This is a genomic window from Leptospira bourretii (genome assembly GCF_004770145.1).
GTDB lineage: Bacteria > Spirochaetota > Leptospiria > Leptospirales > Leptospiraceae > Leptospira_A > Leptospira_A bourretii.
The window spans coordinates 57,672-115,342 of record NZ_RQFW01000015.1 but is presented as its reverse complement, the minus strand read 5'-3'; the positions used below and the strand labels follow the sequence as shown (position 1 = coordinate 115,342).

General features: G+C 39.6%; 59 protein-coding genes and 2 tRNA genes (2 of these 61 cut by a window edge). 19 read left to right on the top strand and 42 right to left on the bottom strand.

Going from position 1 to position 57,671, the window contains the following annotated elements:
• The 4 genes from kdsA to rfaE1 form a co-directional block, all read right to left on the bottom strand.
• Positions 1-820, bottom strand: the 5' portion of a protein-coding gene (gene kdsA / locus EHQ47_RS10135) for a 3-deoxy-8-phosphooctulonate synthase (protein ID WP_135749642.1). 26 nt of this gene lie to the left of the window's left edge; the window shows 820 of its 846 coding nt (coding positions 1-820); it begins with the start codon at positions 818-820; the stop codon falls past the left edge of the window.
• Between the two features lies 1 nt (position 821).
• Complete coding sequence (locus EHQ47_RS10130) at positions 822-2,444, bottom strand: CTP synthase (protein ID WP_135749641.1); 1,623 nt, start codon at positions 2,442-2,444, stop codon at positions 822-824.
• Between the two features lie 63 nt (positions 2,445-2,507).
• Positions 2,508-2,996, bottom strand: a complete 489-nt coding sequence (gene rfaE2 / locus EHQ47_RS10125) for a D-glycero-beta-D-manno-heptose 1-phosphate adenylyltransferase (protein WP_135693237.1) — start codon at positions 2,994-2,996, stop codon at positions 2,508-2,510.
• Positions 2,993-4,009: a D-glycero-beta-D-manno-heptose-7-phosphate kinase gene (gene rfaE1, locus EHQ47_RS10120; RefSeq protein WP_135749640.1), complete on the bottom strand. Its 1,017-nt coding sequence runs from the start codon at positions 4,007-4,009 to the stop codon at positions 2,993-2,995. Before rfaE1 ends, rfaE2 begins: the two co-directional genes overlap by 4 nt.
• Positions 4,010-4,123: 114 nt before the next feature.
• Between rfaE1 and EHQ47_RS10115 the strand changes: the two genes are divergently transcribed.
• Positions 4,124-4,675 (top strand): LON peptidase substrate-binding domain-containing protein, encoded by a 552-nt coding sequence (locus EHQ47_RS10115; RefSeq protein ID WP_341867459.1) that lies wholly within the window; start codon positions 4,124-4,126, stop codon positions 4,673-4,675.
• Here the strand turns inward: EHQ47_RS10115 and EHQ47_RS10110 are convergent.
• The 3 genes from EHQ47_RS10110 to EHQ47_RS10100 all read right to left on the bottom strand — a co-directional run bounded on the left by EHQ47_RS10110 (position 4,659) and on the right by EHQ47_RS10100 (position 8,023).
• Positions 4,659-5,330, bottom strand: coding sequence for an LIC11631 family protein (locus EHQ47_RS10110; RefSeq protein WP_135777127.1), 672 nt, complete (start codon positions 5,328-5,330; stop codon positions 4,659-4,661). The genes EHQ47_RS10115 and EHQ47_RS10110 overlap by 17 nt on opposite strands.
• Before the next feature lie 89 nt (positions 5,331-5,419).
• Positions 5,420-7,354: an AMP-dependent synthetase/ligase gene (locus tag EHQ47_RS10105; RefSeq protein WP_135777126.1), complete on the bottom strand. Its 1,935-nt coding sequence runs from the start codon at positions 7,352-7,354 to the stop codon at positions 5,420-5,422.
• A gap of 135 nt (positions 7,355-7,489) precedes the next feature.
• Positions 7,490-8,023, bottom strand: coding sequence for a TlpA family protein disulfide reductase (locus EHQ47_RS10100; RefSeq protein WP_244290295.1), 534 nt, complete (start codon positions 8,021-8,023; stop codon positions 7,490-7,492).
• Positions 8,024-8,100: 77 nt separating this feature from the next.
• Here EHQ47_RS10100 and EHQ47_RS10095 point away from each other — a divergent pair, with 77 nt between their 5' ends.
• Positions 8,101-8,409: a hypothetical protein gene (locus EHQ47_RS10095; protein ID WP_135777125.1), complete on the top strand. Its 309-nt coding sequence runs from the start codon at positions 8,101-8,103 to the stop codon at positions 8,407-8,409.
• On the opposite strand, the gene EHQ47_RS10090 is transcribed toward EHQ47_RS10095, so the two are convergent.
• From EHQ47_RS10090 to recN, 8 genes are all read right to left on the bottom strand, one after another.
• Positions 8,398-9,531: a glycosyltransferase family 4 protein gene (locus EHQ47_RS10090; RefSeq protein WP_135749635.1), complete on the bottom strand. Its 1,134-nt coding sequence runs from the start codon at positions 9,529-9,531 to the stop codon at positions 8,398-8,400. The genes EHQ47_RS10095 and EHQ47_RS10090 overlap by 12 nt on opposite strands.
• Complete coding sequence (locus EHQ47_RS10085) at positions 9,525-10,394, bottom strand: 3'(2'),5'-bisphosphate nucleotidase CysQ (protein WP_135749634.1); 870 nt, start codon at positions 10,392-10,394, stop codon at positions 9,525-9,527. Before EHQ47_RS10085 ends, EHQ47_RS10090 begins: the two co-directional genes overlap by 7 nt.
• 18 nt (positions 10,395-10,412) lie before the next feature.
• Positions 10,413-10,841 (bottom strand): LIC11625 family surface-exposed protein, encoded by a 429-nt coding sequence (locus EHQ47_RS10080; protein ID WP_135777124.1) that lies wholly within the window; start codon positions 10,839-10,841, stop codon positions 10,413-10,415.
• Positions 10,842-10,859: 18 nt separating this feature from the next.
• Positions 10,860-13,043, bottom strand: a complete 2,184-nt coding sequence (locus tag EHQ47_RS10075; protein ID WP_135777123.1) for an ATP-dependent helicase — start codon at positions 13,041-13,043, stop codon at positions 10,860-10,862.
• A complete protein-coding gene (locus tag EHQ47_RS10070; protein WP_135749631.1) occupies positions 13,044-15,920 on the bottom strand; it encodes a BamA/OMP85 family outer membrane protein in 2,877 nt (958 codons plus the stop codon).
• A gap of 4 nt (positions 15,921-15,924) precedes the next feature.
• The gene (locus EHQ47_RS10065) at positions 15,925-16,356 is read right to left on the bottom strand and encodes an ExbD/TolR family protein (protein WP_004788434.1); all 432 of its coding nucleotides are present in this window, start codon (positions 16,354-16,356) and stop codon (positions 15,925-15,927) included.
• Between the two features lie 6 nt (positions 16,357-16,362).
• Complete coding sequence (locus EHQ47_RS10060) at positions 16,363-16,980, bottom strand: MotA/TolQ/ExbB proton channel family protein (protein ID WP_135749630.1); 618 nt, start codon at positions 16,978-16,980, stop codon at positions 16,363-16,365.
• 75 nt (positions 16,981-17,055) lie between these two features.
• Positions 17,056-18,765 carry a DNA repair protein RecN gene (gene recN / locus EHQ47_RS10055; RefSeq protein ID WP_135749629.1) on the bottom strand — a complete coding sequence of 570 codons (1,710 nt, stop codon included), beginning with the start codon at positions 18,763-18,765 and terminating at the stop codon, positions 17,056-17,058.
• A 130-nt stretch (positions 18,766-18,895) separates the two neighbouring features.
• Here recN and EHQ47_RS10050 point away from each other — a divergent pair, with 130 nt between their 5' ends.
• Positions 18,896-20,602 carry a cyclic nucleotide-binding and patatin-like phospholipase domain-containing protein gene (locus EHQ47_RS10050; protein ID WP_135749628.1) on the top strand — a complete coding sequence of 569 codons (1,707 nt, stop codon included), beginning with the start codon at positions 18,896-18,898 and terminating at the stop codon, positions 20,600-20,602.
• Here the strand turns inward: EHQ47_RS10050 and EHQ47_RS10045 are convergent.
• The 10 genes from EHQ47_RS10045 to EHQ47_RS10000 all read right to left on the bottom strand — a co-directional run bounded on the left by EHQ47_RS10045 (position 20,599) and on the right by EHQ47_RS10000 (position 29,246).
• Positions 20,599-21,600, bottom strand: a complete 1,002-nt coding sequence (locus EHQ47_RS10045) for a PLP-dependent cysteine synthase family protein (protein ID WP_135749627.1) — start codon at positions 21,598-21,600, stop codon at positions 20,599-20,601. The two genes, EHQ47_RS10050 and EHQ47_RS10045, sit on opposite strands and share 4 nt — an antisense overlap.
• Positions 21,600-21,977 (bottom strand): FKBP-type peptidyl-prolyl cis-trans isomerase, encoded by a 378-nt coding sequence (locus EHQ47_RS10040; protein WP_135749626.1) that lies wholly within the window; start codon positions 21,975-21,977, stop codon positions 21,600-21,602. The genes EHQ47_RS10045 and EHQ47_RS10040 overlap by 1 nt, the downstream gene beginning before the upstream one ends.
• A 7-nt stretch (positions 21,978-21,984) precedes the next feature.
• Positions 21,985-22,611 (bottom strand): 3-isopropylmalate dehydratase small subunit, encoded by a 627-nt coding sequence (leuD, locus tag EHQ47_RS10035; RefSeq protein ID WP_135693218.1) that lies wholly within the window; start codon positions 22,609-22,611, stop codon positions 21,985-21,987.
• A gap of 1 nt (position 22,612) precedes the next feature.
• Positions 22,613-24,007, bottom strand: a complete 1,395-nt coding sequence (gene leuC / locus EHQ47_RS10030) for a 3-isopropylmalate dehydratase large subunit (RefSeq protein ID WP_135777122.1) — start codon at positions 24,005-24,007, stop codon at positions 22,613-22,615.
• A 77-nt stretch (positions 24,008-24,084) separates the two neighbouring features.
• On the bottom strand, positions 24,085-24,909 hold the full coding sequence (locus EHQ47_RS10025; protein WP_135777121.1) for a hypothetical protein: 825 nt from the start codon (positions 24,907-24,909) through the stop codon (positions 24,085-24,087).
• A 4-nt stretch (positions 24,910-24,913) separates the two neighbouring features.
• A complete protein-coding gene (locus EHQ47_RS10020; RefSeq protein WP_135777120.1) occupies positions 24,914-26,386 on the bottom strand; it encodes an FHA domain-containing protein in 1,473 nt (490 codons plus the stop codon).
• Positions 26,346-27,101 carry an ATP-binding cassette domain-containing protein gene (locus EHQ47_RS10015; RefSeq protein WP_135777119.1) on the bottom strand — a complete coding sequence of 252 codons (756 nt, stop codon included), beginning with the start codon at positions 27,099-27,101 and terminating at the stop codon, positions 26,346-26,348. Before EHQ47_RS10015 ends, EHQ47_RS10020 begins: the two co-directional genes overlap by 41 nt.
• Positions 27,088-27,675 carry a D-sedoheptulose 7-phosphate isomerase gene (locus tag EHQ47_RS10010; RefSeq protein ID WP_135749621.1) on the bottom strand — a complete coding sequence of 196 codons (588 nt, stop codon included), beginning with the start codon at positions 27,673-27,675 and terminating at the stop codon, positions 27,088-27,090. Before EHQ47_RS10010 ends, EHQ47_RS10015 begins: the two co-directional genes overlap by 14 nt.
• Positions 27,665-28,438 carry an LBBP_01157 family protein gene (locus EHQ47_RS10005; protein WP_135749620.1) on the bottom strand — a complete coding sequence of 258 codons (774 nt, stop codon included), beginning with the start codon at positions 28,436-28,438 and terminating at the stop codon, positions 27,665-27,667. Before EHQ47_RS10005 ends, EHQ47_RS10010 begins: the two co-directional genes overlap by 11 nt.
• Entirely contained in the window at positions 28,425-29,246 is an 822-nt protein-coding gene (locus EHQ47_RS10000) for a glycosyltransferase family 2 protein (protein WP_135777118.1), read from the bottom strand. The genes EHQ47_RS10005 and EHQ47_RS10000 overlap by 14 nt, the downstream gene beginning before the upstream one ends.
• A gap of 30 nt (positions 29,247-29,276) precedes the next feature.
• Between EHQ47_RS10000 and EHQ47_RS09995 the strand changes: the two genes are divergently transcribed.
• Entirely contained in the window at positions 29,277-31,172 is a 1,896-nt protein-coding gene (locus EHQ47_RS09995; RefSeq protein WP_135777117.1) for an O-antigen ligase family protein, read from the top strand.
• 273 nt (positions 31,173-31,445) lie between these two features.
• Here the strand turns inward: EHQ47_RS09995 and EHQ47_RS09990 are convergent.
• Together EHQ47_RS09990 and EHQ47_RS09985 are read right to left on the bottom strand one after the other, a co-directional pair.
• Positions 31,446-31,529: transfer RNA gene (locus EHQ47_RS09990), tRNA-Leu, on the bottom strand.
• 14 nt (positions 31,530-31,543) lie between these two features.
• A tRNA-Cys gene (locus tag EHQ47_RS09985) sits at positions 31,544-31,614 on the bottom strand.
• Between the two features lie 132 nt (positions 31,615-31,746).
• Here EHQ47_RS09985 and EHQ47_RS09980 point away from each other — a divergent pair.
• The gene (locus EHQ47_RS09980; RefSeq protein ID WP_135777116.1) at positions 31,747-32,157 is read left to right on the top strand and encodes an LIMLP_04285 family protein; all 411 of its coding nucleotides are present in this window, start codon (positions 31,747-31,749) and stop codon (positions 32,155-32,157) included.
• A gap of 37 nt (positions 32,158-32,194) precedes the next feature.
• Here EHQ47_RS09980 and guaA read toward each other — a convergent pair whose 3' ends face one another.
• Complete coding sequence (guaA, locus tag EHQ47_RS09975) at positions 32,195-33,994, bottom strand: glutamine-hydrolyzing GMP synthase (protein ID WP_135777115.1); 1,800 nt, start codon at positions 33,992-33,994, stop codon at positions 32,195-32,197.
• A 42-nt stretch (positions 33,995-34,036) separates the two neighbouring features.
• On the opposite strand from guaA, the gene queF reads away from it, so the two are divergent.
• The 3 genes from queF to EHQ47_RS09960 are packed head-to-tail and all read left to right on the top strand — an operon-like array spanning position 34,037 to position 34,908.
• Positions 34,037-34,438, top strand: a complete 402-nt coding sequence (gene queF, locus EHQ47_RS09970) for a preQ(1) synthase (protein WP_135777114.1) — start codon at positions 34,037-34,039, stop codon at positions 34,436-34,438.
• Positions 34,439-34,693 (top strand): SemiSWEET transporter, encoded by a 255-nt coding sequence (locus tag EHQ47_RS09965; protein WP_135744198.1) that lies wholly within the window; start codon positions 34,439-34,441, stop codon positions 34,691-34,693.
• Positions 34,690-34,908, top strand: coding sequence for a ferredoxin (locus EHQ47_RS09960; protein WP_100719354.1), 219 nt, complete (start codon positions 34,690-34,692; stop codon positions 34,906-34,908). The genes EHQ47_RS09965 and EHQ47_RS09960 overlap by 4 nt, the downstream gene beginning before the upstream one ends.
• Here the strand turns inward: EHQ47_RS09960 and EHQ47_RS09955 are convergent, their stop codons facing one another.
• Complete coding sequence (locus tag EHQ47_RS09955; protein ID WP_135777113.1) at positions 34,909-35,802, bottom strand: LysR family transcriptional regulator; 894 nt, start codon at positions 35,800-35,802, stop codon at positions 34,909-34,911. It abuts the gene before it with no gap.
• A 137-nt stretch (positions 35,803-35,939) separates the two neighbouring features.
• On the opposite strand from EHQ47_RS09955, the gene EHQ47_RS09950 reads away from it, so the two are divergent.
• Positions 35,940-36,608 (top strand): type 1 glutamine amidotransferase domain-containing protein, encoded by a 669-nt coding sequence (locus tag EHQ47_RS09950; protein ID WP_135777112.1) that lies wholly within the window; start codon positions 35,940-35,942, stop codon positions 36,606-36,608.
• Between the two features lie 46 nt (positions 36,609-36,654).
• On the opposite strand, the gene EHQ47_RS09945 is transcribed toward EHQ47_RS09950, so the two are convergent.
• From EHQ47_RS09945 to EHQ47_RS09915, 7 genes are all read right to left on the bottom strand, one after another.
• Complete coding sequence (locus EHQ47_RS09945; RefSeq protein ID WP_135777139.1) at positions 36,655-38,061, bottom strand: alkaline phosphatase family protein; 1,407 nt, start codon at positions 38,059-38,061, stop codon at positions 36,655-36,657.
• Positions 38,062-38,189: 128 nt separating this feature from the next.
• Positions 38,190-39,215 (bottom strand): flagellar motor switch protein FliM, encoded by a 1,026-nt coding sequence (gene fliM, locus EHQ47_RS09940; protein WP_002974265.1) that lies wholly within the window; start codon positions 39,213-39,215, stop codon positions 38,190-38,192.
• Positions 39,212-40,198, bottom strand: a complete 987-nt coding sequence (locus tag EHQ47_RS09935) for a hypothetical protein (protein WP_135777111.1) — start codon at positions 40,196-40,198, stop codon at positions 39,212-39,214. The genes fliM and EHQ47_RS09935 overlap by 4 nt, the downstream gene beginning before the upstream one ends.
• Before the next feature lie 62 nt (positions 40,199-40,260).
• Entirely contained in the window at positions 40,261-40,860 is a 600-nt protein-coding gene (locus EHQ47_RS09930) for a hypothetical protein (protein WP_135693201.1), read from the bottom strand.
• On the bottom strand, positions 40,857-41,723 hold the full coding sequence (locus tag EHQ47_RS09925) for a peptidylprolyl isomerase (protein ID WP_425269571.1): 867 nt from the start codon (positions 41,721-41,723) through the stop codon (positions 40,857-40,859). Before EHQ47_RS09925 ends, EHQ47_RS09930 begins: the two co-directional genes overlap by 4 nt.
• A 17-nt stretch (positions 41,724-41,740) precedes the next feature.
• Positions 41,741-43,171 (bottom strand): argininosuccinate lyase, encoded by a 1,431-nt coding sequence (gene argH / locus EHQ47_RS09920; protein ID WP_135777109.1) that lies wholly within the window; start codon positions 43,169-43,171, stop codon positions 41,741-41,743.
• Entirely contained in the window at positions 43,168-43,596 is a 429-nt protein-coding gene (locus EHQ47_RS09915; RefSeq protein WP_135777108.1) for a heme-binding domain-containing protein, read from the bottom strand. The genes argH and EHQ47_RS09915 overlap by 4 nt, the downstream gene beginning before the upstream one ends.
• Positions 43,597-43,689: 93 nt before the next feature.
• Here EHQ47_RS09915 and EHQ47_RS09910 point away from each other — a divergent pair, with 93 nt between their 5' ends.
• The 3 genes from EHQ47_RS09910 (at position 43,690) to EHQ47_RS09900 (ending at position 46,079) form a co-directional block, all read left to right on the top strand.
• Positions 43,690-44,145 (top strand): NfeD family protein, encoded by a 456-nt coding sequence (locus EHQ47_RS09910; protein WP_135749608.1) that lies wholly within the window; start codon positions 43,690-43,692, stop codon positions 44,143-44,145.
• A 91-nt stretch (positions 44,146-44,236) separates the two neighbouring features.
• Positions 44,237-45,157 (top strand): SPFH domain-containing protein, encoded by a 921-nt coding sequence (locus EHQ47_RS09905; RefSeq protein ID WP_004789303.1) that lies wholly within the window; start codon positions 44,237-44,239, stop codon positions 45,155-45,157.
• Position 45,158: 1 nt separating this feature from the next.
• The gene (locus EHQ47_RS09900) at positions 45,159-46,079 is read left to right on the top strand and encodes an SPFH domain-containing protein (protein ID WP_135693196.1); all 921 of its coding nucleotides are present in this window, start codon (positions 45,159-45,161) and stop codon (positions 46,077-46,079) included.
• Positions 46,080-46,110: 31 nt separating this feature from the next.
• Here the strand turns inward: EHQ47_RS09900 and EHQ47_RS09895 are convergent, their stop codons facing one another.
• From EHQ47_RS09895 to fliN, 3 genes are all read right to left on the bottom strand, one after another.
• Positions 46,111-46,587: an RNHCP domain-containing protein gene (locus EHQ47_RS09895; protein WP_208727426.1), complete on the bottom strand. Its 477-nt coding sequence runs from the start codon at positions 46,585-46,587 to the stop codon at positions 46,111-46,113.
• A 188-nt stretch (positions 46,588-46,775) separates the two neighbouring features.
• Positions 46,776-47,228, bottom strand: coding sequence for a GNAT family N-acetyltransferase (locus EHQ47_RS09890; protein ID WP_135749606.1), 453 nt, complete (start codon positions 47,226-47,228; stop codon positions 46,776-46,778).
• 43 nt (positions 47,229-47,271) lie between these two features.
• A complete protein-coding gene (gene fliN / locus EHQ47_RS09885; protein WP_135749605.1) occupies positions 47,272-47,793 on the bottom strand; it encodes a flagellar motor switch protein FliN in 522 nt (173 codons plus the stop codon).
• A gap of 86 nt (positions 47,794-47,879) precedes the next feature.
• Here fliN and EHQ47_RS09880 point away from each other — a divergent pair, with 86 nt between their 5' ends.
• The 4 genes from EHQ47_RS09880 to EHQ47_RS09865 all read left to right on the top strand — a co-directional run bounded on the left by EHQ47_RS09880 (position 47,880) and on the right by EHQ47_RS09865 (position 51,294).
• Positions 47,880-49,130 (top strand): AAA family ATPase, encoded by a 1,251-nt coding sequence (locus EHQ47_RS09880; protein WP_208721740.1) that lies wholly within the window; start codon positions 47,880-47,882, stop codon positions 49,128-49,130.
• A gap of 122 nt (positions 49,131-49,252) precedes the next feature.
• Positions 49,253-50,086: a flagellar-coiling protein FcpB gene (fcpB, locus tag EHQ47_RS09875; protein ID WP_135749604.1), complete on the top strand. Its 834-nt coding sequence runs from the start codon at positions 49,253-49,255 to the stop codon at positions 50,084-50,086.
• A gap of 53 nt (positions 50,087-50,139) precedes the next feature.
• Positions 50,140-50,571 (top strand): hypothetical protein, encoded by a 432-nt coding sequence (locus tag EHQ47_RS09870; RefSeq protein WP_135749679.1) that lies wholly within the window; start codon positions 50,140-50,142, stop codon positions 50,569-50,571.
• Positions 50,572-50,574: 3 nt separating this feature from the next.
• Positions 50,575-51,294 carry an RsmE family RNA methyltransferase gene (locus tag EHQ47_RS09865; RefSeq protein ID WP_135749603.1) on the top strand — a complete coding sequence of 240 codons (720 nt, stop codon included), beginning with the start codon at positions 50,575-50,577 and terminating at the stop codon, positions 51,292-51,294.
• Here EHQ47_RS09865 and EHQ47_RS09860 read toward each other — a convergent pair.
• On the bottom strand, positions 51,284-52,879 hold the full coding sequence (locus EHQ47_RS09860; RefSeq protein WP_135777106.1) for a hypothetical protein: 1,596 nt from the start codon (positions 52,877-52,879) through the stop codon (positions 51,284-51,286). The two genes, EHQ47_RS09865 and EHQ47_RS09860, sit on opposite strands and share 11 nt — an antisense overlap.
• A 156-nt stretch (positions 52,880-53,035) precedes the next feature.
• Here EHQ47_RS09860 and EHQ47_RS09855 point away from each other — a divergent pair, with 156 nt between their 5' ends.
• From EHQ47_RS09855 to metW, 3 genes are read left to right on the top strand one after another with little or no spacing between them, the layout of a single operon-like run.
• On the top strand, positions 53,036-54,340 hold the full coding sequence (locus EHQ47_RS09855; RefSeq protein WP_135749601.1) for an O-acetylhomoserine aminocarboxypropyltransferase/cysteine synthase family protein: 1,305 nt from the start codon (positions 53,036-53,038) through the stop codon (positions 54,338-54,340).
• Between the two features lie 8 nt (positions 54,341-54,348).
• Positions 54,349-55,485, top strand: coding sequence for a homoserine O-acetyltransferase MetX (metX, locus tag EHQ47_RS09850; protein WP_135777105.1), 1,137 nt, complete (start codon positions 54,349-54,351; stop codon positions 55,483-55,485).
• Entirely contained in the window at positions 55,482-56,099 is a 618-nt protein-coding gene (gene metW / locus EHQ47_RS09845) for a methionine biosynthesis protein MetW (protein WP_135749599.1), read from the top strand. Before metX ends, metW begins: the two co-directional genes overlap by 4 nt.
• A gap of 71 nt (positions 56,100-56,170) precedes the next feature.
• Here metW and EHQ47_RS09840 read toward each other — a convergent pair whose 3' ends face one another.
• Both EHQ47_RS09840 and ilvA read right to left on the bottom strand, forming a co-directional pair.
• The gene (locus tag EHQ47_RS09840) at positions 56,171-56,998 is read right to left on the bottom strand and encodes an Lcl domain-containing protein (protein ID WP_244290294.1); all 828 of its coding nucleotides are present in this window, start codon (positions 56,996-56,998) and stop codon (positions 56,171-56,173) included.
• Positions 56,999-57,602: 604 nt separating this feature from the next.
• Positions 57,603-57,671, bottom strand: partial view of a threonine ammonia-lyase IlvA gene (ilvA, locus tag EHQ47_RS09835; RefSeq protein WP_135777104.1) — the final stretch only. Its footprint extends 1,164 nt past the window's final position; 69 of the gene's 1,233 nt are visible here — the last part of the coding sequence; its start codon lies off the right edge, out of view; its stop codon occupies positions 57,603-57,605.

Here is a 57,671-nt window from a genome sequence, read left to right as displayed (position 1 = left end):
CCAAACGATCGAGTTCGAGAAGTTGTGTTAAAAGATTTTTTGCCTTTGCTAGTGGAAACTGAGTGGTGGCATCAGAAAGTGCCTTCTCTGGATCAGGATGGACTTCCATAAAAAGTCCTTCCACACCAACAGATACGGCACCACGCACCATATGAGGGATGAATTCACGAACCCCACCAGTGATATTCCCTGCAGCCCCCGGAAGTTGTGCGGAATGAGTGGCATCAAATACAATCGGAATTCCATGTTTGTGCATCATTGGAATTCCACGTAAGTCAAACACTAGATTTCCGTATCCGAAACTAGCTCCCCTTTCGGTTACCATATACCTTTCAGATCCTGATTCTTGGATTTTTGTTTTGATATGACGGGTGTCATCCGGTGCCATAAACTGGCCTTTTTTTACATTCACCCATTTTCCCGTTTCCGCTGCCTTTGCAATGAGATCAGTTTGGCGGCTAAGGAAAGCTGGAATTTGAAAAATATCAACCGTGTCTTTTAATGGATCTACTTGGATGGTTTCATGAATGTCTGTGAGCACAGGAACATTGTATTTGTTTTTGATAAAATCTAGAAGTTTTCTTCCTTCTTCCAAACCAGGTCCCCTGTAAGAATTAATAGAAGACCTGTTGGCTTTATCAAAGGAAGATTTAAAAATATAAACAATCCCCAAGTCATCGCAAATGGCTTTCATCTCGCCACAAACTCTGTCGAGTAAGTCTTTGTTTTCCATCACACATGGTCCGGAAATGAGGAAAAAGGGATTTCGACCCCCGATTTTTTTACCGAAAAATTCTCTTTCTTCAATTAAATCGTACATCTTAATCCTCCGTTTTTTTAGCTAATTTGGATGCTGCTCGAATGAACCCAGCAAATAGTGGATGTGGGTCAGTCGGTTTGGATTGAAATTCTGGATGGAACTGAACACCAACAAACCAAGGATGGTTGGCCACTTCTACAATTTCCGCCAAACTTCCATCAGGCGAAAAGCCAGCCAAATTCATTCCTTTTTTCTCAAAATCATCTTTATAACGCAAAGTGAATTCGAAGCGATGTCTGTGTCGTTCGGAAATACGTTCTGCTTTGTATTCCGAATAAGCAAGACTTCCCTTTTTGACAATACAAGGGTATGCGCCAAGACGCATGGTTCCGCCCATTCGTTCGATTTCTTTTTGTTCTTCAATCATTGAAATCACAGGGTATTCTACATTGGGTTTAAATTCTGTAGAGTTTGCATCTTTGAAACCAAGAACATTTCTCGCAAATTCAATCACGGCGCACTGCATCCCTAAACAAATTCCGAAAAAAGGAATTTGTTTGGTTCTTGCATAATGAATTGCAGCAATTTTTCCTTCAATCCCACGTTCCCCAAATCCACCAGGAACCAAAACTCCATGAACACCTTTGAGGAGTTCTTTGATATTTTTAGAATCAATATCTTCTGGATTGATTTTAACAACGTTTACTTCTACGTCATTGGCAATCCCACCATGAGCAAGAGATTCATAAACAGAACGATAGGCATCTTGTAAGGAAATATACTTTCCAATTAACGCTACTTTTACGGTCTTTTTTGTATTTCGAATCTTTTTGACCATATTTTCCCACTGGGAAAAATTTAGTTTACGGAGATCCATACCAAGTGCGTTTAAAACCACTTCATCTAATTTATCTTCCCGATACATAAGAGGAATTTCATAAATCGAAGTATCAATATCAACTGCAGAGATTACATTTTGTTCTTTTACGTTACAAAAGAGAGAAATTTTATTTTTCATCTCTTTGGACATTGGTTTATTGATACGGCAAATCAAAATGTCTGGTTGGATTCCAAGAGCTAGAAGTTCTTTTACCGAGTGTTGTGTTGGTTTCGTTTTTGCTTCGCCCGCTGCCGTAATGGTCGGAACAAGAGTTAAATGCAAAAACAATACTTGGCTTGCACCATGTTCATAACGCATTTGCCTGATGGCTTCTAGAAAAGGAACAGATTCAATGTCACCAACCGTTCCTCCAATTTCCACAATTACAAAATCCGTTTCTTGGTCTCGTGTTAAGTTATAAATTCGGTTTCGAATTTCATTAGTGATATGTGGTACAACCTGTACGGTTCTTCCTAAGTAATCACCTTTTCTTTCCCTTTCAATCACCGCATGATAAATTTGGCCTGTGGATACGGAATTTTTTCTAGAAAATTTAGATTTTGTAAATCTTTCGTAATATCCTAAATCTAAATCTGTTTCTGCTCCGTCTTCCGTCACATACACTTCCCCATGTTGGTACGGACTCATCGTACCTGGGTCAATGTTGATATAGGGATCCATTTTTTGTAAAGAGACGGTATAACCCCTGGCTTCTAACAAACAACCGAGAGCTGCAACGGTAACCCCTTTTCCTAAAGAAGAGGAAACGCCACCGGTAATAAAAATATATCTGGTCTTGGACAAAATGGACCTCAAAAAAGAATGTTTTTTACAGAGTGGCGAGATTTGGGTCCAAAATCAATACGTTTAGGAAGGAGATTTGGCTTTTTCTAAAATCTTGGTTGTGGATTTTCCTGAGACAAAAGGCAAAATTTGAATATCCGCTCCCATCTCTTTTAAAATTTGGTATTCCGGAAGGGTTTCCACTTGGTAGTCCCCACCCTTGGAATGGATAGATGGTTTTACTTTTTTCAAAATTTCAAGTGGCGTATCTTCTGCAAAAGAAGAAACAAAATCAACCGAAGAGAGTCCTGCAAGTACAAACATTCTATCTTCGCAAGAATTGACGGGTCTTGATTCTCCTTTAAGTCGCCTAACACTTGCATCTTCATTGACCCCAATCCACAACAAATCCCCCAAATCCCTTGCTTGGGCTAAGTAACTCACATGGCCTGGGTGCAAAATATCAAAACACCCATTGGTAAATACAATTCGTTTCCCTTCCAAAGCCTTTCTTTTGGATTCAATTTGATCGAAAGAAACAATTTTTGAATTTAATGTATCATAAAAACTCATTGGTTTACATCCAAATAACCTAGTGTTTGCAAAGCTTCTTCAATTTCCGGTTGTGTGACGGTGGCAGCACCTAACTTACCAACAACGATCCCTGCACTCACATTGGATATAAGAGCTGCATCAGCGATGGACATTCCGGTAGCCACAAAGGCAGTGTAAGTGGTAATGACTGTATCTCCCGCACCTGTCACATCAAATACTTCTCTGGCAACAGTGGGGATATGATAAAAGGAGTCCGTTTTTCTCTCAAAAATAGACATCCCTTTTTCCCCTCGAGTGATCATCATGGCTTCGGGTGTGAGTTTTTCTGAAATTTCTCGACAAGCAGATTCAATTTCAGAATCACTAATTAGTTTTCTACCCAATGCCTTCCCTGCTTCATGGTGGTTGGGTGTCATAATATGAATATTTTGGTATAGGAAAAAATGACTGACTTGTGGGTCCACCGTCACAATTTTATTTTCTCGGTTACAAAGTCGAATCACCGATTGAATCAAAGAAGGTGTGAGATAACCTTTATCATAATCTGATAAAATCACAGCAGAACATTCTTTTAGTTTTATCTCCAATTGATTGAGAACGGAACTTTCTTCTTCTTTGGTGAGAGGAACCACTTCCTCCCGGTCTACCCGGCAAATCTGTTGGTGGGTGGCAATGATCCTTGTTTTTAAAATGGTAGGTAAAGTTTTGGATTTTAATAATACTAAATCGTTTTCTGCAACGGAATGGGAACGGAGTAGTCCTTCCAAAGATTCTCCTGCTTTGTCCTCTCCAATCCTTCCAAACACAACACCCGAAACTCCAATGGAAGATAAGTTTTGAACGACATTGCCCGATCCACCTAAGGATTGTTTTTCGTTGCGAACCCAAACGACTGGAACTGGTGCTTCTGGGGAAATTCGTTCCACAGAACCAATCAAATACTCATCCAAAATCAAATCTCCGATCACAAGCACTTTGATTTTGCCTAAATCCTCAAATGATTTACGGAGTGAAGTTTTCTTTATTTTCAACAAAGCCAGATCCTTGAATTGGTTTACAACTAAACAGAGAATCTAAAACCTTTCTCTGTGTCAACCTTCCCCTTACCTCTCTTTCCTTTGCCAGATGTATTTCTGTTTCCGGGAATGTTTTTGCCTCTCCATATCTTCGAACCCAGATACCGGATGATGCTCGACTTTTGTATGGAAAATGGTGGGGAATTGGGAATGGCTCCCTACCCGAAAAATTGGATTGGTGCGGGACTCCCTCCCATCCCAGAAGTTGTGGGGTATGGGCATATCATCCAAAAAGAATCCTTACCTGATGGGAGATCCAATATCATTTTAGAAGGGATTGGGACGGCTGAGATTGTTAGTTTGGATTCCACAGAGCCGTTTTATATTGCACAAATTGTCCGTAGGGAACACCAAAGAAATAAAAATGTTTCGGAAACATTAAAAGAAAAAATAGAAGAGTTACTTGTTCTCACCAAACGGATCTTACTTGCTGAAGGTGCCGAAGAAGATTTAATTTTGAAAATGAATCAAATTTTAGTCCATCCCTATCCGGTGGATTTTATCGCCTCACTTATTTATTTTGATTTTAAAACCAAACAAACCATTTTAGAAACCACTCATTTGGAAACCAAAGCAGAACTTCTCAAAGCGGTTTTACTTGGCCTTAATTTGAGTGAGTAGAAGACTTCGTTTTTAACTCTGCCACTAAAAATAAAAATTCGGGTAAATCCGTTGGGTTTTCGCGAAAAAACACCCTTGGGTTCGTTTCTTTTGAATTCAAATACAAATAACTAGAGTTTTCTTTGCGGATGTATGCCCGCTCCAAGTAGTGATGGGTTTGAGAATATTGTAAAAAATCTTTCATCAAATCACTGATGGCGATGTCACCTTCGCTTTGTTTGTTGGTTGCAGAAAAGAAAACCGAAGTTGTATCTTTCTCCACCCTCTCCCAGTGAAATTCACGAACCCAATGCCCTTTCCCTCCAAAGGTAAGGGCTGGGATGAGAGAATCAGAAACTAAATTGGGAATGAATTCTTGGGATTCCCAAGGGACCCCTTTTCCAAAAAAATTTACTTTGGCTAAGTATGTTTTCCAATGTTTCGAAAGACCTTTCACTTGGAGTTTGGGTAAGGATAAATTCTCCCGTAAAAAACCTCTTAAGGTAAGAAATCCTAAAAAACCGAGATGCACTTGGGTCACAGATTGGAAGTCCCAAACCTCTTCTTGTTTCATGTGCGATAAAAACAAAGAATCCATCGCATAAAAGTCCTGGTGTTGGTAGGGGTAAAAAACGCCTGTAGATGAGGAAACTAAAGATCCGTCCGATCGATTCACAGTTAGTATATCGACGGGAAGGGAAAAAGGGAAGAGGAAAAACCGCCCGGAATTTCTCTGGGCGGTAGAAATTTAAACCTTCTTAATCCTTAATCACCAGCATACAAAGCAGCAATTTTATCTTTGTATTTTTCTGTGATCAAGTGGCGTTTCATTTTGAATAGGTTTGTCAACTCATCGCCCACCTCAAAGGTTTTGGTAATGAGGATAAAAGGAGTTACCTGTTCAAAAGATTTAAATCCAGTTTTGGTATTGTTTAGGGCTTTGATTTCCTTTTTGTAGAAATCGAGAACCTTCGGATTTTCAATGAGTTTCTGTTTGTCAGTCTCAGAAATTCCGTTTTCTTTTGCCCACTCAGTCAACTTATCAAAATCAGGAACCACAAGTGCTCCCAAATTCTTTTGGTCTTGTCCAATCACCATCACTTGTGCAATATAAGGAGACTCTGTCAGTTTGTCCTCAATTGGAACTGGTTCTACGTTTTCTCCACCAAGGAGAACTACCGTATCTTTCGCACGGCCAGTGATGGTCAGGGTCTTTTTGAAATTGAACATTCCAATATCTCCCGTATCCATCCAACCATCCTTTAGAACCTTAGCAGTGGTTTCTGGATTTTTATAATACCCTTTCATCACTTGTGGTCCACGGATGTGGATGACCCCACGAGCCCCATATTTTCCAGAAATGAGTTTTTGGTTGGCGTCTACATGAGTGAGAACCTTTCCCAAATCATCACGGATTTGAACGGAAGTTTCTGGAGTGATGACCCCAACTGAACCTTGGACTAATTTTTTGAAAGTACGAACCGAGATGACCGGAGAAGTTTCCGTCATTCCATACCCTTCCAAAACATTGATTCCAATATCATTGAAGAAAGCATCCACATGTCTTTGGAGAGCTCCACCACCGGAAACTGAAGCTTTCAGTTCCCCACCCGTTGCCTCACGGATTTTGGAAAGAACCACTAAATCCAAAAGGAAATATGGAATGGCCAAAATGATCGCCACAGCTAAATAGTAAAAACCTTTGAAAAGGGAAACAATGGGATTTCTTCCCACGTAATCCACTTGGTTTCCTTTTAAAAACCTTGTAGCGGCATTAAAATGTTTTGAGAAAAAATAAGCCAAATTGAACAAACCTCGGCGTAGAGCTGGAGTTTGTTTTGGATCGTTGATTCTTGTATAAATTCCGTTGTAGATACTTTCCCAAAGTCTTGGCGCAGAAGCCATAAAAGTAGGTTTAGCCTTTTTCATGTCATCTCGCAAATCACGAACGTTGGTGTAGTATGTCGCACAACCTGCCGCAATGGCTAGATACTCAAAAACTCTTTCGAATACGTGCCAAACAGGAAGGATCGACAACATTCTTTCATCTTGTTTGATTTCGATCATACTACCTAGAATGACGGATGTTTGGTGGATCATGTTGCTATGTTTCAACATAACACCTTTTGGCATCCCTGTCGTTCCAGAAGTGTAAATAATTGTAAAGAGGTCATCAGGAGCGATTGCTTTCATTCGCTCTTCTGCTTTTTTAGAACCTTTTGCGCGGAGTTCTTTTCCCTTTTCAATTAGATCATAAAGTTTTAAAACACCAGTGGCAGTGGATTTTTTATCCATAACAATGAGTGTTTTTGCAAATTCTAATTGAGAGCGGTTCTTTTGGAATTTCTCGAGCATTTTATCATTCTCAAGAAAAATCACCTTTGCTTCACAATGGTTTAGAATATAAGCAATTTCTGAATCGGTAATGTCGGTTCCGCGAGGAACATCTGCTGCACCGGCCATGAGGATTCCATAATCGGAAACAATCCATTCCAATCGGTTATCAGCAAGCAAGGCAACATTTTCCTTAGCAGCTACACCCAAATCGATGAGAGCTTCTGCTAAGTTGATACCAAGATCATATACTTCTTTAAAAGTGACGGGTTGATAGGACTTAGATTCGTCTTTACTGACGAACGCGGGGCGGTTCCCAAATTTTTCAGCACTCTGCTGGAAGAGTTCGGGCAAATTGGCTGGCATTATTCTGACTCCTTTCTCAAAAGAAAACGTAAAAAGGTATCTTTAAGGGACTTTTTTAACGAACATGAGTCAAGACATTTTCAATCTTGTCATTGAATTCAATGGAAAATCAAAATGTTGTTTCGCATTGCACAATTATGGCAGATCAGAGTTTGCCCAAACATGTGAACGAATGACAAGTCCTGAAAGGTCAGACCCAATCAGTCCGTACTGCCGATACACAATTTTTCCTGACCGATCAAAGACAAGAAGGCAAGGAATTCCTTCTACATGATAAAAATCTGTCATTTTCCAGTCTTTATCCAGTAAGGTGGGGTAACTCATCTTCAATCGATCCATATCCTTTTTAATTTTTTCCAACGGCTCCGTTGTGTCAGTGTTGATTCCTCGAAAGACAAAGTCCTTTTCGGAAACAGAGGATTTCCATTTGTTGATCGTCGGTACTGCCTTTGCACAAGGTTCACACCAAGTGGCCCAAAAATCTAATACAACAACCTTCCCTTTCCAATCCTCCATTCGTTCTGGATTACCTTGGATTGTTTGGAGTGGTTCAGGATAAAAATCGTTAGGTTCTCCCTCTGGTTTACAAAAAAGGAGAGAAAGGAGAATCATTAGATAAAAACTGGATTTAACGTATCGCAAAGTTTGGGTCATATTATTTGAATTCATTGATTTACAATTACTTCTCCAACTTAGACGAATGGAATGATTACGTAAAGGGAAACTGGACAGGGAAAGGAATTTCTATGATTCCCTCGAGCGTTCAACCCTATGAAACAGGGGATGAAACAACCGTTACCTGGAAAGCAAATTCCAAAGAAATCAAAACTCATTTCAAACGTGGAAAATCTGAATTTTCATTTGTTTGGATTCTAGAATCGGAAGTGCTTTGTGACCGAGTCAAATTGGTGGCACAAAATGCCGACTGGGAATGTGAAATCCAAGCCATGACAAAAGACCGGTTTCATTTGCACGTCCTTCCAAAGTCAGACAAATCCAAAATTCTTTATTCTGGAGTGGTCACAAAAAAGAAGGGATTATTCTCATTCCTCTAAAACCTTTCTAAAAACTTCTTCTGTGATTTTTGCTGCGTTTTCCCAAGTAAATTCAGAAATTGATACTGTTAATGGTTTCGGATTTTCAAAATACTTTTTAATTGTCTCGGCCCAAAGTTTTGCATCTTCTTTCGTTTTGTATGGAAGATAGGTAACTCCATCTTTTCCAATTTCATGAAATGTGGGAATATCAGAAACCACACAATTCAATCCATGAAAGATAGCTTCTGCCATGGGAATCCCAAACCCTTCGTATTTACTGGCAAAAGCAAATAAACCTGCTCTTTTGTAGAGATGTTGTAATTCAGAATCAGAAACAGAATCCAAAATATGGATGTCTTTGTACAAACTGCGTTCTTGTAATAACTCTTCGATAAACTCAGGTGATTCCCATCCAATTTTTCCCACAATCACCCAAGGCCTGTAATGGTGTGGTTCAGTCTTACGGTATTCCCGAAAGACTTCTAGTAAAAATGGATAGTTTTTTCTTGGTTCAATTGTGGAAACTGATAACAGAAAATCTGTTCCCAAATCTTTTACTCGATTGGAAATTTTTGTTTCCAATTGTTTTGTCATCTCGATCGGATTCACACCTGGATACGAAACACCAGTTTGATCCACTGGATAACCAAATTTGAGACACATATCAGTGCTTGTTTGTTTCGAAATCGATAGAATAAAACTTGATCGCCTAACAGAGTATCTTTGAAATAACCTTTGTTGAACTTTTGCGATCCAACGCATAGTTTCTGGATACAAATACAAAACCAAATCACAATATGTAAGAACTGCTTTTAAGGAACTTGGCAAAAAAGGTGGTAAAACTTGTTGAGATCCCCAAAAAAGATCCAAACGATGTTTTAATAAATAAAACGGAATGTATAGATTGTAATACAAACCACCTTTCCATTTTAAAAAACCCCCACCATTCACCCAAGTGATATTAGACAATGACAATACAGCTTTGTGGTCTTCGTGAATGGGTAAATGCGAAAACAAAAAGAAATCATATTCTTCTTTGTGTGGAAAAGCTTTTAGTGTTTCTGCAATCAATCTTCCCACTCCAGAAACTCGAGTGGAAAGAGGCCTCGCATCAAGGCCAATTCGTTTGGTTTTTACCATCGTTCCTTTACCTTGAGGGATAATTGGTGGATATCTATTTTGGATTCTAAATATTGGACAGCAGTTTTTTTACCAGCAACCAATCCATAAGATAAGGTATTGGACTGGTTAAAAAGATATCCTTTGTCCTTTAAAGGAAAAGAAGTGAAATTCTCTTCATCCAAAAGAGCAATGCCTCCACAAATGTCCCATTCGTTTTTGGGTTTTAAGGAAACAATTAGATCAATAAATCCTGCAGACAAAAGCCCCAATTTATAAGCGATGCTTCCCATGGATCGAATCTCAAAATCTTCCTGCCAAAAAGAATCGGAGAAAAGTCCTTCTTTCATTTCCGATAAAGACACAAGTAAAACGGGTTTATTAGGAACAGGTTTTGATTCCTCTAACGGGTGCAATACGGAACCGCTTTCCACCACGAGAGTTCTAAAATTTTCTTCTGTGGAAAATGGAGGTTGTAATTTCGCAAAAAAAGTATTTCTAATTTTGGAAAAAAATTCTCCAGTAGCAGGATTAAATATCACTCCCCAAACCGCTTCACCATTACGAACAAGGCCCAAACTCAAAGCAAACTGGTCATTTTTTTTTACAAATTCACGAGTTCCATCAATAGGATCTAAAATCCAAACCCATTCCTTGTCCAAACGTCTATTTGTATCTGTTTTTTCTTCTGATAAAAAACCATGGTTCGGAAAACGTGAAGAAATTTTTTCAAAAAGAAACTCACTTGCAAACAAATCAGCCTCGGTAACAGGGTCGTTGCCACCTTTGTCGCGAATTTGGAAGTCTGATTTATAAATGGAAAGAATAGAATCTCCAACTGATAGAACCCACCGCCAAACTTCCTGAAAATCTTTTTCTTCCATTCCGTCCTGATCAGTAATCTAATTCTTTTTTTCTTCTTTATGGGCGTTTGAACCTAAATCCAAACCTTCCGGTTTTTCCAATACGATCTCTTCCGATGGAGAAGTAACATATGTTTCTGGATCTACTGGGAATTGGTATTGAAAATAATAGTTTTTATACTTAACAAAAAAAGTATTTGTTCCTTCTGGTCGTTCCGTTTGTAAGTCCTGAAATTTTAGATCCTTTAAATCTTTTTTAGGATTTGCTAGACGTTTAGAAAGAGTACTTCGAACTGAACTAACCATATTGGATTCGAAATTCTTTTTTTTCTGTTCTTCCGTTAGTTTTGGATTCCGAAGGTAATCTTCTAACTTAGTAAACTCGTCCGCCAAACCAGAGTTCTGCTGTGCATTTACTAATGTCAAAGGAAACAATACAATTATACTTAAAGTCCAAATCCGATTCATAGCCATTCCTCTTCTAGTTCATGAAATTATCTCTAATGGTGTGTATGCCAATAAGAATTTTTTATCCAAATGAGAACCAAATCGAACTTCCACCTTTCGATTGTCCCCCGATCCCGAGATGGTTAAAATACGACCATCTCCGTAGACTTTATGGCGCACTTTGGTTCCAACTTGGAAATCCCCATCGCCAGACTTTGCGAGTACTGTTTCAAATTTTTCTTCTGATTTCTGAAATCTTTCTGCTCTCGGTGAAAACTCTGGTCTCCTGACACCAAAACGATTTTCGGTAAATTCTCCCTCAATGAATTGGCTCGGAAGTTCTTCCAAAAATTGGGAAGGCAACCTTGCTTCTATTTCACCGAACTTTCGAGTGAACCGCGAAAAACTAATTTCTAAATTTTTACGAGCACGAGTGATCGCCACATAAGCAAGCCTTCTCTCTTCTTCCAAACCATCTGCCGAATCAATGGATAGAAAATGCGGAAAAGTTCCCTCTTCCATTCCTGCCATAAATACATGTTGGAATTCTAGTCCTTTTGCATTATGGACAGTCATTAGAATGACATAGTCAGGTAATTCTTTGGTGTTGTCTTCACTGGTAATCAAAGATATATTTCCAAGATATTCTTCAAGTGTTGCTTCTGGATTATTTTCTTCAAATTCCTTTAATGCATTCACAAACTCATTTAAGTTTGACAACCTGGAAAAAGAATCTTCCGTACCTTCATTCTCTAAAAATTCGCGATACCCAGAGTGTTCCAAAACATCATAAGCAATTTCAGAAGGAGTTTTTTTTCCAAGATCTTCCATCGAAGAATCAAACATCCTATATAAGGAAGACAACTTCTGCAAAGTTCCTTTTTTGATATCAGGCACCGTCTTTCCCAAACATTCAAATAAAGACAGACCTTCACTCACAGAATAGGATAACAAACGATTCACAGTTGTATCGCCGATCCCTCGAGGTGGCGAGTTGATGATACGAAGAAGAGAAGTAGAATCGACTGGATTGACTACCACTGAAAGATAAGCAATCAAATCCTTTACTTCTTTCCGGTCAAAAAAGCGGAACCCACCAAAAATTTTATAGGGAATTGCTTTTTTTCTCAGTGCTTCTTCAAAATAACGAGATTGGGAATTGGTTCTATAAAATACAGCAAAGTTCGAATACTTTTGTCCCTGTCTCACATTTGCCTGGATTTTTTGAACAATTCCTTCTGCTTCTTCAATCTCATTCTGATAAGAAGTGAGTTTGATTTTATCTCCAATAGGATTCTCGGTTCTTAAAGTTTTATTTGTTCGTTGTTTATTATTGGCAATTAAAGCTGCAGCCGTTTCAATAATTGTTTTTGTAGAACGATAGTTTTCTTCTAACTTAACAACAACAGCTTCTGGATAATCTTTTTTAAAATTAAGAATATTAGAAATATCTGCACCACGCCAAGAATAAATAGATTGGTCATCATCTCCTACCACACAAAGATTTTTGTGAAAGGAGGAAAGAGACTGCACCAAATGATACTGAATTTTATTTGTATCTTGGTATTCATCCACCATAATGTATTTCCATAACCTTTGGTATTTTTCCAAAATGACGGGGAAATCACGAAACAGAATAACTGTTTTTAAAATCAAATCACCAAAATCCAAAGCATTCCGCAAATCTTTTCGTTTTTCATATTCTAAAAAAACAGAAGCAATTGTTTTTGTATAAGAATCATCCGCCTTTTTTTTGGCATATTCTTCTGCTGTCATAAAAGAATCTTTTGCCGAAGAGAAGGCATTCGCAAGACTAGAAGGACGAAACTCCTTTGTGTCCATATCTTTGGATTTTAGAATTTCTTTAATGAGAGACTCTTGCATATCACTGTCGTAAACAGTAAAATTATTTCCAAGCCCCAAAACTTTTCCTTCCCTACGTAACAAATACAAACAAAGGGAATGGAAAGTACGAACCAATGGTTCAGCATTCCCCTCCGGTAGTAAACTCCGGCAACGACTGCGCATTTCCTCCGCAGCTTTGTTCGTAAAAGTAACAGCAAGAATTTGATTCGGATAAACTTTATGATTGAGAATGAGGTTAGCGATTCGGTAGGTAATGACTCGAGTTTTACCTGAACCTGCACCAGCGAGAATCAGGAGTGGCCCATCAACTGTTTCAACAGCTTTTTTTTGTTCGGAATTAAGCCCCACTAACTCCACTTAGAATCGCATATCTCCAATACCAAAAACGAATTGAAAACTATTATTGTCGGGATAAAGACCAAAAGGTCTGTCTTCCACACCCGTATAACGAATCCTTTGCGCAAAATACAAACGTAGAGGCAATACGGGAATCTGAATCCTTAGTCCAAATCCCCATGAAAAACGGAAGTTTGACATGGAAAGGTTTTTACTAGAAAGAACCAAATTACCTGGATCATTCACAACGAGAGGCGAATCCGGCAGTTTTTGTCCATATGAATTGTAATTTTCATACAAGTAGGTTTCAACTGGTTCTTTTTCCCGTTGGGCTCTGACTAAAGAATCATAATTTTTGAAGAACTCTTTTCTTTCTCCCACTGCGCGGTTAATTTGTTCATACATCGCACCCGCATCAAAGAAAACAACAAACCATAGTAACGAAGGTTCAATGGGGAATCGCATTTCAGAAGTAAACAATACCCTACTGGAAGCACCATCCTTCCATTCATCAGGATAGTATTTATCATCAAAAAACCAACCGCGAAGTGATTCATACCCGCCAAGGAACAACCTGTCTTGGACCTGTATATAAGGGATTCTTTCTTTATCCTGATTTTTATACTTCGGAGTTCGTTCAAATGTAAATACAGATGAGGTTCTAAATTGTTGGACTACCCGCCACCGCCTAAGTGCGTTTTTGCGAATGAGTCCAAAAAATGTATAATCGAACCATGTATGGTAGTATTCCAAAATTGGACTGAACTGATCGAAATGGGACTCTCCACCAAGGAACTGACCCACGTTATCTACTGAAAAAATTAAATTAAAACCTTGGGTTGAATTGAATACGTTATCACGACTATCGTAAGCAATACCGTTTGTTAACTGAGAGCGAAATTGCCAACCACGATCCACTTCCGCTAAAACTTGATCAGATACAAGTGAGGTTGGTCTAGTGGATGCAAAAAAGGACGGAGAATAACGATGGAAGTGAGTCCAGTTAATGAGAAACCTGTGACCAAGTCCCGCACTCACCCCCACACCAGAACGTTCATAAGAAGCAACTTCCTTAATCCCTTGGTTGTTGTTTTCTGTAATGGAAGTCGCTCCCACATACAAAGTTCGGGAAGAATAAAAAGCAGAAAGGGTAAGTGACCAAGGTTTGTCCATAAACCAAGGTTCAGTCCAGGAAATTTGTAAATAACGACGAATCGGACCAAACTCTACCCGACCAGTGATTTGTTGCCCGGAACCATTTAAGTTATTTTCACCTAACTGAGTAAAGATGGAGAATCCAGTAATAGTTCCGTAACCACCCCCCATTGAGACTGTTCCTGTGGGTTGTTCCACAAGTTCAATGATGAGGTTCATTTTGGTTTCATCTGAACCCGGTCTCATGTTAAAGTTTACTTCTTTAAAATAACCTAAGTTAAAAATACGTTCTCTGGAACGATTTACAAGTGTGGAATTAAAAAGGTCACCAGGTTTAAAAAGAAGTTCTCTACGAACCACACGATCCTGTGTTTTTTTATTTCCTTTGATAATGATGTTTTCAATAAAAGCTAAATTGTTCTCACGAATTGTAAAATCGACATGGATGAATTTTTTACCTCGTAACTTTGGCTCATCTTCATAAATCTTTCTTAATTTTGCGACATTCAGTCGGTTGTATTCCTCTGTACAATCAGAACTTCCATCTGAACTTCCGCGTTTATCACAGTTTTCGTATCGTGACAAGGATCCATCACTCAACTCAATGACCTTTCTCCGCGGAATTACCTGAGCAAATAAATACCCTTTTGCCGAATAAGCTTCGTTAATGGAAGCTCTATCTTTTTGGAACTTTGTTTCATCAAAAACTTCACCTACATCTGCTGGGGCAAATTCAAATTGGTCCTCCAAGAACTTAACAGGGTATACGGGCGCCCACTCTTCTTTTGGTGTTCCAATCGGGTTATTTTCTTTGTTTAAAAACTGTGGCATTCCATTGGGAGCAATGGTCATATCGTGACTTGTGGAATACCCATTATAGAAGTATTGTTCTCCTTCTATAATCTTAAAATTAACAATTACCACACGTTTGTCTTTTTTCTGCGGATTTTCCCAACGAATTTCCCAGTTGGTTCCTTCGTTACTAAGTTCTGCATCAACATAACCTTTTGATTTTAAATAAGCAGAAATTTTCTGTTTATCAGATTCAAAAGCGGATTCTTTAAATACACCTGATTCAATAATCCCACTTTCTTTCAAATCCATGATGCCTTGGATATCGTAGGTATCGATTTCGCTATTTCCAAAAATATTAATTTTACTGACGGGGATTTCTTCACCTTCATCAATAATGAACTTCACCTTTACTGTGTTTGTTTCAGGATTTACCGGTTCTGTTTCAAAACGTACATATGCTAAAAAGAAACCTTCATCTCGGTACTTTTTTAAAATTACTTCTTTGGAAAGAGTCACTTTTTTCGGAGTGATCACTTCGTTTTCTTTCAACGGGATTTTATCGCGTAAATCGGAAGGAAATACTTCATCGGCCCCAATAAAGTCAATGTCTTTCACCCGAGGTCGTTCTTTTACAACCACAAGGATTTTAACTCCGTCTCCGTCAGCTTCACCTTGGATATCGATATGATAAAAGAACCCTGAAACAAAAAGAGCACGCATATCTGCGTTCAAAATACCTTGAGACAATTGCATCCCAGGGCGCATGTCCATTAAATCCAAAATATCATCAGAAGAGGTATTGATATTTCCCTTAAATTCAATCTTGGTAATGACTTTATCAATAAACACAGAGCGATTTGACCAAAGGGAAACCCACTCTGCCGAAACTAATAAAAGGAGAGATAAAACAAAAAGACTAAAATACTTTATTTTCTTTCGAATATTCAAAGAATCACTTAGATGTGCCTTTTACCATGGCCAGGTTAAAGCGACTAACACCCGCAGCATTCACTGCATCGATAACCTTAACCACAACCTGATAAGACGCACCACCATCTCCACGAATAATGACTTTATTTTTTTTAGGGTCTCTTTCTTTTTCAGGACCAAGAAATCCATTAATTTTTTCAGTCAGTCCCTCAAGCGGAACTGGTTCTGAATTTTGGTCCAAATAAATTTTCCCTTGTTTGTCTACAGTGATGACAAGTTCATCTTTTTGTTTTTCTTTAGCGACACTGGATGAACGAGGTAATTCCACTTTCAATGCAGTGTTTTTTTCTAAAGTTGCATTCATCAAAAAGTAAATCACTATAAAGGAAATAACATCAATTAGCGGTGCAAGTTCAATGTTATTAAATGATTTTTGCGTTTTGCGAAATTTCATTTAGTTTTATCGTTTGTTTAGGTGAGGTAACACCAAATCTGTAACGTTCTCCATTTCTGTGATTCTTTCCTCTTTCATTCGAGAGAAAAGATTGTAAAAAATGTATGCAGGAATCGCAATCCCAAGTCCCATCGCAGTCGTAATCAAAGCTTCGGATATACCAACTTCCGCACCTTGGGTTCCCGCTCCTTCCGCAAAGGAACGAACAATTCCAATGACCGTTCCAAGAACTCCGAGTAAAGGTGCAATGGTGGCAATGGTTCCTAGACCTGTTAAATAACGTTCCATCAAATATATTTGGCGAAAACCTTCTTGGCGAATGTCCTCTTCCCAGAACTCTACACCTCGGCGTTTCAGATCAAAGGCCATACGCAAAAGTACAGCTGCCGGAGATTGAACGTCTTGGCCCAAAACATCCTTTGCATCATCCCATTTTTGTTCACGAGCCAATTCCCGAACACGGCGGAAATGGTCTTGAGGGATCGCTTTTAATCTCCAATAGTAAACAAGTCGTTCCACGATGATGGTAAAACCAACAATTGAAACAAAGATGATTAAAATGGGAATGGTTTGCGGTGGAACCGAGGAAATGATTGAATCTGATTTAGCGAAAGGAAAAAACATGAATGAGACCCCATTGAAGGATTACGAATAGAGTTTTCAGTCTTCCCTTTTTCGCCAAATACTATTTTTAGACGGCTAACCTGCTTTTTTCATCAAAAGATCTGTCGCCGCTTTTAGCACTGCCGATGTCACTTGTTTGCCACCAATCATACGAGCCAATTCTCGTTTCCGTTCTTCGAAATCCAAAACAGAAGCAGATGAGACCGTCCGACCACCTTCTTGACGTTTTTCGATCTTGATTTGGTGGTCCCCTGAAGCTGCAACCTGTTGGGTATGCGTAATCAGAAGAATTTGTGAGTTCCTTGCTAGTTTTTTAAGCTTTACCGCCATTGCTTCCGCGGCCTCCCCACCAAGTCCTGTGTCGATCTCGTCAAGGACCAACATCTGGGGTGAAGGTGCCTGTTTTCCGAGAACACTACGAAGGGCAAGCATTACCCGAGACAATTCTCCCCCCGAAGCCACTTTTCGAAGAGGTCTTGGTTTTTCTCCCGGATTGGCACTAAAGTAAAACTCAATTTGGTCAAGACCTGACTCAGAAAGGAAATAAGATTTCGAACCCTCTTCCACTTCCCCCTCAGGATTTTCTTCCCAACGAAGGACTACTTGGAGTTTTCCACCTTCCAAACCTAAATCCACCATTTCCTTTTGGACTTCCTCTTCAAACTGAGAAATGACATTACGACGTAACTTTGACAATTGAAACCCCAGTTCCTTCATCTCGGTTAAGCACTGGTCCTTTTTGATTCGTAAAAAATCCTCATCTCCCGCTTGTTCATTCCAACGTTCAAGTTCTGATTTTTTTTCTTCTAAAAGAAGATTGATTTCTGCTAAACTCACATTGTATTTTTTCTTCAATTTTTTAATATCTTGGAGTCTGGACTGCACCATATCCAATCTTTCAGGACTAAAAAATAATTCTTCTTCTTCCTCGCGAATGACAGACTTAAGAGATTTTAATCTATCATAAACCTCTTCCCATTCTTCTAACATTTCCTTTTTCTCAGGAATTAAGATGGAAATTTTTTGAATGGCATGAATGAGAGTCGGAAATACTTTTAAAATTGAGTTTTCCTTTTCAGTCAATTCCTCTAACACCAAACGGTAGTTTTCCGCAAGTTTTTCACCATTTGCCAACAGAGATTCTTCAGTCGTTAAACTTTCATCCTCACCTTCTTTGGGAGAAATGGATTCAATCTCTTCAATTTCGTATTCCAAAATTTCTTTTCGTTTGATCATGGAACGTCTTGTTTCTTCGAAATCAGTCAGTTTTTGTTTCCAATGGCGGTATTGTTGTAAAGCAGATTTGAATTTGAATTTAAGAGATTCCAAATTACCAAAACGATCAAGAAACTCCAATTGGTTTGATTTTTCCAATAAGAAGAGTTGTTCATTTTGGGAATGAATCTCTGCCATGGTTTTTCCTAGTTCTCGTAAATGAGTAGTGGAAGCAAGGCTCTCTCCAATTTTTACCCGTGCCTTTCCATCCTTCATGAGTTCCTTTGTGATGATGATCTCATCTCCCGTATAACGGAAACCTTGCTCCATCAAATAGTCTTTTGCTAAGTTTTGTCCGGTCAAAGAAAGAACTGCCTGCAAAGAATACCGGTCTTTCCCTTGCCGGATATTGGCTGTAGAACAGCGGCCACCAAACAAAGAAGCCAATGCATCGAAAATTAATGATTTTCCGGCACCAGATTCTCCAGTGAAGACAGAAAGACCATCCGCAAGAGAAAGTTCCAGGGATTCGAAGAGGGCAAAATCTTTAATTTTCAAATGTGTAATCATATAGACTCCTGTTTGCTATACATACAGTTACTACTTAACAAAAATATAGTCAATGAAATTTTTTAGAATTGGGTAAAAAACGAAATTTCTCTCTCTTTCCCATCTGAAACTCTGGTGGAAAAGACACTATATGAAAGATTTAGAAGGAAAAATTCACCTAGTTTCTAGTCTCCCACTGTTCCGTGGCCTTTCACGAAAAGAAAAGGTTTGGGTGGCAGAATCCGTTCATATTGTCGAAGCAGAAAGAGAAGAGACCCTTTTTACGGCGGGGGATTCAGACCGAAGTTTATTTTTAATTCTTTCGGGAGGGATCAAACTCTTTCTCCCAAAAAAAGGGGAAGGAAAAAGAGAAGAAGAAGTCCAATATCTCAAAAAAGGAGAGTATTTTGGAATCCAATCCCTACTGACTGGCGAAAAGCACAACCATACAGCCGTTACTGTTAGTGAATCCAGATTTCTTGTTCTTTCCCAATCAGGTTTCCAAAAGTTAATCCAAAAAATCCCCTATCTTTCGATTACATTTTCAAAAATGCTAACAAAATCATTACGAAGTGAACTTCTTGGGGGAAGAGAATACTTTCGTAACTCAGTGGTTTGTCTCGTTCATTCTGATCCAATTGCCAAGGAACGAATCGCAAAAGAACTAGTAAAAACCATTGAAGTTGAATCTGGAAAAAAATCGGTTGTCCTCCATTTCCAACAAAATGGCCAAACAGACAACCCTTATGTAAAATCATATAAATTTAAGGATTCGGATTCAATCAAAGAAACACTTGGAAAACATTATGCGAGCCATTCCTTTATATTTTTAGAAGTTTTTCCAGAAACAGATGAAGAGCTAAAACGTCTGTTAATTGATGAAGCCGATCATATTGAAAACTTTGTATCTTTGGATAAAAAAATAAACCTCTGTGATTCCATTACAAAAGAATCAAAAGAAAACGAAATCCTTTACCATGAAACAAATATCAAAGACATTCTAGACCATGGGAAATGGGAAATTTTTATCCGAAGAAAAGCAAGAGAACTATCCGGTGTAGAAATGGGAGTGGCCCTTGGAGGAGGTGCTGCCTTGGGTCTTGCACAAGTGGGAATCATGAAAGTGTTGGAGGAAGAAGGGATCATTCCAGATATGATAGCAGGAACCAGTATTGGTGCGATCATTGGAGCATTCTTCGCCAGCGGTCTTGGTTACAAAGGTATCTTACCACTGCTAGGTGAGATAGATAGTATTTTCAAAATGTTTAAACTTGTAGATTTGTCTTTTCCGGGCCAAGGGCTTCTACATGGAAAACACGTCAGGAACCTTCTTGAAAAATATTTAGGGGATCTTTATTTCGAAGACTTACCCATCAAACTCAGACTCATCAGTTGTGATATTTCCACACGACAGGAAATTGTTCTTTCCGAAGGAAAAGTTTTGGATGCAGTGATGTCGAGTATTTCGATCCCTGGGGTATTTGTACCCCAACCCCAAGAAAATGGAAAAACCTATGTGGACGGAGGGATCGTCAACCCACTTCCTGTTTCTGCCTTAACCCATGAAGGAGTTCAGAAGATCATCGCCATCAATTCCATGCCTAGTTCAAAAGATGAAATGAAAACAAACAAACTTTTGAATTTGAATGTATTGGATATCATTGTCAATAGTTTGTATTCTTTGCAATACCGTATTGGAAAGTATAGTGCTCAGGAAGCTGATGTGTATCTCAACCCAATTTTACCCAACTCCAATTGGTTTGAATTCTGGCGAAGTGCAGAGTTTATCCAACTAGGGGAAACTGTGGCAAAAAGTTCCCTAGAGGAAATCAAACAGTTGTTTAGCGAAAAAACCTAATCTCTATCCGGAGAAAGTATCACAATATTATAAGGATTTCTTTCATTCTTTTCTGATTCAGAAAGAGACTCCGAAAACCTAAGGGCACCTGTAATCACGGTTCCAGTCGTGAGTCCTGCAAAAATTCCTTCTTTTTCGTAAAGGTCGGCTTGCAAATGCAAAGCCTCATCTTGGGTGACATGAAAGTAATGGTCGATGAGTTTGGGATCATAAACAGCAGGGAGTTGGATTCTTTCCCTTTCTTTTGGATTATCTGTTTTACCATATTCCATAAAAGGCGAGTTTTGTTTTCCTGCAATGATGACCTTAACACGGCGGTCTTGTGATTTTAAATACCTACCGATTCCTGTAATGGCTCCACCAGATCCAGGAGCAGAAATCACCGCACCCACTTTCCCTTGTAAGTCCCGCCAAATTTCTGGCCCAGTGGTTTTGAAATGAAAATTGGGATTTGCTGGATTGGATGCTTCATCAGGAATCCATCCACCTAGTTTTTTTGCCTTTTCTTCTGCGAGGTCATATAAACGACTCAGGTCTCCTTCGCCGGTGACTGTCACTTCTGCCCCATAACTTCGCAGTAATTGGATTCGTTCTGGTGCCGTATGAAGGGGAACCAAACAATACACGGGATACCCTTTTACCTTGCCAATCCAAGTGAAACTAATGGAGGAAGAACCAGCACCAACAAGAACCACGCTCATCCCTTTTTTTAGTTTTCCTCTTCTTTCCGCATCGATGTACATCGCAATGGCAGTACGATCTTTGGCAGAACCCGTTGGATTTAAAAATTCGGCTTTTAGGTAAAACTGAACTCCAGAATATTCTGATCCAATTCGATTCAACCGAATGAGAGGAGTGTTTCCGATCAGCTGGAGGATATTATCATGAATGGGTTTGGCAACGGAAAGTTCCTTTCCAAAGATACCTTGTACGTTATTCAGTGCCTGTAAAAGGCTATTGCCTAGGTCATCGATGCCTTTGGAAATTGGATCTATCATTATTTTACTTTAATTAGCTCTACATCAAAAATCAAAGTGGAATTCGCAGGAATCGGGCCGATGGCGCGAGCTCCATACCCATATTGTGGAGGGATGGTAAGTTTACGTTTTCCACCTTCTTTCATTCCCACAATACCACGTTCCCAACCTTGGATGACCTGTCCTTGTCCTAGTTGGAAACTAAAAGGTTCACCACGATCCACAGAAGAATCAAAAACTTTTCCATTCGTTAACTTTCCTGTGTAATGAACAACCACAGTTGTTCCGCGAATAGCCTCTCTCCCTAACCCTTGTTTGGTGTCTTGAATGAGAAGCTCATCTGCAAAAACACTGCCCGTTAGAAATAAAAATCCTAGTAAAATTGAAAACCGTTTCATAGTGCGATTATACGGTTTTTGCATACAACCAGGGAACTTCTTTTTGGTTCTTTTCCTCAAATTTTTGAATAAAATCTGCCTTTTGGAGAGTGAGTCCGATATCATCAAGTCCGTTGAGGAGGCAATGTTTACGGAAAGCATCGACTTCAAATGGGTATTTTTTTCCCTCTTCCGTCACTACTACTTGGTTTTCTAAATCAATTTCTAAGTTTGCACCAGGTTTTTTATCGATTGTTTGGAAGATTTCTTCGACTTGGCTTTCCGACAAAACAATGGGCAACATTCCATTTTTAAAACAGTTATTGTAAAAAATATCTGCATAAGAAGGAGAGATGATGGAACGGAATCCATAGTCCTCTAAGGCCCAAGGAGCATGTTCTCTGGAAGACCCACAACCAAAGTTATCTCTTGTCACAAGGATATTGGCACCTTTGTATCTTTCGGCATTCAGAACAAATTCTGGATTTGGTTTTTTTCCGGCGTCATCTAAAAATCTCCAGTCATGGAATAGATGTTGCCCAAAACCAGATCTTTCAATTTTACGAAGGAATTGTTTCGGAATGATTTGATCTGTGTCTACGTTTGCCTTATCCAAAAGGGCAGCGATTCCTTTTAACTTTGTAAATGCTTTCATCTTATTTCCACTCCCGAATGTCTACGAAATGTCCTTCCACTGCCACAGCTGCGGCCATTGCAGGACCAACCAAATGTGTTCGTCCACCTTTTCCTTGTCTTCCTTCAAAATTTCTGTTAGAAGTAGAAGCACAACGATCACCAGGTGAAAGAACGTCATCGTTCATCGCAAGGCACATGGAACAACCAGGGTTACGCCATTGAAAACCAGCTTCTAAAAAGATTTTGTCTAATCCTTCTTGTTCTGCTTGTCGTTTCACACGGCCAGATCCAGGAACAATGATGGCTTCCACTTCTTTGTTTACCTTTTTCCCTTTGACAGTTTCAGCCACAACACGTAGGTCTTCGATTCTAGAGTTGGTGCAGGAACCAATGAATACCTTATTCACTTTGACATCGGAAAGTTTCTGACCTGGTTTTAAATCCATATAAGCAAGAGCGGATTCTGCTGATTTTTTCTGAATGGGATCATTAAAGTCTGTGGGCGCAGGAACCGTTGCAGTCACAGGAATCACTTGGCCAGGAGATGTTCCCCAAGAAACCATAGGTGCAATTTCATTTGCATTGAGTATGACTGTTTTATCAAACTTAGCACCAGCATCGGTGGCATAAGCTCTCCACTTAGCAGCTGCTACATCAAAAGCATCTCCTTTGGGAGCAAAGTCTCTTCCTTTGATATAGTTGATAGTCGTATCATCAGGAGAAATGAGTCCAGCACGAGCTCCTGCTTCAATTGCCATATTACAAATGGTCATACGGCCTTCCATACTAAGGGAACGAATCGCCTCACCAGTAAACTCAATCACGTAACCCGTCGCCCCGTCCGTACCAATTTTTCCAATGATCGCAAGAACGATGTCCTTTGCAGAAACAAGAGGAGATAATTTTCCATCCACTCTGATTTCCAAAGTTTTTGGTTTCTTTTGTACGAGAGTTTGTGTAGCCAAAACATGTTCTACTTCGGAGGTTCCAATCCCAAAAGCAAGAGCACCAAAAGCACCATGAGTGGCAGTATGCGAATCTCCACAAACAATGGTCATTCCAGGATGTGTCAGACCAAGTTCTGGTGCTACCACATGGACAATTCCATTGTCTGGGTGATTGATATCAAATAATGTAATTCCGTTTTCTTTGCAATTGTCCATCAGCGTTTGCATTTGAAGGACAGAGATTGGATCCACTGATTTCCAATCACGAGTTCGTGTGGATACGTTGTGGTCCATAGTGGCAAAAGTAGCATCAGGTCTACGCACTTTTCTGTTGGTTAATTTTAAACTTTCAAAAGCCTGCGGGCTTGTCACCTCATGGACAAGGTGTCTATCAATATAAATAAGACAGGTTCCATCTTCCTCGTGGACCAAATGGTCATTCCAAATCTTCTCAAACATGGTTTTCATAACTAGACTCCCCCACTTCCAGTCATAACTCGGACATGGGGTAGTCTGTCCAGGGAATTTGAAAAAATAGCGGGGTTCTAAGGGGTTTGGACAGTTGCTCCGTCTACATAGGTTCCGGAAAGTCCGCTACAATGAGTTGCGGCAGTTCCCCCACCCCCACCCGTTTTGGGTGCAGTATAAACTCCGATGATATAACCAACACCAGACTGAGTTACTTTGCAAGAACCAACGACACTGGTTTCTGTACATTTGGCTGACTGTTTGGTTCCAGAGAGGCAACTTGTTAAATATCCATAATAATTTTGGCAGACACCTGAACCTAAATCGCAAGCAAACTTAAAAGTTTTAGTGGAGCCTCCATTCAATAGATCGGACAAATCAGAATCAGAGATGGTTTGAACAGGAGTACCATCCGTTAAAACTGTCAAAGGATTTGCAGTTCCACTTTCTTTTTGGTATAAGTAAATTAAATAACTACCGGCCTTTGTAAAAGTAATCACTGTGGCAGGGGAATCCACTTTTGAATATTCAGTTCCTTCTTTTGCCAGAGTTGCAGAAGACAAATCTAAAGGACAACTTGTGGATACATAAACGGAAACTTTCGCATAACGAGAAAGTACGACTCTTGTACCAATTTGAGCACCAGCGATTTGCATGACTGCATAATAAGTATCCCCAGCGAGCGCAAAAGAAACAGATTGTGAAGTGGTTGTGATTCCAGTATACCCTGCCTTGATTTGGGTTCCAAGACCTGCGACAGTACATCCATTGGCCCCTGATTCTTTTGCAAGAAGAAGGGAAGTTGTCGCATCATTTTTGGAAGATTCACCAGAACATTGAACCAAAAATAAAAAGAGAACCGAATGAATGATGAAAACTTTCTTTTTCATTAGTCGCAACATATCTTTACCTTCCTCGAAATGACAGGATTGTTTTTCCAATTTGGATTTCGTCCAAATTATGGAGAACTTTGGGACGAAGTAACTTCTTACCGTTTAAGTATACACCGGTCTCCGATACACAATCAAACAATATATACTTCCCCTTCCTGTTTTTTATTTTTGCATGAAGCCCGGCTACGGTGGGATCAGAAATTACCAAATGATTGGATTCCCAACTTCCAATGGTCACTTCATCAAACTGGAGTTGGAATTGATCTGTATTTTGATTTCCTTCCCTTCGCATCAAGACAGCATAAGAGTACGCAGTTCCCGGAAGTGATTCCTTTTCTGCAATGGCAACGGCAATTTCTCTGTCGCGAGCTGCCCTTTCCAAAGTCTCCCCATACATCCGATCATAAACTTGTAGTTCTTCTTTGCGTTCGGAAAATTCTGGAACAAGAGATTGTTGAGAAGGAGGAGGATTTTGGTTTTCTTTCTGGTTTGTTTCTTCAAACCCTCGCAAATAATATAAGGCCGCCAAACAAAGGAAAATGAGGAATAGACTAACAGGAAAAAAGAATAAAGGGTCAGAAAGTTTTAGATACAAAGAGCGAAACAACGAAAGTTCATACTGAAATTCGAATCGAATGCCTTGGTCAACAGAAACCAAATTAGCAAAAACTAAATTTGTTTTCCATTGAGAAAGTTTCCAAGGTGATTCATATACCAATTCAAAATCCGGTTGCCCCAAACCTCTCAAATAAGAAAAAAGATCCGCATAACTGTCCGATTTAGTAATTGAATAATGTTTTCCATTCGCATAACTTGCAAGTTTGGTTGCCTCCAAGGAACTGGGAGCAAGGACTATCAGTTGCAAATTTTTTTCACGTATGCGTTTAGCAAGTTCTGGAATTTCAAAACGATCTTGCCATTCCGAAGCAAAACTAACAAAAATAAGAATATGATCTTCGGAAGATTGGTTTCCCTTTATGGTTTCTAAAAAATTTTCCCAGTTCCGAATGGGATAAACGGGAGCAGGTTCTTTCGGAAAAGGAAAAGAAATATCCAAAACATTTGAACGAATTCTTTCGAAGGAATGTTTATTTGTATCAGACTGAATTTGTAACTGAGTAGAACCACCACTTTGTTCCGAAATTTTTACCAATTGGTTTGCCAATTGGATGATCCAACGTCTGTCCTCTGCATCCGTGTAACTGGGAATGGAAAGGTATAAGTGAATGGGATTTTTTGAATCTGTTTTTTCGAAGCGAAAGGATTCAGTAAACCTTCTATTTGATTCCAATTGTTCAGAAAGAACGAATCCATTTGGATCTAAAATTCCATTGGAATGGAATCGAATTTTTACTTCTGGATAGGAGCGAACGTCGATCGATCTGAGTTTGAACCCAGGGTTTGCAGTTAGAACTACTGGAAAAAGAATAGAGAGGAAAAACCAATTACTGAAAGAGTAAAGATGCTTCCTTAAGTTGTTTTCCATATTCTGTTTTTGGCTCCAGGTTGTGGTTTAAAACCGGAATGGTTTCAACAACTTCACCTTGTTTCATTATCGTAACTTGAGAGGTCAGACTTTCGACGATCCGAAGCTCATGTGTAATAAAAACAACTGTCATCCCCATTTTTGCAAGGTTTTGGACGGTTTCTAGAACAATTTTTTCGGAAAAAGCATCGAGACCCGTGGTTGGTTCATCTAAAACGAGAATCTCAGGCGTACGTAAAAAAGCAAGGGAAAGGAGAATCCTTTGTTTCTCTCCTCCGGATAAAGTCTTTGCATATTTTTTCCAGTGATTTCTCGGAATGGACAAACGATCCCAAATTTGAAACAAAGATTCGAAATGGATCGTTTTCAATTTTGATAATTTAAAAAAATCTTCGATTTGTGCTTCAATGGTTCGGAAAGGATGAAAGGCCCAATTAGGATTTTGTGGCACCATAAACAACTTAGAACAAAAATTAAGGTGAGTTACATCTTCGCCTAATACAGAAAAGGTTTTATATGTCATTTGGCAACCTTCCGGAACCATACCAAAAAGCGAAAATCCTAATGTTGATTTTCCTGATCCCGACTCACCGATCACACCATAGACAATGCCCTTGGGAATTTCCAAAGAAATTCCATTCCAAATCTTTTTCCCATCCTTAGTGGTAATGGTAGCATCTTTGATTTGGACAGCAGGAAATTCAGTCGAGCCCAAAGAGTTCCTTTTCTATGATACTACAAAGGATATGACCAATCAGAATATGGCATTCTTGGATCCGAGCAGTAACCTTAGATGGGACAATGATTTCTACATCTGCCTTTCCTTTTAGTTTTCCACCATCTCCACCTAAAAATAGAACAACCTTCATTCCAATTTTTTTTGCTTCCTCTACCGCCAAAATAATGTTTTGCGAATTTCCAGAAGTGGTGAGTCCTACAAATACATCTGACGGTTTTCCAAATGCCTGAACTTGCCTTTGAAAAACATATTCGTAACCATAATCGTTCGAACAAGCAGTAAGAACTGCTTGGTCACTATTTAAAGCTAATGCGGGAATGGCTTTTCTTTCATTCCCCGACTTATAACGAACCACAAGCTCTGCGGCAATATGAGAGGCATCACAACTTGATCCACCATTTCCACAAAAATACAATAATCCATTTTGTCTCAGTGACTCTGTCAGAAGTTTTCCCGCAGCTTCAATGGATGGCAAAAGTCCCGGTAATAAACTTTGTTTTACGGCAATTGAATCTTCGATTTGTGTTTGGATGAGCGATTTATGATCCATGGTTTTGTTCTTTATCCCTTCTTTCTTTGATTGCATTCACAGCATTCCCGAACTCGATCAGTGCAGTCCCAAATCCATACAAGTTTTTAGCTTTTGAATAAGGATTATTTTGGTCTGTGTTTCCAAGATTCAGATAGAATAGTTCGTCTCTTACGAGTTTCTTTTGTCTTTCCGTAGCCACCGATTCAAAAAAAATCCGACATTCTTCACCAATGGCAAGCATCGCAAGTGCCATTGCATTTGGCTTCATATGCAAAACCAATTGTTCTTTCCAAAATCTCTCCCAAGAAAGGACAACTCGCCAATCATCTTTTGGAGCATTTGTATCTAAAAATAAATCAGTTTTCGGAATAGAAAGTGAAGAAAGTAATCCATCGAGTCCAGAGAGATCCTTCGAAAGATTTTGATTCAATTCCCCTTCATCCACAAACAAAACGCCAGACCATTTTTCTTCTTTATTTTTATACAAATGGTTTCCTGTGACAAGGATCAAAGAATAATCCAATCCTTCTGCGCGGAATAGTTTCTCGTTTGTTTTTGTTAAGCGAAACTTGGGGGATTCAATCACCACACCGGAACTCACTTGTTTTGTGCGGAGTTTCTTTTTCCAATTATCAACGGCGACTGCCCATTCCATAGAAAATGTTTTTGGTTCTTTTTTTCTTTTTGCCGGGTCTTGGTCTTCTGCCTTCCCCTTCGAACTGAAAAAACGGAAGAACCAGGAGAATAAACCAGGTTTGGATGGTTTTTTAGTTTTTGCCATATTCTTTTCTAATATTAGAAGGGCGTTCTATTTGTTTTCTGTCTAGTTCATACAACTTAGCATATTTCAGAAAGGTTGAAAAGGAAGAGGCAATGGCAATCCAAAGCCCTGGGATTCCATCCAAAAAACCAAATTTAAAAATATAAATTTCTAAAAATTTACCAAAAGGTTTCAGAATGGTTTTCGCAAGAGAGAATCTCTCTCCTTTCGCATAACGAGTATAAGCAACAATACTGGAAAACTGATTGATGGTGGTAATTTGGTGACTAAAATCTGTAAAACTATAATGAAGGATATCTCCTTTCATTATTTTTCCAACAGAACCTGGTTTGAGTTCAATATAATCATGAGGATTTTCTCCCACCCAAGTGGCCGAATTTTTTTGGAATAAACGAAACCGGCGAAGAGGATACCAACCACTATGACGAATCCATCGTCCCAAGTGGTAGGTTAATCTTGCAATTTTAAATCCATTGGCATGGATCGCATCTGATTCCAAAAAGGCATGGATGGACCGAACCAATGTTTCATTTGCACGTTCATCGGCATCCAATGACAATATCCAATCATGGGAACAAAATCCAATGGCTTTGTTTTTTTGCTCCACATGGCCAGGAAATGGGGATTCATAAAATTTTACTTTGGAAAAGGAAGTCGCAATTTCTTTTGTACGATCAGTACTTAAGGAGTCCAAAACAATGATTTCGTCGGCAACGGTCTCGACGGAACGGATACAATCTCCGATATTTTTTTCTTCATTGAAGGTGATGATGGCCACCGACAATTTTCTTTTTCTCTTGCCTTCCATAGGAGTTAAAACCTATTCTTTGAACCAAATATGATTGGGAAAGAAACATTTCATAAGATTTCCGTTGTTTTTCTATACCTTTTTTTCGTTCTTTCCCCCTTTTCGATTAGCCTTTGTCAAATTTTGGCAGGGGCCTCCCTATTCTTTTTGTTCTTGGACTGCATACAAAAAAGAGAATTTCCTAAATTCGAGTCTCTGGTTCTTTTTTTGATTCTTCTCTACATTAGCTTTCTTTTTACCCCAGTATTCGATTGGGACCAAACTAACTGGAAACAAACCATTTTCCGCTCCGAATTTGGAGATGTTTGGATGGCCTTTTTATTGCTGCACCATACAAGGCTCTCTTACCGAGAAAAAACTAGGTTAAAACAGGCGGTACGGCTCGGAGCCTTCTTTCTCCTTCTTTCAGGAATCCTCTCCTTGGTATCACCGTATCGTCTGGCACCTTTCGTAATGGATGGATTCCAATACACGGAAGGAAGGAGACTTCCACACCTTCTTGTTGTCCTTTGGGAAAAACTTTCTCTTTATTTGCCAATTGGATTCCAAAGTACCCATCTCACTTACGGAGGCTTACTTGCCATCTATCTCCCTTCCATTTGGGAGAGAACCTTTCGATCCTTCCAAATTGCGAGAAAAAAAACAAACTCCTTTTTTTACAGGTTTGGATTCCTCACATTGAGTTTGGTTGGATTCTTTTTACTTTTCCTCAACCAAAGTCGTTCCATTTGGTTTGGACTCCTTTTTGGAATCTTACTTCTTTCCTTACAAAAAAAGTTACAAATCAAAAAATACCTACCGGTACTTAGCCTGGGGATTTTGGGAATTGCCGGGATCCTTTTTCTTCTCTACCAAAACAATTGGCTTTTCCAAAGAGCCATTGACGATCTATTCGCTAAACGTTCGTTAGAGAACCAACGAGTTTGGATTCATAAAATGAATTTTGCAATTTTAAAAGAAAATTATCTTTTTGGAATTGGATCAGGTAATTATCCAAAAGAATTTATCACCCAAGCGACACCTCTGGTGAAAGAGTTACCGGAACTCTATTATGATTTGTCGATCACACCCAAATCGCACGCCCATTTTGATTTTCTGCATTTTTGGATTTTAGGTGGTATTACTTCAGTTGTAGCTTATCTTAGTTTTCTATATTGGATCACAAAAAGAATCTTACAAGTTGGCAAAAATAATCTTTTTTATTTAGGTTTTTTCAGCGTCATTTTTGCAGGAAGTTTCCAATGTTTTCTGTTAGATGATGAAGTATTACTTCCCTTTCTTGGTCTTTTGATTTTACTTCCTTCGACTTCGATTAGAAAAAAAGAAAGAAAGAAGAATTTTATACAAAAGGGTCAAATCAAAGTGTATGGAATTCTATTTTTCTGGATTTTGATTTCTAGTTTAGGGGCCCTTTATTTGACAAAAACACCTGCCAAGGATCTTTTTTTTCATAGGACTCGCACAGAACATAACTTTCCATCTCCCTTTGCCCAATCTTCGATGAATTCGATGGTCCCTATCGCACTTCCTACGGGAACCAAGGAATTTTATTTTAAACTGGCTGGTTGTTTGGACCACAATACCAATTTCAATCAAAGAGCCCTTGTCAGAGAAAACCCCGTTGGATTCCTGATCCATTGGGAAGACCTTCCCGATGATGGAAAACTTCCTGAAACATTCGAACTTGAAATTCGCAAACGGGAGAGCTTTGACCAGGACAAAGAGTATAAAGTCCAAGCAGAGAGAATTGTAAAAAAGGAAATTTTTTTCAATTCAAAACAAATCCAAAAAATCCAAGTCCATCCAAAAGAGTATTTAGAATCTCTTGGAAAGGGGATTGAATTTGTTGATTTTGGATTTTTATTTTCTTGGAAAGGGGGAAATCCATTTCTTCCACGAATCGAAATTTCTGGGAATTGCGACTAGTTAGCGCGAGAAGAGCGTAAAGTTGTTAAGAAGTAAGAGATGCTTGAATTAAGTTTGGTTTGATTAGGAAAGCCCTGAGGGAATCGCTTCAAACTTCGGCCATCCTGGCCTTTCGATCTCAGCCCGTCCTACTCGCGACTTCGGACATCCTGTCCTCAGAAAAATGGCTTCACGCTCCATCCACCCTTGGCCTTACGGCCAACTTCGCCTTCGGCTTTTATAAAGCCTACGCGGGGTCGCTACCATTTCTTTCGCTCGTAGTCGTTCGATTCATACCTGGAGCGGGAATCGAACCCGCACGGGATTACTCCCACAGGATTTTAAGTCCTGTGTGTCTACCAGTTCCACCATCCAGGCGAATATTCAGTGATAGGCGTCGGCCGGATTCGAACCGGCGGTCAAGCTTTTGCAGAGCCATGCCTTACCACTTGGCCACGACGCCAATCGTGACTTTGGATAGGCTAAAATGGGAAGGCCTGGTGTCAAATGGAAACTGAATTCACTTTTCATCGGATTGTAACATTTCGCTCAAAAATCAAATTGCCTAAGGTCCGAAAACAGATGGGCTGTAATTATGAACCGAATGAACTTTCTCACTGTATCCATTTTAGTGCTCCTTGCCCAAAATTCGTATGCGGACACAGTGACAGTAAAAGCAAGCAAAGAGGTAATGGAGAACGTAAAAACATCTTCTCCGACTGCCAATTTTATTTTAGTAGAATCTAAAGACGGCACCAAACAAGCGTTTAAAAAAACGGCTGTCGACGTAGTTGTTCTTCCAGTTGTTTGGGAAGAGGCAAAAGAAGAAAAACCAGGATTCTTTGGGTCTCTATTTGCTTCCAAAGAAACTAAGGAAGAGACAAAGACCGAATCCAAAAATCCTGAGGAACCAAAAGAAAATCCGGAAAACCAAAGTTTTATCCAAAGAAGGTTACCTGAACTTGCCATCGGTGGAATGGCCCTTCTCTGGATCATTCTTCCTTAAACCATTGTTTAAAGAAAAAAACTAAAAACTATCAATTTCACTCCCATTCAATCGTTCCAGGTGGTTTGTGAGTGAGATCATATAACACCAAAGAAATCTGTGGCAAAGCCAACAATTCTTTGGTGATACGATTTAAAATCTTTCGATCCATTTCGTAAAAATTGGCAGTCATGGCCTCTGTTGATTCGACTGGACGTAACACTACCCCATAAGAATTTGCGTGTAAACCCACAGGAACAAGAACCACAGGCATTTGCCAAATGGATGTATGAATGGACTCTTGATAAAGGATTCGGTTCACTATGGCATCGGCATCACGAAGGATGTCTGAATGTTCCTTATCTAATGTCAGTTTGGTATAAAAAAAAGATCCGATAAATTGACTGATCCCTGGTGCAAAAACCACTCGGTTGATTTCTTTTTTAAAATTAGTGATTTCGACAGCACATTCATCTAACTCATTCCAGTTGGTGGTAAAGTCATTTAACACAGCACAGTGGGCATAACTTCTTTGGTCGCCTTGGACTCCAACAGAAAGAATTGGTAAAATTTTGACTTCTGCTTTTTTCTTTGTAAAAGCCAAATCAGAAAAATCGATGACAGGTGGTTTTGTCTCTGGACTGGCAATCATTCGCACCACAAGTCCTGGACCCGGAAAAGGATGTCTTTCAATCCAACGTTCGGGTAGCCCAAGAAGTCTACCCAGTTCTCTCACTTCATCTTTATACAAATCAGCGATGGGTTCGATGATTTTACCTTCTTGGATGAGTTTTTCAATTTGAGGGACACGGTTGTGGTGGGTTTTGATTTTATGAGAATGTTTGGTTCCCCCAGATTCGATGGTATCAGGGTAAATGGTTCCTTGGCCAAGGAGCCAATGTTCCGAATCCAAACCAAGGGAATCGGTTGCTTTCCCTTGTGCTTCTAAAAATAAATCACCGACAATACGTCTTTTTTTTTCTGGTTCAAATTCTGATTTTAGATGTTTGTAAAAAATTTCACTTTCATCCCAAATGGTAAGGTCAAATCCAACGTGGTGGAGGTTGTCCATCAAATCCTTCACTTCGTTTTTACGCATAAAACCTGTATCTACAAGTAGGCCCTTCACCCGGTCTTTCCCAAGAGCTTTGGCAAGAAGTAAATAAGCTACAGAAGAATCCACACCCCCCGAAACGAGTAAAAAAACATTTTTACCTGGAGGGACTTTCTTTTGTAGTTCAGCGATTTGTTCTTCCAGAAACTGTGAAATACTCCAACTGGACCCAGCATTACAAAGATTCACAAAGTTACGAAGTAAAACTTCTCCTTCCTCAGAGTGTGTCACTTCTGGATGAAACTGGATTCCAAATTGTTTTTTAGACTCATTAGAAACAAACGCATAACGACAATTATCGGAAGAAGCAACGATTTGAAATCCATCAGGCATACGAACCACTTCATCCCCGTGGCTCATCCAAACTTTTGTTTTGAGAGAAAGGGATTTCGAAAGTAAGGAATCTGGATTTTGAATTTCTAAAATGGCAGGTCCATATTCTTTTGAATTAGAAGAAACCACCTCTCCACCAAGAGCCTTCATTAAAAGTTGGTGTCCATAACAGATTCCTAAAATGGGAACTGATGTTTTGAAAAATCCTTCTGGTAAAAGCGGGGCTCCAGTTTCATAAACACTACTAGGGCCACCCGAAAGAATGATTCCAGCATAGGACTCGTAAACAGAGAGTGGTTCTTCATTGGAAAGGATTTCTGTATAGGCACCAAGCCTACGAATCCGGGATGCAATAAGGTGAGCGTATTGACCGCCGAAATCGACGACTGCAATTTTTTTATCACTTTTCATGGGATGATTCCAAAATAATTTTGCAATTGTCGGGGTAAACAAATGTCGGAAAAAAAATCAGAATCTTCTTACGAGGACAAACAAGACCATATCCCGTCCTGGAAAACCCCGGAAATCGAATGGTTTGCCAATGTTTATGCCGGAAAAGAATACAATATCGAATTCACAATCCCAGAATTCACTGCCGTTTGCCCCAAAACCGGCCTTCCCGACTTCGGAACCATTTATATCGATTATATCCCAAGGGATAAATGTGTAGAGCTCAAATCACTGAAAGAATACATGATGTCATACCGTAATGTGGGAATTTTCCATGAAAACGTTGTAAACAAAATCCTCGAAGACTTTGTTTCGGCTGTGGATCCCATGTATGTCAAAGTGGTAGGAGATTATAATGTTAGGGGTGGTGTAAAAACCATTGTGAAACGAGAGTACAAAGCCTAAATGGAAAACCTCATCGGCTACGTAGCAGCCTTTTTAACAACAGTTTCGTTTCTTCCGCAAGTATTGCGAGTGGTCATGACAAAACAAACAAGAGATATCAGCAGAAACATGTATATCATGTTTTTTTTAGGAGTGCTTTTGTGGTTTATTTACGGAATTTTAAAATCTGATTTTCCGATCATTTTGGCAAACGTTGTCACCATATTTTTTGTATCCATTATACTATATTATAAATTGAGAGAGGATGTAACATGAGAAAGGCTTATGTAGACAAAGACAATTGTACTTCTTGCAACCAATGTGCTGATAATATGCCGAAATACTTTATGATGGATGAGGATGATGTTTCTCAAACTCATATCGGGGGTGAGTCAATCAATGATGCCATGATTCCTGATGAAGACGAAAAAAAAGTGCAAAAGGAAATGGATGAATGCCCAGGGGAATGCATCCACTGGAAAAAACATTAGTCAAATCGACTCCTCCTCCATCCAACTTTTGAGTCTTTGGTAAAATTCCTTCAAAGACTGAGGTTCTGTCTCTCGACTCACAAGATAAAGTTGGTTTTCAAAACCCTGACAGTTCTTTTCATTTATGTACAAAGAAGTGTTTTTTCCAAGTAAATAAGTCGGTAAAACAGAAATCCCCTTCCCGAACTCAAGGGCTGTCTTAATATCATGAAGGTTTGGAATCACTGAATACTCTTTGATTTTTGGTCTGGAATCAAAGTTAAACTTCCAGAACCGCCGAACAATGGCAAAGTCTTCGCTATACACAAACCAATGTTGGTTTTCCATCCATGATTTTATAGTTTCGATTTTTGGTTTGGTTTCTCCGCGAAAGGGAAAATGAGAATCCAAACGAATGGATTTAGATACAACCAATCCAAAAGTTTCCTTATACAGTTCTTGATAATGGAGACCAGGAAGGTTTAACTTCTGGTTACTGATCACAAAGTCAATCTCTTGTTTTCTTAGCGCTTCCATTAGTTCCTGCGGATGCCCATAGCGGACATAAAAACTCGTTCCCATCTTGGCAAGATTTGGCAAAACTTTTTCTAAGAATATTTCTTTGGCAGAGCCAATGCGAAGTTTTGCTATTTTTTCTTTGGGTTTAGTAGTCTTTTCTATTCGCTCTAGTTCTTCCATAGGACCTGCAATCTGAACATACAACCGTTTGGCGGCATCAGTTGGAATCAAATCTCTGGAAGTGCGGCGAAATAGAACTTCTTTTCTATGCCTTTCCAAAGATTGTAAATGCAAACTAAGAGCCGGTTGGGAAAGCCCAAGAATTTTCCCTGCCTTTGTTAAATTCCTCTCCTGGTAAATACAATAAAAACTTTGGTACAATTCGATGGGGTTCATATTGGTATTACTTTTTTAATATCGAATTATCAGCACCATCATTATTCTAATACCTAGTTTTCCTTGTCTAAAAAAACGAAAGGGAAAAATTTTTCCTATCACAGTCATTTAGAAACTGCAAACGAAGTGAGGGTCCAATGAAAAAAGTTTTATTTGTATTAACAAGCCACGGAGAAAAAGGAAATGCTGGTTCCACTGGTTATCATTTAGGAGAGGTTTCCCATCCCTGGAAGGTATTACATGATGCCGGTGTGGAAATGGATTTGGTTAGTCCCAAAGGAGGCGAACCACCAGTCGATGGGTTTGATTTAGAAGACCCGGTAAACAAAGAGTTTTGGAACCATCCTGTTTACCAAAAAAAACGCATGCATACAAAAACACCAAAAGAGATTCAAACCAGTGACTACTCTGCCATTTATTTTGCCGGTGGGCATGGAACGATGTGGGACTTTCCTGAGAACAAAGAACTCCAAAACCTTACAAGATCCATTTATGAATCGGGAGGGATTGTCGGAGCCGTATGTCACGGTCCATCGGCCCTTGTGAATGTCACTTTGTCCAATGGGAAAAACCTCATTGGAGGCAAACGAGTGAATGGATTTTCCAACGAAGAAGAGGAGATTGTAAAACTAGAAGGTGTGGTTCCCTTTCTTTTGGAAGACAAGCTAATCGCAGCGGGTGGAAAGTATTCCAAATCAGCACCTTGGAATAGTCATGTAGAAGTGGATGAAAGACTTGTTACAGGACAAAACCCGCAGTCGGCAAAGGCTGTAGGAGAGGCCATTCTTAGTTTATTAAAAAAATAAGAAGAACCTTTTCATCGGATCCGATTCAAATCGATTCGATTTTGGATCAAGGCTTTGTGTGCAAGGGTGGCACACGAGGCCCATTGGTTTTCTTTTCTTTCAAACCTAACATATCTTTGACGATTCCATATACATCCTTTACCGATTGGAAATCATGTTTTTTCCCAGTTGGATCATATACAAATCCAATTGTTTTCATTTCGGGGTTTGTATTCCAATATCCGTGTCCATGTATTTTGGTTTGTGATTTGGTAAACACATCCCCTTTTCTCGTCCCGCTAAAAAATAGCGGTCCTTTTGTACGAAAAATTCCCAAAGCTATCGGATGGATTTTTGTTTGGAGGATAGGATTTTCTTCGGATTCTGTAGATGGGTTTGTCAATTCACCTAACTTTTCATTGGCGGTTGTTGGAACCCATTCCGCTCCTGGGCAGGCAGTCAAAACTTCTGAAACGATGGAATTTATTTCTTCGATAGAAACATTGGTATTGGTACCAGGCAAAAGGATGGCAGTCCCACCAGAACTTTTGAAAGTAAGTTGGTAAGTACCTGCCTCGTCTTGAATGTACCCTTTTTGTTTTAGGATGACATTGGGGGCACAAACGGAATCAGCGGAATGAAACCCGTGGTCTGAAACAATCACAATCGCCGGCCCTTTCGGAGTAAAGGCTCCGACGGATTGTAAAAAAGAAAAGATAGCTTGGTCTAGTTCAACCAACCGAAACAAAGCCTTTTCTGACCCAGGACCGAATCCGTGGTGGTTTGTATCCAAATCCGTCGTATAAACAAACATCAAATCCGGCTTTTTTTTCTGAAAAAGCCAAGTGGCAGTATTTAGTTTCACTTCATCTTTGGATACATCGTTTAGCGGAAATCCAACGGCAAGTTCTGCCTCCTTATGCAAATCCTTTGTAGAAAGGACACGGAGGAGTTTATCATCTTCTGGGATTTTTTTTCGCCAATATTGAGGAAGGTTCCAATTGATACCTGCACCCACAGTCACGGGCCAAAAAACATTGGCAGTCGTTTTGTGATTTTCTTTTGCCAAATCCCAAAGGGTGGGAACTAAGATGTCTTCTGTATACCACATCCATCCCCCATCATTTTTCTCAAAAGGATCGGAAAGAGTATTGTTAAAAATTCCATGTACTGCAGGATCTTTTCCTGTTACCATTGAGGTATGGGCCGGATAAGTCACAGAAGGATTGACCGTTGTGATTTCGGAAACGCCATATTTCTGAAATAACTCTGCTAAATGGGGGAAATAAGAACGATACTTTAGATCTAACCAGTAGTATGCAGGAAACCCATCAATGGATAAAACAATGGTTTGGTGAACCTTGGCAGATTTCGAAGCAAGTTTTTCCGATTTCTTTTTAGGTTTCGCTTCTAAAGAAAGAGAACCGAAAAGAACCATCAAAATTCCGAAGACTGATACCAAACGAACATACATTCCCAAGAAAAAAAATACCTTAGAAACAATGTCTAAAGAGAATGAAATTAGATGCATAAGCTTCCCGAAAGTGGAAAATCTTTTCACTGATCGTTTTAACCTTCGCATAAACTCTGTTTAGCGAAAAATTAGTATTCTTGTTCCGATCTTGTAGATCCGAGAAGTTCGTCCGGAATGTCCTCAATGCTATCTCCAATTTGGATGGCAAGGCGGTTTCCTACGCGGCCCGGTGTGGCCTTGAACTTACTACGATCCCCTACTTTTACCATTAGGTCGGTTTTGATCGGAGTGTTTTCCAGTTTGATCACATCACCCACATGTAAGTTCATGAGATCATTCAGAGAGATATCCACACTTCCCACTTCGGAAATGAGAGGGATTTTGACTTGGTCGAGTCGTTCTTGGATGACAGCGCGGTTTTCGTCCACTTCCCCTTTACGAATCGAGGAATACCAGTACTGGGCAGAAAGTTTATTGATGATTGGTTCAATGGTGATGTAGGGAATACAAAGGTTTGTCATCCCTTCCACTTCTCCCACTTTTGTCTCGAGAGTAATTAATACCACCATGTCATTCGGAGGAACCACCTGTGCGAACTGCGGGTTTGTTTCGATGTTTCCTAGTCTTGGGCGTAAGTCAATTACCGTGGACCAGGACTCTCGTAAGTTTCCAAGAATCCTAACAATGATCCCTTCCATTACTGATAACTCGATATCGGAAAGTTCTCTGTTGACCTTAGAAGATTCCCCTTTACCACCAAACAGACGATCGATGATCGTAAAGGAAATGGATGGATCAATTTCTAGAATCGCAGACCCGCGAAGGGGGTCCATATTGATCACAGCAAGGGTCGTTGGGTTCGGGATGGAACGAATGAATTCTTCGTAAGTTAACTGGTCCACGGAAGCCACGTGCACTACAACTAGGGCGCGTAACTGAGCGGATAAACCGGTTGTTGCCAAACGGGCAAAGGTCTCGTGCATCATCTGCAGTGTACGAATTTGGTCTTTTGAAAATTTATCCGGACGTTTGAAGTCGTAGATTTTGACTTTCTTTTGTTCCCCAACCGATGAGTATTCATCCTCGGATACTTCTCCTGAGGAGATGGCATTTAACAGGGCATCAATTTCGTCTTGGGAAAGGATTTCCGTCATTTTTTTACCTTTACGAGTAAGTTTTTAATCTGCCAAAATCCAACACGGCTTCCCTCTTCTTGTCGCAAGGTGTATATATATTCGTACCTTGTTTTGAACCGACCCATCATTCTTTCTACATAAACTTGAACACGAGCATCCCGTTTTGAAGGATAGTCCACGTTCATGACCTTAAAGTATTTTAAAACACCGGAGGGTGTCTCCGTCAAATACTCTTTAAAGTCTTCGATGATCGTTTCACGTTCCCCAAGTCCAGCCTCGGTGTAGGCACTGCTGAAACGATCATAAGCCAAAATATATTCTGAAAAATCGATCCACTTAAAATGGTATTCCCATCGTTTTTTCATCTCCGCCCCAAGAAACAGGAAAATAGTCTCTTCTGGAGAAAGACCTCCGTTTTCCGTAATTTGGCGGGTGACGGTTTCCCTTCTTTCTGCTTTGGGATTTTGAAATAAGAATCCCACCGTATTCCCGGAACGAAGGAATGCGGATTTATCTTCCGTATAATTAGGATAAAAGTAACCAGTTACATAGAATTTTTGGTCAGGTAAAAAACTATAATGTTCATCCAAATAAATGGTTTTGGAAAAGGATTCGTTTCTGTGTAGGCTCACTTCTTTATTTTCATCGCCCACTAAATTGACAATGGTGGTTCTTCGTTTGAGAATCGGATCTGGAAACTCGGGATCTTCGATGGGAGTGAGGATTCTGTCATTTTCATCTTTCACAATGATTTGGAAAGAATAACGAAAATCAAAGGAAGGAAAGATACGAACCACTTCTTTTCCTGTATTGGTCACGGTAAAAGTGAGAGGAACTCTTTCCCCGGCTTGGTAACTTCTTTTCGTTAGGGACAAGCTGATTTTAGACTGGAGAGAGACAAAATTATCAATTCGTTCCCCCCTGGCATCCCTGTCAGGAAATGCATAAAGAGAATCTACCAAAAGAATTCCTAAAATCACGAAGTTTCGGAGAGACCGCATACAGTTTAAGATTTCGGCAAGATTTGGAATTTACGAAAGAATTTTTAGGACATAAAAAACGACTAACCGGTACCCATTTTAGCCTCTGCCAAAATGTAGTCAGCGATCCGAATGAGTCTTGTCATGATAGAACTCAATTTTTTGTACTGGTAGTAGTTTTCCCTTTGTTTGTCCAAATGGGGTTCCACAAGGGCTACCGTTTTGGAGGATACTTTTAGGTTTTTGATCTCGTTTTCTGTGACCCCATACAGGTTGGCCTCGGAAACAAAACGATTTAGTTCCTTCACCAAACTTTCATCCGTAAGATCTTGGATTTCAAATACCTTTTCAATTTTTAAGATAAAATCAGTTAACGTGCGTTTGATCTTAGATTCTTCTTCGGTGGGGCGACGTTTGGAAGTGACCTGGTTTAAGGATTCATACCGTTCCAAGGCTGTTTCATAAAGTTGGGCCATTTTTGATTTTTGACCCAAAATAAAACTGATAAAACTAAGGAGTCCGACAAAGGTATCGGGGTAACGATTGATGCCCCCGATTTCATCAAGTGCATTCGCAAAGGCTTCTTCATTATGCGGAATGGTCATAATGAATTTTAACACCGGCTCCACCGAGGAACCGGATGTGTATTTTTGAATGACTTCGATGCCTTCTAAGTAGTTCATTGGCGTTTGTCGATGATGACAACCTTACGGATGGTTGTCTGTAGATTTCCTTTTTCAATGATTCGGTCAAGTACATCGTATCCAGAAACTAAAAATCCAAATACAGTATGGAGTCCGTCGAGGTGAGGAGTGTCCACTTGGTTGATAAAAAACTGGGATCCATTGGTATTGGGACCTGCATTGGCCATCGCTAAGGCACCTCGGACAGCTTTCTGGCTAGGTAGGACTTCGTTGTATCGGTAACCCACACGGTGTAAAACTTCTAAAACCGGTAATTCCATTGCTTCTTGGTAAGCTTTTTCTACTTCTGTTCGTTTCTCTTCAAATTCAGCTCTTGATTGGATTTTAAATTCCGCAAGGACAGCTCGTTGGAGTTGGGATTGGTATTGTGGTGCGTCTTTGATTTTGACTTTATCAAGTCCAAGAGCCTTTCCGTTGATTTCATCTTCTATCTGAAACCCAGGTCCACCTGTTCCGTCTCCTCTTGGGCAACCACCTTGGGCCATAAAGTTTTCGATGACTCGGTGGAATTTCAGTCCGTCATAATAAGGCCTTCTTTCAGAGCCTTTGTCGGTTTTGAATTCTTTTTCGCCTTGGGCCAAGTCGATAAAGTTCTGAACCGTTTTGGGGGCAGCAGTATCATAAAGTTCTAAAACCAAATCACCAGAAGTAGTTGTAAACACAGCATAAATGGCTGGTTTTTCCGGTAACTTGACCGAGGTGGCATCCTGGCGTTTGACAATCACTTTGGAAGGTGAATACGATACAGGTTCATAAGTGATTTTTTTGAATGTTTGGTCACTACAGAAAACGGTTTGGGTTAAAGCCAAAAAGAAAAAGGCAAAATAAGAGAGTTTGTTCATTACACTAGATTTCATATTTATTTTTTACCTTTGGATTCTATCGATTTTAGCTTTTTGGTCAATTCGTTTACCTTTGCCTTGGCTCGTTTGATTTGTTCTTTTTGACGAGGAAGAGAGGTTCCTCCCATCACATCTTTTTTGTCACAAGAAGTTTCTAGAGAAATGGCAGCTTCATACCCTGGATCTGTGAGTACAGCATGGATTTGCCCCCTCTCTCCACTAGGAATCGTAAACAAATCATACCCTTTGGAAGAGCAGTGTTTTACTAGCTCACCGACAATTTCATGGGCAGAACGAAATGGAATTCCTTTGGCACTGACAAGCCAGTCGGCAAGGTCCGTTGCCGTCGAAAATCCAGAACGGAGGCTACGGGTCGCATTCTCTGGAAACACTTGGATCCCAAGAACCATATCCCGCACCCCTTCGATACTCAGTTTGACTTGTTTGACTGTATCAAATAACGGGAGTTTGTCTTCTTGGAAATCTCTGTTATACGATAAAGGAGTACCTTTTAGCATCACAAACAAATGAGTCAAACTTCCGATCACTCGTCCCGCCTTCCCCCGAATGAGTTCGGCCACATCGGGATTTTTCTTTTGTGGCATAATGGAAGAACCGGTAGTCAAGTGGTCAGGCAATTTAAAATAACTAAACTCTTGGGAGGTGTATAAAATGATCTCTTCACAAAAACGAGAGACATGGATCATAAATTGAGAAGCTGCAAAAAGAAATTTAAAAATATGATCTCTTTGGCTTACGGCATCCATTGAATTTTCTGAAATCCGAGAAAGAGACAAATCCTTTCTCATAAAGTCCCGGTCCGTGGCATAATTAACACCCGCAAGAGCACCAGAACCTAACACTAGCTCGTCTGCTCTTTCGTAAGCGCCTAAAAAATCTTCGAAGTCCCGAACATTGGCCCAAAAATGAGATAAAAAATAATGAGATGCACGAATGGGTTGGGCAATTTGTAGGTGGGTGTATCCAGGGATGATGGTTTTCGTATGGGCTTCTGCTTTTCCGATCCAAGCACTCAGTAAATCCAAAAGTAAAACTAAAATGGATTCCACTTCTGCTTTGATATATAAACGAACATCCTGGGAGACCTGATCATTTCGGCTTCTACCTGTGTGTAGTTTTTTTCCCAAATCTCCCAAAAGCTCCGTTAGGCGAGATTCGACAGACATATGAATGTCCTCGTTTTCGATTTTGAATTCAAACTTTCCAGAATCGATTTCTTTTTTGATCTGCCCAAGACCGGTTTCAATTTTTCTTTGTTCCGATTCGGTAAGGATACCAATACGTTTTAGCATTCGAGAATGGGAAATGGAGCCTTCAATATCGTGTGAATACAGTTCTTTATCAAAACTAATCGACTCACCAATGCGAATCATCAGAGAAGAAGGTGGTGCCTCAAAACGACCACCCCATAATTTTTTCTCTTTCATTCCGAATCCCCACTAAAACGATCCGACCATTGTTTTAAAATTTCTTTATCTTTGTCAGATAACCTAGCACTTGGGTGTAACAATAGATAGTCTTTGGGAGGCATCTCACCTTCTTCCACTTGTTCCCAAATTTCATAGATTTTTTTGTTTTGTTTTTTGTCCGTTAGAAGTCCAAACTCGGAAAAATTCAATTCATCTCTTCCTTCTTCCACATGGTGAGAGATGAGTAAGGAAGCGGGAAAAATATAGGAATACGTCGGCCAAACAGTTTCGTTCGAATGGCAATCGTAACAACTACGCTTCAGGATTTCTTTGGTCTCTGCACTGGTTTGGATCTCCGATTTGACAGGAGGATTGGAGCGATCGATGGGAAAAAATTGGAGGACGAGTAAAACTCCGACTAAGATGAAAAAAATTCGTTTCACACAAGACAGGTTCTAACCCTTCCTCCGAAATCAAAGTATTATTTTTCTTGCCTTTGCTTAGAATCCATTGTTCCTATTCTTTAGAGGTTTCTTTTGGATTTTATTTTCGCAAACTCACCTTATGTCTGGATTTTTCTTGGGCTCACACTTTTATTTTCGGAATTCTTATTGCCGGGAACCTTTGTGATGTTTTTAGGAATCGGAGCCATTTTTACGGGGATTCTGACTCGTCTCGTACCTATGGAGTTTTATTCCCAAGTGGTTGTTTGGGTGGTTTCGAGTTTAGTTTCTATCCTTGTGGGAGGGTCTGCTGTCAGACGATTTTTTAAATCAGAATCTTCTGTGGATCCTTTTATTAAAGATGATTTTTTAAACCAAATTGTGCCTGTAGAAACTGATATTTTAGTGCAGAGGCACGGAGGAAAAATAAGGTTCCAAGGAACCCTTTGGGATGCAGTTTCTAACGATTCCAAAATCACCAAGGGAAACTATGTTCGAATTTTGTCTCGGGAAAATCTGACTTTTACCGTAGAACGAGTGGATTCATAAACAAAAGATTTCATTTTTTTTTAAAGAGACTCAAAAAACCCTTTTCTCTTTTCCCTCATCTCGTATGGTCAAACGTCACAAAGGAGAAACTATGGGCGCGACCGTCATTGTTGTATTTTTGGTCATTGTTTATATCATCAAAAAGACAATCATCATTGTTCCAGAACAAAGTGTTTATGTAAAAGAAAGATTAGGTGTATTAAATGGGGTTTTGAAATCGGGATTTTATTTTATGATTCCGTTTGTAGACCAAATTCGTTATCGCCAAAATCTAAAAGAACAAACCATCGATATTGATCCACAAGTTTGTATTACAAGGGATAACGTATCCGTAGAAGTGGATGGGGTATTGTATTTAAAAGTCATCGATGGAGAAAAAGCATCTTACGGAATTGATAACTTTATGTTGGCAACAACTCAACTTGCACAAACCACACTTCGTTCTGAAATTGGAAAATTAATTTTTGATAATTTACTTTCGGAAAGAGATGAAATCAATGGTCGAGTGGTTTCCAATATTGACAGGGCCACTGATCCTTGGGGAATCAAAGTCACAAGATACGAAATCAGAAATATCACTCCACCCAAACAAATCCTTCTCGAGATGGAAAACCAAATGAAATCCGAAAGAGAAAGGCGAGCGGAAATCACCATCTCCCAAGGAGAAAAGGAAGCTCGGGTGAATCATTCTGTCGGAGAAAGACAAGAATCGATTAACATTTCCGAAGGGGAAAAAATCCGATTGGTGAATGAAGCCGATGGACGTGCCCAGGAAATCACACTCATTTCGAATGCGACAGCAAAAGGTTTACAGCTCATCTCCGAAGCCATTAGTAAAAAAGGTGGAAAGGAAGCAGTCAGTTTACAAATCACCCAAGAATATTTGGATGCTCTCGGTCAAATTTTGAAAACTTCCAAAACCACAGTGGTTCCCGAAACACTCGCAAACATTGGTGGAGTGTTTGAAGGCCTTTCCAAAATCACAACCAAAATCCCTCAGGTAGGAGAATAGTATGGAATTTGTATACTTAGCTTTTTGGTCGATCATTGCCATTTATTTGGTTTATAAAATCTTTCGCTGCATTCGCATCATCCCAGCACAGGATGTTCTCATTGTGGAACGACTGGGAAAATATTCCAGGAGTTTACGAGCAGGATTTCATATCCTCATCCCTTTCATTGATCGAGATGCGTATTACCATACTCTCAAAGAACAATCCATCGATGTACAACCACAAATTTGTATCACGCATGACAACGTGCAGGTGAAGGTGGATGGAGTCATTTATCTAAAAATCATCGATCCCGTTCGTGCCTCATATGGAATCGAAGATTTCCAATTTGCAGCCATCCAACTGGCACAAACCACAATGCGTTCTGTGATTGGAACCATGGAACTGGACAAAACGATTGGAGAAAAAGACTTAATCAATTCTACGATTGTGGCGGCGATTGACCAAGCATCGGAACCTTGGGGAATCAAAGTCAATCGTTATGAAATTTTGAATATTGTGCCACCGAAATCGGTTCTAGATGCGATGGAAAAAGAAAAGAAAGCACAAATCGCCAAACGTTCGCAGGTGCTACTTTCCGAAGGGGAAAGAGATTCAAGAATCAACCGTTCCCTTGGTTTTAAAGAAGAAGCTGTGAACAAATCGGAAGGGGAAAAACAAAGAAGGATTAACTCTGCCGAAGGGAAAGCAACGGAAATCGAAGCCCTTGCTGTAGCAACAGCAAAAGGGATTGAAGCCATTGCAGGTTCCATCTCTGAACAAGGTGGTGCCTCTGCGATCAAACTCCAAATCACAAAGGCTTTTATCCATAACTTCCTCAATGTTGCCAAAGAGAATACGGAAATCCTCATCCCTGCAGATGTAATGAATTTGCCAACCCTCATTGCCAACCTAACCGAAGGGAAAAAACCGAAAGCATAGTAGGACAATCCTAATATGCCGAAACAATAGTTTAACATTTGTCATCCGGTGGATCTTCCACCGGATTTTCTGTAAACAATCGAAAACTTGGTTTTGCCATTGCTTGGGCAGCAAGCGAAACAAGAAGTGCCTCGTTGTCATCTGGCCCAATCCGATTGGCATGGATCACTCCACATCCCTTACATCGGTGTAAAATCACCCATTCCCCTTTTCTCACCCAAATGGAAATCGCTTCCATCTTACTTCCACATGTGGCAGCACGGTCACCGGGAGAATTGTCCAGATGCAAACTCGTCAAACAATTGGGACAATGGTTTCTCTGGTCTGTTCCAAATCCAGGTGGAAAAACCATTTGTTTGCATTCCACACAACGAAATTCATCTACATCAGAACGGAAACGATGGGATTTTGTTTTGGGTTTTAGAGACGAAAAGCCTTCGTCTTCATCATCAAAACGTTTTTTCTTTGAGAACTTTTGAAATTTAGATAGTTCGGATTCACGTACCATATCCAGTTTTTGCGGCAAAACAAAAAGAGGAACCAAAACAGTGGATGAGAGGAATAGACCGCCTGTGCGAAGATAGCCGCCTCCTAATTGAATTTAGGCGGGGTATCCAAAACAAGTTCACCGTTTTGGCGGTCTACACAATGGCTAGAGTTAACATAAGATACAATTTGAAAGAGAGAGAATTGGTGTCAAGGAGATTCAGTTGTCAATTTTTTACAAAGGAAATAACAATTCTGACCTTCCGGGTAATTGGGGATCATTCCCACTTCTTCATAACCCAGTTTTGTATAAAATTTAGGAGCTTGGAACCCAAACGAATAACCAAATACAAGAGTGGCCCCGAGAGTTTTGGCCTCTTTTTCAATTTGATTTAGTAATTTAGTTCCTAAATCCATTCCTCGTTTTTCTTCTGCGACCCAAAGGAGTTGGAGGTTTAGTCCTTTAAAAAATAAATAACAAAGAGAGGCGGCCACAAGAGTATCTCCCTCTTTGACAAGGATGGCAAAAAATTCTTTTTTTTCAAGGTTAGGATCACCTAACTTGGAAACACTATATGTGTGGAGAAGGTCCCAAAGTTCCGTTTGTAATTCTTCGGAAGGATTGGTAATCCGTAGCATTGAATAAGGAGATACGAAGTCCATATATCAAACGACTCACTCGACAACTTGGCGAATGTATATTGGATTATAAAAAAGCAGGTCCACCCAGTCTTTCCATTGGATCTACAATTTGAGTGATTTGAACTCCGTAATAATCATCGAGGATGATGAGTTTTCCTCTTCCAACCAATTTACCGTTGGCTAAGATATCCAGTTCTTCCCCAATGTTTTTGTCTAACTCAACCACAGTACCTTCCGTCAGTTGGAGGACATCCTTGATGAACATCGTGGTTCGTCCTAGTTCAATCGTGAGCTGGAGGGTAACATCTAAGAGTAAATTAAGATTAGCAGTATTATTTCCTGGACCGCCTTGTGCTTTGGTAGCAGATCTTGTTGGACTGGGAGTGGCACTTGGGCCTAGGGCTGCAGCAATGTCGGCAAAAGATGGACCGTTGTCATCTCCACCACCACCTCCGACGAGGGCATCCAAATCATCAAGACCACCGCCACCTCCGCCGGAACCGCCAGCAGCAGGAGCATTTCCTCCTCCACTAAATCCGCCAAGTAGAGCGTCTATGTCTTCTTGTGATAGTGAACCTTCACCCATATCTTTGCAACCTCTCCAATCTATTCGTCGGTGGAAATCAAAATCCTTCCTTGAAAAAAAAGGGAAAGTTCCGTATTTTGTTCCTTATGTCCAATTCTCAGTCCCATCTGGATTATTTTAAAGCGAAAGAACTCTTTGCATCGGAACTAAAAAATGCCAACTACCAGTTTGTTCAGGAAAAAGAAGAAACCTTGTTTCGGTTTCGCACAGAAAATGCGAGTAAGGACCGAATTTTGGACTGTTTGGGAATTATCAGAAATTATATCGAAAACTTTCGCATTTATAATTTTGAAGAAGGATATATTAGCATCCAAACACTAAACGAAAATCTCTTTGAACCACAAAAGAACCTTTCGGGAAAATTTCGGATTCGATTTTCTTTCAAATCGGATTTAAAACTGGAGTGTTCCAAACATGGGGATTTTTCCACCAAAGAAATCCAAACCTGTGTCAGTCTCTTCCAATTTTTAAAGGCAGATGGAACAGAAACAAGAGACCCAAGGATCCTCCTCCACCAACTAGGGGCCGAAGTGTATGACCCTCACTTAGAAAAAGCCAAAGGAAACGATTTGGGGTTTGATTCTGTTTTTGGTTATGATGGGGTGAAGGCCCAAATTTTAGAGAGTTTGGTCTTTCCCGTTTTGAAACCGGAACCATTTTTTGAAATCACCAAACTGACCCGTAAAAAACCAAGCCAGAACCTCCCCCGGGCTGTTCTCTTTGAAGGCGAACCAGGAGTGGGAAAAACCAGTATGGCAAAAATTGTTTCCCATCTTTGTGGGGTTCCGATGGTTTATGTGCCTATCGAATCGATCTTAAGTAAATACTATGGGGAATCTTCCCAGAACCTGGCCATGGTTTTTGATGCGGCAGCCTTATTTCCCAAATGTATGCTCTTCTTAGATGAAATTGATTCCCTTGCCACATCTAGAGAAGACGGGTTGTTTGAAGCCACAAGAAACCTATTGAGTGTCCTCCTACGCAAGCTGGATGGATTTGCTGAGAGGAGCGGCACGATTACCATTGGTGCTACCAACCGCAAAACAGACCTCGATTCGGCCCTTTTGTCAAGGTTTGACCGTAAGATTTACTTTCCATTGCCAAACAAAGAAGAACGAAGTAAAATTTTGGAAGGTTATGCCAAACAACTGAAACCGAACGAACGCCAAAAGCTGGCCGAGGTTTTGGACGGTGCCTCAGGACGGAACCTAAAGGATTATTGCGATTACGTCGAACGCCGTTGGATCACCCAAAATTGGGAAAAAGAGGACTTTTTGTCCGCTCCTGAAATTTCTTTTTATTTAGACTCCTTCCCAGATTTTGGTTGGAAACGCTAAAAAGTAAGAGTTTCGGCTTCAATCTTCTAGGTGATTTACCGATAATTTTTACAGGATAGTTGTTTACGACCATTGGTCGTTCTTTGGTATCCTTCAAATTAACCTTTTAGGAAGATTCGGACATGAAAATAAAATTAATTCTCCCCATCCTTTTGCTCAACTTTGGGGTTTTCGCTCAAACTGGTAGCTCGGAAACAGGTTCTACTTCTGCAGGAATTGACCCAACCCAATCCGGTAAGTCCATTGCAGAGACAGAAAAAGAACTAGATAATAATATTTCTGAAGTGAACAAACGCCTTCGTTTGCACACAGTTTTATTTAAAATGAAAGTGAGAACCCTTCCTCACCGCACTGTCCTTTACAAAGGAAAACCAAGTGCTGACGGAGAAAGATGTGAAGCGACTGACAAACAAGAAGCACAAGATAACACTTGTTTGCATTTAGAAGTGTTTGACTTTGTTGGAAGTGAAGATGGACGTTCTGGAAAAAACTTAGGTGCAAAATTCAAAAAGATGGAACTCTTTTTTGAAGGTGCAAACAATGCTGATCCAGATCCAAGAAAAGAACAACCACGTAACATCACAAAAGTTAGAACTTATATTTACCAAAACAACTTTGTTTTAGAAGACAAAATTATTTCCGTTATTGCTGATGTTGCACCAAACGGAGCACCTGCACACGACGATAAAATTGAACTCTTCTACCAACATGATGACTATCCTGTATGGGGAACTCCAGAAACTCCTTCGGAAAAAGGTGTTGGTAAATACATTCTATCAAACGTAGAGAATACAAAAACAAACCCAATTAGAAATAATTTCAAAAAACAATTCTACTTCAAGAACTTGGACTACTTCGACAAATTGTTTACAAAACTTTTCGACTATAACGATCGTGATTCGAATAAACATTACAAGAAGAACGTTGAAGCATTGAAGAGTTCTTTAAAATACTAAGAACAACAGGTTCTTAATTGAATCTCGTTAAACAATGTCCGAATTGTTCCACGATGTTAAGGTTCCCTGCCACACAGGGAACCATTTTGGTTCAATGTCCCGTTTGTTCTCATCGTTTTACTTTTGTTCCCGATTTAGAATCTCCTGACGATTTTTCTACTTCGGAACAGATCCCCTCTTTTCAATTCAAACCTTCATTACAAAGTTATAAAGACCTAATCCTTGATTTGCTTTATGCCCCTATTGACTATTTAAAATCAAAACAAGGGCCGAAAAAAAGAGAATTTCCTTTCATACCGATTCTCTTATTTGTTATTCTACTTTTGTATTTTTGGAAATGGTCTACTGTTCCTGAATCACAAAAACCTGATCCAGTAATAGAAGAACAACTGCAAAACCCAAATATGGAACTGTATCCAGAGCCAAACCCTCTGGATCCTATAGAAGAATCACAACCAGAAACAAAACCTAGTTTTGAGATTTAAATTTTGAATTGGATTCTTGTTTACGAAAGGGAACTAATTCAAAACCACCTAGTATCACTAACGGGTGAAAGACATTCCCATATCCGAAACATTTTAAAAAAAGATATGAATGATACAATTCAAGTGGTCATTCCTTTTTCCGGTAATTTTCTTTTTAAAATCCAATCAACTAACGAATCTGCGACAACTATAGAGAAATTAAATTCTCTTCCAAACGTTTTAAAACCACTTTCGATCCACACCTTCTTTTCCCTACCAAGACCTCAAACGGGGAAAAAAATTTTGCACCTAAGTGGCGCATACGGTGTAACCTCTGTATCTTTTTATGCAACAGAATCTAAGAATAAAGAATATTGGACCTCCCCTGTTTATACCAAAGATACAGTTTCTTATTTAGAAACAGGATTAAGCCAAACAGGAAATTATAAACTCCCTGATTTACATTTGGCCCAGTCAGAACCCTGGAAACCGTTTCTAAAATCATGGAAGGGAAAGGTACTTATTTTGGATCGGGAAGGAGAAAATTTTACGGAAAGTTTAGGCAAAAATCAAAAATCATTCGAAGAGATTCTTTTTGTTTTTGGACCAGAATCTGGCTGGAAACCTGATGATCTATTGTTTTTTAAAGAATCTAGTTTTACTCGAGTTAGTCTTGGAAAAATTAATTTGAGAACAGAATTTGCTTTCTCAGCTCTTTTACACCAATTGTTTATTAGAAACTAATTCCACCAGAAACTAAAAATCGAATTTCATCGATACTAATAAAAGACTTTTCACTGCTATCTAAATAATACTTTCGATAATTTTGTAATCTTAATACGATGGGACCAAAGGATTTGGAAATTTCCGCTGCCGCCTGCGTGTTATTGTCTAACTCAAATGCCTTTCCTTGTGACTCGTATCCCTTTTTGGTATAATAAAAGGACATTAAAAATGAAGATCCTAAAGGAATATAAGCAGCAGCAAACACACGTTTATTGCCTTTTAAACCATAATCTTCTACTGCAAACTCGAATCCAAGGTGATAAAAGTTAACATAAATTGTATGATAATAACCAGTGACTTTGGCATTGGACTGGTTTTCTAAATAATCATATTTTGGACGTAGGGGCGCAGAAATTGGAAATTTTTGAAACCGTTCCACTTCGTAAAAACTATCAAAATACATAGGGGCGTAATTTGCCGTCATCTGACGAAACTCAGGTTTTAGAATGATATTTAAATCTTTTGTTCCTAAACGAAAGATACTTCCGTAATGAGTTCCTTGAGCCCCATCTAATCCTTTGATTTTATTCACATCCAGATAAGGTGTGAATTCCACGAAAGGAAGGTTTAAAAGTCGGTATTCAATATCCATTCCTTCAACAGAAGCTCTAGTGACCTGCGTTGTTTTGGGATTGTCCAAATTCTTTTCTGTGACAGGAGATCCGTTGGTATTATAAGACATTTGAACAGGAGCAGCTCGGTCCCATGCCCTGGTATAACCAATCGTCAAACGATTGTACCATGGATCATTATCCACAAGTTCCATCCGAGAATCTTTACTATAAGGGCGAATTTCCTTTTTTCTAGTTTCTTCTGTTTTTTTGGCTTTGGATTCTTCGGAACCAGCTTCTTCCTCTACACTCAAACGTCCCGATTCATCTAGTACATTTCCTCGTAAGTTCATGAGGTATACCAAATCAGAAGATTTATCAAATAAGGAAAGTATAGATTTTCCAATAGCAAGCGGTTTGATATAAACTCTTGCTGCATTCACTTCAAAATTAACAACTGAATTGGCAAAATACTGAACACCAACATAATCAGTATTTAGATCTGCCATCACTCCGGGATTATAAGAATCGAACCTAGAAGAACTTTGGTATTTATTGACAATGGTTCCATGACCAATATATCCATCTACCATCTTACCTGTGTAAGCTGAATAAGTCACCTTACCTGGTATTTGTTGGTTGTAGGTTCCGTATGAAATATAATTTAAAACACGGGAATAATCATTTTTGCTATTGTAATCCATCTCTCGAATTTTTCCCGCTTTACTATCGATCTGGAGAGGTTCTTTATCAACCGCCAGTGCATTGATAGGAAGAGAAAAGGAATACCCAAAATTGTTTCCATGGTTGTAGGTAAAATTGGGAGAAAAATACCCATAGTAATCTTTTTGAAAACTAGATCCGCCGGCATCGAATTGTAAGGCGGAAGCTCTCCTCGATTCTGTGCCCGTAGGAACCCAAACCTGCGCTTCCAAAACAAGAAAACTAGGAAGGAAAAGCAGAAATAATACTTGGGTCAGAAGAAACTTCATCACAATACGATGATTATCGTAAGATTTTGGCCTGAAAATAAGAAATAATCTCTTTAGAACCGATCCAATAAAACGAACCAAGACTCTGCTTTATTGGATTTTTTCTTGACAATTAGGAGTGAAAAGGCAAGGATGGTAGGACCATCGGGGGAATCTATGCCACGTAATTTTAAACCAGAAACCATCGCACTCCACGGAGGACAAGAACCGGATCCGACTACAACATCGAGAGCCGTGCCTTTGTACCAAACCACTTCCTATGTATTTAAAGATACGGATCATGCTGCAAGGCTTTTCGGCCTACAAGAGTTTGGAAATATCTATACAAGGCTAATGAATCCAACCACAGATGTTTTAGAAAAACGAGTGGCTGCTTTGGAAGGTGGTGTCGCCGCTCTTGCAACTGCCTCTGGACAAAGTGCTGAAATGTTAGCACTCCTCAACATCGTGGAAGCGGGACAAGAAATTGTTGCGTCTTCCTCTTTATATGGTGGAACATACAACCTTCTCCATTATACATTTCCAAAACTCGGAATCAAAGTTCACTTTGTTGACCAATCAGATCCTGAAAACTTTCGTAAAGCATCGAATGATAAAACAAGAGCGTTTTATGCAGAAACTTTAGGTAATCCAAAATTAGATACATTAGACATTGCAGCGGTGAGCAAAGTAGCAAAAGAAGTAGGTGTTCCACTTGTGATTGATAACACGATGCCTTCTCCTTTTTTGGTGAACCCACTGAAACACGGTGCTGACATTGTAGTGCACTCTCTCACTAAATTTTTAGGCGGACATGGAACTTCGATTGGAGGAATCATCATCGATGGTGGAAGTTTCAATTGGGGGAACGGTAAATTTAAAAATTTTACAGAACCAGATCCTTCTTACCATGGATTAAAATTTTGGGAAGTCTTTGGTAAGTTTGAACCGTTTGGTGGCGTAAACATCGCTTTTATTTTAAAAGCTCGAGTGCAAGGCCTTCGCGATCTTGGCCCAGCCATTTCTCCTTTCAACGCTTGGCAAATTTTACAAGGTGTGGAAACACTTCCGCTTCGTATGGAACGCCACTCAAGCAATGCGCTCAAAGTTGCAGAATTTTTATCGAAACACCCTAAGATTGAATGGGTCAACTACCCAGGCCTTCCTACGGACAAAAACTATACGACTGCGAAGAAATACCATGAACGTGGACTTTTTGGTGCGATTGTAGGATTTGAAATCAAAGGTGGAGTGGAAAAAGCCAAAAAATTCATTGATGGATTGGAACTTTTTAGCCTTCTTGCTAACATTGGTGATGCGAAGTCTCTGGCAATTCACCCTGCATCCACAACTCACCAACAGTTGACTGGTCCTGAACAAATTTCTGCAGGTGTCACTCCAGGTTTTGTTCGTTTGAGTGTCGGTCTTGAAAACATTGATGACATTCTGGTAGACTTGGAAGAGGCATTAAAAAATATCTGATTAAGACTATGCCTACCTCCGAACAGAACGAGTTTTCCCACGGATCCGTAGGTGTCGTATACACTCAGAGTATTCGATTTGACTCTTTGACTCTAGAGGGGGGTGAAACCATCACTCCTCTCGAAATTGCCTACGAAACGTATGGCACACTCAATGAAAAAAAAGACAATGCCATTCTAGTTTGCCATGCACTTTCCGGAGATGCTCATGCAGCTGGTTTCCACGAAGGAGACAAACGTCCTGGTTGGTGGGATTATTATATTGGTCCAGGCAAATCCTTTGATACCAATCGTTACTTTATCATTTCTTCCAATGTGATTGGAGGTTGTAAGGGATCGAGTGGTCCCCTCACCGTTAATGGTAAAAATGGGAAACCATTCCAATCCACTTTTCCCTTTGTCTCCATTGGAGATATGGTAAATGCTCAAGAAAAATTAATTAGCCATTTTGGAATTCATAAACTATTTGCCGTTGCCGGTGGTTCAATGGGTGGAATGCAAGCCTTACAGTGGTCAGTTGCTTATCCAGATCGACTTAAAAATTGTATTGTGATGGCCTCCTCTTCCGAACATTCTGCACAACAAATTGCCTTTAATGAAGTGGGAAGACAAGCCATCCTTTCTGATCCCAATTGGAACCAAGGTTTGTATACCCAAGAAAATAGGCCTTCCAAGGGACTAGCTCTTGCCCGAATGATGGGCCATATCACTTACTTAAGTGATGAAATGATGAGAGAAAAATTTGGCCGTAAACCACCCAAAGGAAATATCCAGTCCACAGACTTTGCTGTCGGAAGTTATCTGATTTACCAAGGAGAATCCTTCGTGGATCGGTTTGACGCAAACTCATACATTTATGTTACCAAAGCTCTCGATCATTTTAGTTTAGGAACAGGAAAAGAGCTGACCAAGGTTCTTGCGAAAGTGAGATGCAGATTTTTGGTAGTAGCATATACTTCCGATTGGTTGTATCCACCGTATCAATCAGAAGAGATAGTAAAGTCTTTGGAAGTAAATGCAGTGCCTGTTAGTTTTGTAGAACTCAACAATCCTGCGGGCCATGATAGTTTTTTACTACCGAGTGAACAACAAGACTCGATCCTAAGAGATTTTTTAAGTTCTACGGATGAAGGAGTTTTCCTTTGAACATCCATACAAATGAAGCTCTAGGTTTGGATTTAAAAAACAGACCTGATATCTCCTACATTGCGAACCTAATCAAACCTGGGGAAAGGGTTTTGGATCTTGGTTGTGGGTATGGCGAACTTATGTTAATCCTCAAAAACAAGGGAGTTCGTGTCCAAGGGATTGAAAAAGATGATAAATGTATCATCCAATGCGTAAAAAAAAGTTTATATGTCCATCATGGAGATATTGACGATGGACTCAAACACCATTTGGACCATAGTTTTGATTTTGTCATTCTCAACCAAACCATACAACAGACGTTAAACCCTGGTGAGATAATTAAAGAATGTTTACGAATCGGTAAACAAGTAATCATTGTATTTCCCAACTTTTCTCATTGGCAAATTCGCTCATCGATCCTTCTTAGCGGAAAAACACCCGTAACAGATCTTATGCCGTTTCACTGGTATGACACACCTAACTTACATTATCTATCGGGAAAAGATTTTGAAGATTTTTGTGACTTTGAAAGAATCAAAGTATTACACAGAGCTTTTTTTAATAGGACCAGACAAATCAAACTGTTTCCTAATTTATTTGCGACATTAGCCTTATTTGTGATCAGAGCATAAATTGTTATCACTTTTTACTAAGTGAAATTTGACTGAGATGAAGCTGTATCAGATTTAAAAATTTTTCCTAATTATAACTCGGAAACACACCGAACAAAACCAGTTGCATCTTTAAATTCATAAGATTGATTTCCAATATTGAAGTCGACCATATACGTTTGTTGGTCACCTAAGGCCTGAAAGGTTTGAGGACTCCAGTATCTTGCTGCTTGGGCATTGGGAAATAGAATGGGATCGGCCGTAGCACCTGAGTATTTAGTGGCATCCCCTACTGTTGAGCAACCATCTTCTCCTGTAATTTCTCCTGTGTTGGTTGCACTGCAACGAATTACAGAAAACATTTCTTGGTAAAATGGAAGTCTCCAATTTTTTCGTGCGTATGCACTTTGCAAATTACGTGAGACACAAGATTGATAGACTGCTCCCATATTCACAAGTTGCGTATTGTTCCCACCATTACATGCATTTGGATTTGTCGATGCATCATATCCATCAGTCGCAGTACAAAAACTTAGTGGTTGCGGAGATCCAAGGGAACAATCACCTTTGCCAACTCCAATGTTTGTTCCTTCTGGATTCCAAGTAGACCCAAAAGTACATCTATCCCACAGTAGTGTTCTTCCGTTCACTACTGTCCGAACAAAAGGACAGGTAATCTTAGTATTAATAAAACCTTCTCCTGTCCAAGTTCCCATATCCCAAACCATACAATGAACATCATTTGGTTGTATTGGAAAATCAAGTTGGATGTATTTTGGTGAAGCAAAAACAAACATTTCGAAATTTCCATTTGCTGAAACAGTAATATAACTTCCATCAGATGGTGATCGAATGATTACCGAAGAAGTATTTAAGCCAGAAACAGTTCCTTTGAGAGTAAACGGTCGGGGGTGAGCCACTATCCATTCATTGACTAAACGCGTTTGCCAAAACGAATCGGTCCTTGGGTCACTCGGGTTATTCCATTCAAGTTTACAACCAAGACATAAAAAGAAAAAGAATAGATAGATAAAAGATAGTATGCGAAGTGTTGACTGTCGAAGGTTCAAAAACTTATCCAATACATCCTAATTTGTATAGGAGTAAGATGAATTCAATAAAAGTTTTTTGGAAATAAATTGCATTTTTTAAGGGAAATCATTAGGTTTTGGTGGACTCGGAAGGTATACTTTCCCCGCCCTAATCGAACTGGGTGGGGTAATCCACCCGCCACCCAATAACGCCTGTTTACCATATTCTTTCCAAAAAGGAAATTCAAAACAGAAAACCTGAAATTTTTATCAATAAAAGTTCATATTAATGCGAAAGCCCGGCAATCACTCCGGGCTTTTAGCTGTACGACGATCATTCAATCATTATAGATATCGAATCATAAAAAAAATCCTTTAGGGATTTCCTGAAAAAATAATAAAAACAAAAAAGGAAATTCCAGCAGATGGTTTTAGAAAATGATGATAAAGTGAGTTAAATAAATCCACCTAACGAAATCAATCGACCTTTTTACTAAATTAAGTATTCAAATAAATTCTCGTCTTGGTTGACCAACGTGAAATTCAAATGAAACGCATCCAT

Coding starts and splice junctions, on each gene's coding strand:
- rfaE2 (WP_135693237.1), bottom strand. CDS start 2,996: ATGAGTTTTTATGATACATTAAATTCAAAAATTGTTTCTTTCGATCAA.
- EHQ47_RS10115 (WP_341867459.1), top strand. CDS start 4,124: ATGTTTTTGCCTCTCCATATCTTCGAACCCAGATACCGGATGATGCTC.
- EHQ47_RS10105 (WP_135777126.1), bottom strand. CDS start 7,354: ATGCCAGCCAATTTGCCCGAACTCTTCCAGCAGAGTGCTGAAAAATTT.
- EHQ47_RS10100 (WP_244290295.1), bottom strand. CDS start 8,023: ATGAATTCAAATAATATGACCCAAACTTTGCGATACGTTAAATCCAGT.
- EHQ47_RS10095 (WP_135777125.1), top strand. CDS start 8,101: ATGATTCCCTCGAGCGTTCAACCCTATGAAACAGGGGATGAAACAACC.
- EHQ47_RS10090 (WP_135749635.1), bottom strand. CDS start 9,531: ATGGTAAAAACCAAACGAATTGGCCTTGATGCGAGGCCTCTTTCCACT.
- EHQ47_RS10085 (WP_135749634.1), bottom strand. CDS start 10,394: ATGGAAGAAAAAGATTTTCAGGAAGTTTGGCGGTGGGTTCTATCAGTT.
- EHQ47_RS10080 (WP_135777124.1), bottom strand. CDS start 10,841: ATGAATCGGATTTGGACTTTAAGTATAATTGTATTGTTTCCTTTGACA.
- EHQ47_RS10065 (WP_004788434.1), bottom strand. CDS start 16,356: ATGAAATTTCGCAAAACGCAAAAATCATTTAATAACATTGAACTTGCA.
- EHQ47_RS10060 (WP_135749630.1), bottom strand. CDS start 16,980: ATGTTTTTTCCTTTCGCTAAATCAGATTCAATCATTTCCTCGGTTCCA.
- recN (WP_135749629.1), bottom strand. CDS start 18,765: ATGATTACACATTTGAAAATTAAAGATTTTGCCCTCTTCGAATCCCTG.
- EHQ47_RS10050 (WP_135749628.1), top strand. CDS start 18,896: ATGAAAGATTTAGAAGGAAAAATTCACCTAGTTTCTAGTCTCCCACTG.
- EHQ47_RS10045 (WP_135749627.1), bottom strand. CDS start 21,600: ATGATAGATCCAATTTCCAAAGGCATCGATGACCTAGGCAATAGCCTT.
- EHQ47_RS10040 (WP_135749626.1), bottom strand. CDS start 21,977: ATGAAACGGTTTTCAATTTTACTAGGATTTTTATTTCTAACGGGCAGT.
- leuD (WP_135693218.1), bottom strand. CDS start 22,611: ATGAAAGCATTTACAAAGTTAAAAGGAATCGCTGCCCTTTTGGATAAG.
- leuC (WP_135777122.1), bottom strand. CDS start 24,007: ATGAAAACCATGTTTGAGAAGATTTGGAATGACCATTTGGTCCACGAG.
- EHQ47_RS10025 (WP_135777121.1), bottom strand. CDS start 24,909: ATGTTGCGACTAATGAAAAAGAAAGTTTTCATCATTCATTCGGTTCTC.
- EHQ47_RS10020 (WP_135777120.1), bottom strand. CDS start 26,386: ATGGAAAACAACTTAAGGAAGCATCTTTACTCTTTCAGTAATTGGTTT.
- EHQ47_RS10010 (WP_135749621.1), bottom strand. CDS start 27,675: ATGGATCATAAATCGCTCATCCAAACACAAATCGAAGATTCAATTGCC.
- EHQ47_RS10005 (WP_135749620.1), bottom strand. CDS start 28,438: ATGGCAAAAACTAAAAAACCATCCAAACCTGGTTTATTCTCCTGGTTC.
- EHQ47_RS10000 (WP_135777118.1), bottom strand. CDS start 29,246: ATGGAAGGCAAGAGAAAAAGAAAATTGTCGGTGGCCATCATCACCTTC.
- EHQ47_RS09995 (WP_135777117.1), top strand. CDS start 29,277: ATGATTGGGAAAGAAACATTTCATAAGATTTCCGTTGTTTTTCTATAC.
- EHQ47_RS09980 (WP_135777116.1), top strand. CDS start 31,747: ATGAACCGAATGAACTTTCTCACTGTATCCATTTTAGTGCTCCTTGCC.
- guaA (WP_135777115.1), bottom strand. CDS start 33,994: ATGAAAAGTGATAAAAAAATTGCAGTCGTCGATTTCGGCGGTCAATAC.
- queF (WP_135777114.1), top strand. CDS start 34,037: ATGTCGGAAAAAAAATCAGAATCTTCTTACGAGGACAAACAAGACCAT.
- EHQ47_RS09965 (WP_135744198.1), top strand. CDS start 34,439: ATGGAAAACCTCATCGGCTACGTAGCAGCCTTTTTAACAACAGTTTCG.
- EHQ47_RS09960 (WP_100719354.1), top strand. CDS start 34,690: ATGAGAAAGGCTTATGTAGACAAAGACAATTGTACTTCTTGCAACCAA.
- EHQ47_RS09955 (WP_135777113.1), bottom strand. CDS start 35,802: ATGAACCCCATCGAATTGTACCAAAGTTTTTATTGTATTTACCAGGAG.
- EHQ47_RS09950 (WP_135777112.1), top strand. CDS start 35,940: ATGAAAAAAGTTTTATTTGTATTAACAAGCCACGGAGAAAAAGGAAAT.
- EHQ47_RS09945 (WP_135777139.1), bottom strand. CDS start 38,061: ATGTATGTTCGTTTGGTATCAGTCTTCGGAATTTTGATGGTTCTTTTC.
- fliM (WP_002974265.1), bottom strand. CDS start 39,215: ATGACGGAAATCCTTTCCCAAGACGAAATTGATGCCCTGTTAAATGCC.
- EHQ47_RS09935 (WP_135777111.1), bottom strand. CDS start 40,198: ATGCGGTCTCTCCGAAACTTCGTGATTTTAGGAATTCTTTTGGTAGAT.
- EHQ47_RS09930 (WP_135693201.1), bottom strand. CDS start 40,860: ATGAACTACTTAGAAGGCATCGAAGTCATTCAAAAATACACATCCGGT.
- EHQ47_RS09925 (WP_425269571.1), bottom strand. CDS start 41,723: ATGAACAAACTCTCTTATTTTGCCTTTTTCTTTTTGGCTTTAACCCAA.
- argH (WP_135777109.1), bottom strand. CDS start 43,171: ATGAAAGAGAAAAAATTATGGGGTGGTCGTTTTGAGGCACCACCTTCT.
- EHQ47_RS09905 (WP_004789303.1), top strand. CDS start 44,237: ATGGGCGCGACCGTCATTGTTGTATTTTTGGTCATTGTTTATATCATC.
- EHQ47_RS09900 (WP_135693196.1), top strand. CDS start 45,159: ATGGAATTTGTATACTTAGCTTTTTGGTCGATCATTGCCATTTATTTG.
- EHQ47_RS09895 (WP_208727426.1), bottom strand. CDS start 46,587: ATGGTACGTGAATCCGAACTATCTAAATTTCAAAAGTTCTCAAAGAAA.
- EHQ47_RS09890 (WP_135749606.1), bottom strand. CDS start 47,228: ATGGACTTCGTATCTCCTTATTCAATGCTACGGATTACCAATCCTTCC.
- fliN (WP_135749605.1), bottom strand. CDS start 47,793: ATGGGTGAAGGTTCACTATCACAAGAAGACATAGACGCTCTACTTGGC.
- EHQ47_RS09880 (WP_208721740.1), top strand. CDS start 47,880: ATGTCCAATTCTCAGTCCCATCTGGATTATTTTAAAGCGAAAGAACTC.
- fcpB (WP_135749604.1), top strand. CDS start 49,253: ATGAAAATAAAATTAATTCTCCCCATCCTTTTGCTCAACTTTGGGGTT.
- EHQ47_RS09870 (WP_135749679.1), top strand. CDS start 50,140: ATGTTAAGGTTCCCTGCCACACAGGGAACCATTTTGGTTCAATGTCCC.
- EHQ47_RS09860 (WP_135777106.1), bottom strand. CDS start 52,879: ATGAAGTTTCTTCTGACCCAAGTATTATTTCTGCTTTTCCTTCCTAGT.
- EHQ47_RS09855 (WP_135749601.1), top strand. CDS start 53,036: ATGCCACGTAATTTTAAACCAGAAACCATCGCACTCCACGGAGGACAA.
- metX (WP_135777105.1), top strand. CDS start 54,349: ATGCCTACCTCCGAACAGAACGAGTTTTCCCACGGATCCGTAGGTGTC.